This is a genomic window from Devosia geojensis (assembly GCF_000969415.1).
Taxonomy (GTDB): Bacteria; Pseudomonadota; Alphaproteobacteria; order Rhizobiales; family Devosiaceae; genus Devosia; species Devosia geojensis.
In genome coordinates this window covers 1-57,671 of record NZ_JZEX01000024.1, presented here as the reverse complement: position 1 = coordinate 57,671, position 57,671 = coordinate 1, and the positions used below count along the sequence as shown (strand labels likewise).

Sequence of the window (57,671 nt, the reverse complement as noted above, 5' to 3'; positions counted from 1 at the left end):
ATGATCGCCTCGCCGGTCGTCGTCCAGGTTCTGGAGGGCGAGAACGCCATCGCCAAAAACCGCGAGATCATGGGCGCCACCAACCCGGCCAACGCCGCCGAGGGCACCATCCGCAAGGAATTCGCCCTTTCGGTCGGCGAGAACTCGGTGCACGGCTCGGACGCTCCCGAGACGGCGCGCGAGGAGATCAAGTTCTTCTTCACCGACGACGAGATCGTCGGCTGATACACCGCGCGTCATCGTGAATTTAAGGGCCGCCTCCGGGCGGCCTTTTTGCTGAGCTGCTATAAGGGCGCTGTGCGTTTCCCACCCTCGATTGTCACCCCGGCGAAAGCCGGGGCCCAGTAAACGGCGACGCGTCGTCTCTGGCGCCATGCCTCCCTTCACCGGGTCATTCCCGCGAAAGCGGGGACCTCCGTTCATGGCAAGCAAGGGAAACAGAGGTTCCCGCTTTCGCGGGAATGACCCCGTGGGTGGGCAGTTGTTGTGCAAATTCGGGATGACATCGGGGATGTGACTACACCGCAGCAGTCGTCTCCACCACCACCTCCGCCGCCCCCGCCTTCGCCACGTGACGCGCGAGTTCGCCGATCTGCGGCATCATCTTGCCGCGCCGCGCCTCCACATCCTCCGACCAGTGGCTGAACCGCTCCAGCAGCGGCAGGAACCGCGCGAGGTCCTCGGCGCTCCATTCGGCAAGGAAATCGCCCATCAGGAGGAACCGGTAGGCGCGCACGGCGCCGGTCACGGCTCGGCCCTTCTCGGTCAGGCGAATGAGCGTGCGCCGGGAATCCGCCTGGCTCGCCACCCGCTCGGCATACCCGTCGTCGACGAGCTCGGCGATGAGCCGGCTGGCGCGGGACGGGTCGATGCCGATGCGCGCCGCCACCGTCGAGACCATCGTTTCTTCGCCCCCGGTTTCGCCGAACTCGTGCACCGGCGCCTCGATGGCGGCGAGCACGTCGAGCTGCGCCAGGTCGAGCTGCAAGCCCAGATCGTTGATCGCCACATGGCTGAGCTCGCGCTTGACCACGCGCCGACGCCAGTTCTGCAGCAGCGCATCGACGCGCTTGACCGCATCGATCACGCGGCCATCGGCGCCGGCCTGCTGCAACAGGCTCTCGACCGCGGGCGTTGTTATCTGGGGCATGGCTCGTGCGCTCCATATGCATGCATCTTACAAATGCATGCTGTTGACATGTATCTGCTGCGCACAGATATAGGTTCGTGCAGCGATTTCAAGTCGCCACTCTATTCCGCCGCGCCTGACGACGCGACGACAACGGAAGTTTCTCATGTCGCCCACCACAATGTCCCCGGAGACGGATCCGGCCGCCGGCCAGTCCATTCCACTCATCATCGGCGCGGTCGCCGTTACGCTTCTTCTGGCCTCGCTCGGCCAGACCATCGTCTCCCCGGCGCTGCCGACGATCGTCGGCGAGTTCGGCGGTCTCGATCATCTCACCTGGGTCGTCACCGCCTATCTCCTCGCCTCGACGGTCGTGGCGCCGATCTACGGCAAGCTCGGCGACCTCTACGGGCGCAAGCGCGTGCTGCAGGTGGCGATCCTCATCTTCCTCGGCGGCGCCATTCTCTCGAGCGTGGCCGTCAACATGCTGACCCTCATCATCGGCCGCACCATCCAGGGCCTTGGCGGCGGCGGATTGATGGTCGTTGCCATGTCGGTGGTGGCCGACGTCATCCCGCCGCGCAAGCGCGGCAAGATCCAGGGCATCTTCGGCGCGGTCTTTGGCGTCTCGACCATCGTCGGTCCGCTGCTCGGCGGCTTCTTCGTCGAGCATTTCTCCTGGCACTGGATCTTCTTCATCAACCTGCCGCTCGGCCTCATCGCGCTGGCGGTGATCTCGATGGCGCTGAAGCCCAAGGCTGGCGCGGCCCGTTCCATCGACTACCTCGGCGCGGCGTTCCTCACCGCCACGCTTTCAGCCATCGTGCTCTTCACCAGCCTCGGCGGCAGCACCATCCCCTGGGATTCCGCGCCCAGCATCGCGCTCGTCGTCATCGCGGTGGTCTCGCTCGGCCTCTTCATCTGGGCCGAGACCAGGGCCGAGGAGCCGGTGCTGCCGCTCTCGCTCTTTGCCAACAACGTCTTTTCCATCTCCAACACGGTCAGCGCCATCGTCGGGCTGGCCATGTTCGGCTCCATCACCTTCCTGCCGCTTTACCTGCAGACGGTGCAGGGCGTTTCGCCCACGGAATCGGCGCTGGCGCTGGTTCCGATGATGATGGGCCTCATCGGCGCCTCGACGCTCGCCGGCTTCGCCATGAGCCGCACCGGCCGCTACAAGCTGCTGCCGATCGCCTCGACCGCCGTGCTGTTCGTCGGCATGGTGCTGCTGACGACCGTCGGCGTCGATACGTCCACCTGGCTCATCGGCTGCTACATGTTCCTCGTCGGCGCCGGCATCGGCCCGGTCAACAGCGTGTCCGTCACTGCCGTCCAGAACGCCGTGCCGCGCAGCATGGTCGGCGTCGGCACCGCCGGCGTCACCATGTTCCGCCAGATCGGCGGCTCCATCGGCGTCTCCGCCTTCGGGGCGCTGTTCTCGGCCGGCCTCACCTCACGCCTTGCCGGTATTTCCGGCCTCGAGGGCGCTCATTCGATCAACGCCGCAACGCTCGCGGCGCTGCCGGAAGCGGCCCGAGCGCAAGCGCTCGAGGCGTTCGTCGGCGCCCTCCATCCCATCTTCTACGCCGGCGCGGCCGCCGCGGCGCTCGCCTTCTTCTTCGCGCTCTTCCTCAAGGAAGTCCCGCTCGCCTCGAGCTTCCGCAAGGAGCCCGAGGCCGAGATCGACGCCGAGGAAGCCGCAACCGCCGCGGCGGTGGGCGGGTAAGGGGGCGCAGCACAGCCGCCGCCACTCCGACGAAAGTCGGGGCCCAGTACACACCGGCCGGGAAGTCTGCACCGTTTTTCATCCCTCACCGGGTCATTCCCGCGAAAGCGGGAACCTCCGTTTCTATTGGCCGCCGTATGGCAACAGAGGTCCCCGCTTTCGCGGGGATGACGCGGTGGGGTGACATTGCTGAGGCGCGAAAGCAGGTTGAACGGCGTTTTCGGGTGTCGGCTTTCGCCGGGATGAAAGCCGGTGGCAGCGGTAACATGGTCTCAAACCACTTGCTTTCGGACGATGCGCTGCATCGTCACCCACATGCCGCCCGCACATATCGGATTTGCCCCCAGGGCGCTTCCCTTTGCTGCGGTGAAGCCTTAGATACCTAGCCGCACGGGGACGACCCTGCGCTTTTCCCATCATTATCGGCCGGGACGACCCGCCATCGGAAAGGATGAAACCCATGGCTTGGGTTTATCTCGTGATTGCCGGTCTCTTCGAGATCGGCTGGGCGATCGGCCTCAAATACACCGAAGGCTTCACCCGTATCCTGCCGACCACGCTGACCGTCGGCGCCATGGTCATCAGCGTTGCTCTCCTCGGCCTGGCGCTGCGCGATCTGCCGGTCGGTACCGGCTACGCTATCTGGACCGGTATCGGCACGGTCGGCACTGCGCTCCTCGGCATCTATCTCTTCGGGGATCCGGCGACGGTCCTGCGGCTGGTCTGTATCGGCCTCATCGTCACCGGCATTGCCGGCCTGAAGCTCGTCTCCTAGCCAACGGCTGGAAACCGCAACGACATCAAAGACATGCCGGGGTTGGCGGAATCGCTGCCCCGGCATGTTGATTCTATGCGTGAAGGCGTTGAATCGGGTTCTGAGGTAGGCGCGTGGCAAAAATGCCAGGCAGGCTGACCGATCTTGCCTGTTCTCAACTTTGTTAATAGCCAAACGGCCGCTGCTTGCTACATTGCCCGCATGCGCATCGGGGGCTCCGGCGCGCAATAACGAAGCCGAACTTGCGTCGCCGGCTCCAAAAAGATCTGGAGAGCAATAAGTGCCCTTGCGCTGGCAAGAAGTGGCATTGCCACTTGTTACGATTCTCGTTCTGCTTGTTCTGAAGCACCTCCCGGCAACCCAGCACCTGCCGCTGTCCCGCGTCGCGGGCGTGGTAGCTTTCGGTTATGCGGCGTTCCTCGCCATGCGCCTGATGCAGACCGAGCAGGCGGTCTTCATCGACGGCTGGTCGGAGCTGCGCCCGTCCATGGTCGAATATGCCACGGCTTATGGGGCAGGGGCTCTGGCACTGCTCCTGATGTTCGCGGTCACCTTCGCCGGCTGGCATTCGGGCGGTGCGCAGGGCGTGATGGCCGCGTTCATCGCCTCCCTCGGCCTTGGGTTCGGCGCGATCGCCATCGGCGTCACCAGCATCTTCGTGCGCGTGCGCTGGAACCACCGCGAGCTCGAATACCGCGGTGCCTTCGGCCAGGTGAAGCGCATCGCCTGGTCGGACGTCAAAAGCTGTCGGCCCAACTGGCGCGGGATCACGATCTCGACCCACGATCGCCAACGCGTCACCTTCAGCCAGTTCCACAGCGGCGCCGCCGAGCTCGCCCGCCACGCCACCAACCGCGCCCGCCGCAACCTGGAATCGGCGACGAAGGCCTTCGCCTCGCTTTAACGCGTACTCTGGCCATTGGGGGGTGCGGAGGCTTATTCTCCGCCCCACCAGCCGGAGTCTCTCTTTTGAACAAGCCTGCCATCGCCCGCGTCGCCCGCACCGTCTGCCCGCATGATTGCCCGTCTGTCTGCGCGCTCGATGTCGATGTCCTCGACGAGCGCACCATCGGGCGCGTGCGCGGCGCCAAGGATGATCCCTATACCGCCGGCGTCATCTGCGAGAAGGTCGCCCGCTATGCCGAGCGCGTCCACCATCCGGACCGGCTCCTTCATCCCCTGCGCCGCGCCGGACGGAAGGGGGAGGGGCGCTGGCAGCGCATAAGCTGGAACGAGGCCCTCGACGAGATCGCCGCCCGCTTCCAGGCTGCCGAGGATGAGTTCGGCGCCGAATCCGTCTGGCCCTACTTCTACGCCGGCACCATGGGCCACGTGCACCGCGACGGCATTGACCGGCTGCGCAACGCTAAGGGCTATTCCGACCAGTACGACACCATCTGCACCGGCCTTGCCTGGCCCGGCTACATCGCCGGCACGGGCCTCCTCGGCGGGGTCAATCCCGAGCAGATGGCCGAGAGCGACGTCGTCGTCATCTGGGGCACCAACGCGGTGCACACCCAGGTCAACGTCATGACCCACGCCATGCGTGCCCGCAAGGAGCGCGGGGCCAGGATCGTCGTCGTCGACATCTACCGCAACGCCACCATGGAGCAGGCGGACCTGCCGGTTCTCCTGCGCCCCGGCTCGGATGGCGCACTCGCCGTCGCCGCCATGCACGTGATCCTGCGCGAGGGTCTCGCCGATCGCGAATATCTCTCAAATTTTACTGACTTCTCGCCCGAATTTGAATCACATTTGAAAGCCCGCACGCCCGAATGGGCCGCGCCGATCACCGGCCTTTCGGTCGAGGAAATCGAGACGTTCGCTCGCACGGTCGCTGCTCCCCGCACCTTCTTCCGCCTGGGGTTTGGTTTCACCCGCCAGCGCAACGGTTCGACCAACATGCACGCGGCGCTCTCCATTCCGGCCCTTACCGGCGCCTGGCAGCACCGCGGCGGCGGCGCCTTCCATTCCAATTCCGGCACGTTCAAGCTCGACAAGTCGCGCCTCACCGGTAAGCACCTGAAAACACGGCAGGTTCGAGAGCTCGACATGTCCGAGATCGGCCCGATCCTCACCGGCGATACGAAGGCGCTGAAGGGCGGCCCGCCGGTCAAGGCGATGATCGTGCAGAACACCAACCCGGCAAGCGTTGCCCCGCACCAGGCGCTGACGCGGCAGGGGCTGGTGCGCGAGGACCTCTTCCTCGTCGTCCACGAGCAGTTCATGACCGAGACGGCCGAGCTCGCCGACATCGTGCTGCCGGCCACCATGTTCCTGGAGCACAACGACTATTACACCCGCGGCGGCCACACCCGCGTGCTCTATGGCCCCAAACTCATCGAGCGCCCGGGCGAGACCTGGTCCAACCACGAAGTCATCAACGCCCTGGCGCTGCGGCTCGGACTCGACGATCCGAGCTTTACCAGCGTCGACCGCGACATCGTCGCCGATACCTTCGCCCGCTCCGGTTACGGCGATCTCGACGAGATCGAGAAGGTCGGCTTCGTCGACCGCGAACGCCCCGACGAGGAGCAGCGCTTCGCCGACGGCTTCGGCTGGCCCGACGGGCGCTACCGCTTCTCCCCAGACTGGCAGGGCGCCGCCGACAGGAAGGGTTACATCTGGACCTGCGATCCGGCCGTCATGCCGCGCTTTGCCGACTACTGGGACATCAACGATCCCGTCGATGCCGAGCATCCCTTCAAACTCGCGACGAGCCCGGCCCGCGCCTTCCTCAACTCGACCTTCAACGAGACCCCCGGCAGCCGCAAGCGCGAGCGCGAGCCCTCGGTCCACATCCACCCGGAGGACGCGGCCGAGCTCGGCATCGCCGAAGGCGACATGGTCGTCCTCGGCAACAGGCGCGGAGAGGTGCACCTGGTGGCAAAATTCTTCACCGGCATGCACCGCGGCGTCCTCGTTGCCGAAGGCCTTCACCCTAACAAGGCGCACCGTAACGGGCAGGGGATCAACATCCTCACCAGCGCCGAACCCGCGCCCCCGTTCGGCGGCGTGCCGTTCCACGACACGGCGGTGTGGGTGCGGAAGGGCTGAACAGGGCTCGTGAGCCTGCCCTCGTGGTTCGAGGCTTCGCCAGCGCTTTCGCACCTCACCATGAGGGCTCAATGAATTCGGATATCTCGGAACCCTCATGGTGAGGTGCCGCGAAGCGGCCTCGAACCACGAGGGTAGGCACCTAGACGTAAGCCACCCAGAAGAAATACGCCGTCATTCCCGCCCCGTAGACGATCACCCCCGCCCGGATCAGCGCGCTCGGGATGAGGTGGGCGAAACGGGCGGCGAGGTACCCGCCGATGGTGACGCCAACGAGCGCGATCGAGCCGTGGTACCAGTCGATCGAGCCGCCGATGGCGAACCGCATGACCGCGACGATCGCGACGAGCGCCGAGATCCAGAGCTTCAGCCCGTTCATCGCGTGGATGTCGGTAAGTCCGGCGGTGGCGAGGAACGCCAGCAGCAGGATGCCGAGGCCGGCGTTGAAGAACCCGCCATAGACGCAGACCGCGGCGAGAAAGGCCAAGAGCAGCACCGCGCCCGCAGCCTTGGCGCCACGCATCTCGCCAGCATGGGCGCGAATGAACGCGTTGAGCCGGGCGCCGAACGCGAAGAGCAGGATGGCAAAGAGCATCAGCCATGGCACGATGCGCGAGAACGTCTCGTCGGAAACGACGAGCAGGAGTTCGGCGCCGATGTAGCCGAAGAGGAGCGAGACGACGGACCAGACGAGGAGCCTGTCCTTGTAGCGCACCACGTCCTTCCAGTACCCGGCCGTGCCGCTGACATAGCCGGGCAGGGCCGCATAGGTGTTCGACGCGTTGGCGATGACGGGCGGCACGCCGGCAAAGAGCAGCGCCGGAAAAACGATGAACGAGCCGCCGCCGGCGAGCGAGTTGACGGCCCCGCCCAGGAACCCGGCGACGAGCAGCAGAAATTCGGTCACGAGAATCCTCCTCACGCGACCCTACAGGCGTCCCGCCCCTCTGCCCAATGGAAATGCCTGATCGGCCCGATCACTGCCGATGATGCTGCATGCCGGCCATGCGGTTGACATCGGCGTGGAACGACCGCATATGAGCCGCAAGGTTGCTGGCACCCGCCGTCCGCCGGGCTCTGCCCGAAGGTGAAGCCAGCCGCGTTTCGCGACTATTCCGACATGGACGTTCCTTCACCTGAGGCGTTTCATGGCAAGGCGGGCTCCCATGAAGATCAATCGCCTCACAACGTGTGAGAGGATCGTATCATGGCGTTTTCACTCGATATCGCCAGTGTAACCACCCTGAAGGCCGAGGCCAGGGCCCTGCGCGAGGAGCACGCGCGCGCCGGCACGCCCCTGAGCCACGGCGCAGCGCTCGAACTGGTCGCCAAGGCCCACGGCTATCGCGACTGGAACACGGCCCGTGCCCTGCTGCCCGAGCGTGTCGCCGCGCCCGTCCAGGTCGGCGGCCGCGTCAAGGGCACCTATCTCGGTCACCCGTTCCGCGGCCTCGTCATCGGCGTCAACCTGCTGTCCGACATGCAGCATTACCAGGTGACGGTGAAGTTCGATGATCCCCTCGACGTGGTGAAGTCCGAGCATTTCTCGGCCCTGCGCCAGCGCGTGACGGCGACGGTCGACATCCGCGGTATCTCGCCGGCGACGACCAGCGACGGCGAGCCGCACATGCGCATCGCGCGCGAATGACGTGAGGCGGGCCTGGCATCGTCCGGGCTCGCCTTGCCCTCCATCGTCAATTGCCGATAGACTGTGAGTCTTCCTGCCGGCTTGGGGCCGGCTTCCCGCTTCAGCCACGGACCGGACAATGACGACGCAGACCAAGCCCATCGAGCTCTATTTCTTCCCGACGCCCAACGGCTACAAGATCTCAGCCATGCTCGAGGAGCTGGGCGTGCCCTATAACGTCCATATCGTCCACATCGGCAAGGGCGACCAGTTCAAGCCCGAGTTCCTCGCGATTTCGCCCAACAACAAGATCCCCGCCATCGTCGACTCCGAAGGGCCGGGCGGCGAGCCGATCTCGGTCTTCGAATCGGGCGCGATCCTGAAATACCTAGCGACCAAGTTCGGCCGGTTCTATCCCGCCGATCCGCGCGAGCAGGTCAAGGTCGACGAGTGGCTCTTCTGGCAGGTGGGTGGCTTCGGCCCGATGCTGGGCCAAAACCACCACTTCGCACTCTATGCGCCCGAGAAGATCGAATACGCCATCAAGCGCTATCGAGACGAGACGCACCGGCTCTACCGCGTGCTCGATACCCAGCTTAAGGGCAGGGACTATATCGCCGGCGACTTCTCCATCGCCGACCTCGCCTCCATCGGCTGGGCCCGCGGCTGGGAGCGGCAGGGCATGGACCTCAAGGAATTCCCCAACGTCGCTGCATGGATCGAGCGTGTCAGCAACCGCCCCGGTACTAGGAAGGGCCTGGAGCTGACCGTCGACAGCGGCGCGCGCATGGACCTCACCCGGGACGAGGATGCCAAGAAGGTCTTGTTCGGCCAGAGGTGAGGCCTATATCGAACCGCAGCGGCTCTGGCGGCAGCTGCGGTTCCTGTTTGAAATCACCGCAGAGGGCAAAAACCACTTGTCTTGGCAGGTCCAAAGCCTGTATGCCCGCTGCGACGGAGAGGTGGCCGAGTGGTCGAAGGCACACCCCTGCTAAGGGTGCAGATGGGCAACTGTCTCGAGGGTTCGAATCCCTTCCTCTCCGCCACTTCGCCGCCGATTGCGCTCTATAGCGCGATATTGCCGCCGATGGCCGCAAGTCCACCGGGTGAGATGGTGAAGCGCCGGTTTTCCTCTACGGCCCGATGCGTATTGTTGGCAGCGACGGCAGCTTCCGGCTCCGGCATGGCTGCTAATGGATCAACTCTCAAAATCCTGAAAGCAGCCGTTGAGCCTGCGTTACGACAACAGCGGCGATGATCTCACCGGAAGAGGTCGGCTCGAGGGGCCGGCGTTGAACGGGCCACGTCCAGATATCGATCTCCCCCCGATCTGACCTGTTCCGCTATCGTCTTCAGGCGCCGGACACCGCTTGTCCGCTATCTCTATATTGCCACTCGCCCGGTAAAGCGGACGAGACAAAGACTCCGATTTGGTCTCACTGGATGAGCAAAATACGTGACCAAGGCAACCACGACTGAAACGTTCAGCATTAGGCGTCCACCTGACTATCCGGACCTAGAATTCGTGCTCGGCCAATCTTCTCGCAGAACGTCGATGCGTCACCTGCACGACGCCTACCGGTTCGGCATTGTGGAGTCGGGACAATGGTCAAGCTTCTATCGCGGCGTACACTACGACGTCCGTCCGGAGCACTTGCAGATCGCCCAGCCCGGAGAAACGAGCCGGTGCGAGTTCCCACGCGCAACTGCCTATGCGTTCAGAACCGTCTCCATACCGATTGAGGCGATGCGCGAACTCTGGTTATCCGGTCAGGCTGGAGGATCCGGAGAAATCGTCTTGGCTGATCACCTCCTGGCCAGCCGCCCGCTCGCTACGCATTTTGCGAGGGTGCACCAAGCGCTCATGGGGCAGCGCTCCCCGCTCGAGGTGTCGGCTCTTCTTCAGGAATTGGTCAGGGTACTGCGACAATGGGCAGCGCCGAACGATATCGGACCGTCTTCCGAAGCGGACGCCCCCTCTGCACTGGCTTTCGCGCGAGACTTTCTTGCGGCGCATCCCGAGCGAAATGTAACACTCAGGGAACTCTCCGATCTTACTCAGTTGAGCGGCTTTCATCTGACGCGGCTGTTCCGGCGCCATTTCGGCTTACCGCCACATGCGTTCCAAAATCATTGCCGCGTCCAAAAAGCTAAGGCGCTCCTTGCTGGAGGCATGCCCCAAAGCGCCATCGCGTCCGAACTTGGATTTGCCGATCAGAGCCATTTTATCCGTACCTTCGGCCGTCAGGTCGGAATGACTCCGCTTAGTTACCGCAAAGGCCTTTTCGGCGCTAGGACACTGAGCAAGAACGTTCAATACGCGATCGCCGGCAGCGGGTTAGAACGCTCCTCGACCTTCTTACCAAAGGCTCGGGAGCCACACATGAACAGAGCGATCTCTGCTGCTGCGGTACTTGGCACGACACTGGCCATCGGACCCGCAGCGGCCGGTGCGTTTTCCGTCGAGCGGGTGACATTCCAGTCCGGCGGTGTTCAAATCGTCGGCGATCTTTACCTGCCGGAAGAAGTCGGACAGGAAGGTCCGGTTCCTGCCGTCATCGTCACCGGAGCCTGGATGACGATCAAGGAACAAATGCCTGCCATCTATGCCAGGGAAATGGCGAGCCGGGGTATCGCGGCATTGGCTTTCGATTTCCGCAGCTGGGGAGAAAGCGGCGGTGAGCCGCGTTCGGTCGAAGACCCTGTCGCCAAATCCGAAGATATCGTCGCGGCAGCCGAGTTTCTCGCCGGGCATCCCGAGATACGGGCCGACGCCATCGGCGGGTTGGGCGTATGTGCGAGCGCTGCCTACATGGTGCATGCGGCCGTGCACTCTGGCGTCATAAAGTCGCTGGGTTTTGTCGCGCCGGGTCTTTCCACTCCGGAAATCATCGAGACCAATGTCGGCGGGGCCGAGGCGGTGGCGGCGCTGATCGAAACCTCCCGCGCCGCGGCGGCCGAGTTGGAAGAAACCGGCCGGAACACGCTGGTTCCCGCCGCCAGCCTCACCGACCACAGGGCGATCATGTTCGGCGTGCCTTACTACACGGAACCTGACCGGGGCCTCGTGCCGGAATGGGACAACACGTTCAACCCGATCTCCTGGGAAGCATGGCTCGGCTTTGACCCGCAGCCTTTCGCGCCTCTCTTGCGACAGCCGCTTTTTGTCGTCCACAGCGAGGCCGCGGCAATCCCGCAGGGCACGCATCAGTTCATCGCCGCGATGGAAAGCGAGGCCGGCCAGCTTTGGCTCGAAGGCGTCGAGCAGTTCGACTTCTACGACCGACCGGGGCCGGTCACGGTAGCCTCCGACGCGCTGGCGCGCCACTTCGCCGCGACTTTGCAGTGAGAGCATAAGGGTGGCTCCGTGATTGTTTTGTGACTGGCGCCACCGGTTCTATCGGCGACGTAGTGGCCTGGAGTTCCGCGATCGTCAGCGTGGTACCCTTGTTGTGACCAGTACCGACTTTCCGGACGCCAAGCCTTTGGCGAGCACCGTTTCGCCGCACCGCAGCGTGCCGGAATAGGACTGGCTCGCAGTAACGGAGAGCGCGGTGATCGCGTGTCCTTCCCAGGAAAAATCGAGGGTCAGCCCGCCGCGGGCGCGCACGCCGCGAACGGAGCCGCTCGGCCACGCGCGCGGCAGGGCGGGCAGGAGCCGCACCTGACCCTCGTCGGACTGCACGAGCATCTCGATGATGCCGGCGGCGCCTCCGAAATTGCCGTCGATCTGGAACGGGGGATGCGCGTCGAAGAGGTTGCGGTAGCTGCGCTCGGGGTGAAGAAGGCGCCTCAGGACCTCGTAGGCGTGCTCGCCGTCGCCGAGGCGCGCCCAGAGATTGATGCGCCAGCCGATGCCCCAGCCGGTCGCATCGTCGCCGCGGATCTCGAGCGAGCGGCGCGCGGCCGCGGCAAGACCCGGCGTGTGGGCTGGATCGATCTGCAGCGAGGGATAGAGCCCATAGAGGTGGGAGACGTGGCGGTGGTGGATTTCCGGAACGTCGGCGTCCCAGTCCTCGATCCACTCCTGCAACTGCCCCTGCCTGCCGATGCGGTCGGTAGGCAGGCGCGCGCGCAAGGCTGCGAGCTCGTCGGCAAGATCGGCATCGCGGCCAAGCCGGCGGGCGGCGGCAATGGTGGCATCGAAGAGGTCGCGCAGGAGCTGGCTGTCCATGGCGGGGCCGGCGCAGAGGGTCGAGCCGTGCGGATGGACGTTCTCGGGCGAGACCGAGGGCGCCGTCACCATCAGGTCGGTGCCGGGCAGGGGCACGAGCGTATCGAGGAAGAACCGGCTGGCGCCGGCGAGGAGGGGATAGAGCCGCGCGACCAGCGCCTCGGGAAAGCCGGCAAAGCGCGCATGATCCCAGAGCTGGGCGCAGAGCCAGGCGCCGCCGGTCGGCCATACCCCCCACTGCGCGCCGTCGACCGGGGCGGTGGCGCGCCAGAGATCGGTGTTGTGGTGCAGCACCCATCCGCGCGCGCCGTAGTGGGTGCGCGCCGTCTCGGCGCCGGTCACCGCCAGCTCCTCGGCCATGGCGATCAGCGGCTCGACGCATTCGGCAAGGTTGGCCGGATCGGGCAGCCAGTAGTTCATCTGCAGGTTGATGTTGGAGGTGTACTTGCTGCCCCAGGGCGGGCGGATCTCCTTGTTCCAGATGCCCTGCAGATTGGCCGGCTGGTTGCCGGGACGCGACGAGGCGATGGCAAGGTACCGCCCATACTGCACATAAAGGGCGGCAAGGGCCGGATCGTCACCCCTCGCGAAGTTGGAGATGCGCTCTCCCGTCGGCCGGTCGGCGGCGGGCGGGCGGCCGAGATCGATGTCGAAGCGGTCGTAGAGCGCGCGATGCGCGGCGAGGTGATCGGCGAGGAGAGCCTCGTAGGGCCTGGCCGCGGCGGCATCGAGCCTTGCGGCGATATCGGCCTGCGGTTCGCCCGAGACGTCGTCGAAGCGGCGGAAACTCGTGGCGATGTCGATGAGGATCGTGACGCTGTCGGCGCCCGCAACGGAGAGCCGCTCGTCCCGGGCTTCGATCGCGCCGCCCTCTGCGAGCACGCGCGCCTCGAAGGCCCAGCGGAGCGCACCGGGGATGCCGATTTCGCCGCGATTGCGCCCGTCAAAGGAAAGCGCATGGCCCGCCGCGCGCGCGACGCCGGGCTGCTCGCTCGCGAATTCCGCGGCGAATGACACCGTTCCCGGCCGGTCCGCCGTGATGCGAATGACGAGCACGCCGTCGGCGGCAGAAGCGAAGGCTTCGCGGCGGTAGGCGACGCCGTCCGCCGTGTAGCGCGTCGTCGTGACGGCGCGGTCGAGCTCGAGGCTGCGCCGGTAGTGCGAGAAGAGGGTCTCGTGGTCGAAATCGAGGAGCAGCCGGCCGGCGGGCTGGTAGGAGGTCTGCAGGTAGGGCCGGCCCATGAGGTGGGCGTTGGCCAAATCCTGCGCCTCCCGGAAGCGGCCGGCAAAGATCAGCTCGCGCACCGCTTCGAGATGGTCGAGGGCTTCCGGGTTAGTCGGCCGGTAGGGGCCGCCCGACCAGAGGGTATCCTCGTTGAGCTGGAATTCGTCGCGGGTGACGCCGCCGAAGACCATGGCCCCCAGCCGTCCGTTGCCGAGCGGCAGCGCGTCGGTCCATTCCCCAGCCGGGCTGGGGTACCACAAGAGATGATCGGTCATCGAAAATGCCTTAAGAGAGATCGGCGAGGCGCCGCCCGGATGTGTCGAAGAAGAGAGGACGCTCTACGGCAAAGCCTAAGGGGACGCGATCGCCGGCCTTGATGCCGGGCTGCTCGCGGGCCTCGACAACGAGCTGGGTGCCGTCGGGCAGGGCGCCGTAGAGATAGCGTGTGCCACCGAGGTTCTCGACGACCTCGATCCTGAGGTCGAGGTCCGCCGCCTCGCCGCCGATACGGAACTGCTCGGGTCGCACGCCGACGAGGATGTCCTGGTCCTCGCCCTTAAGCGGCAGCGCATGCGTGCCGCCGGCGAAGGCGGCGCTGCCCGAGCGTAGCGTGGCTGGAATGAAGTTCATGCGCGGGGAGCCGATGAAGCCGGCGACGAACTGGTTGGCCGGGTTGTCGTAGAGCTCCTGCGGGGAGCCGGCCTGCTCGACCCTGCCGGCGCGCAGCACCACGATCTTGTCGGCGAGCGTCATCGCCTCGGTCTGGTCGTGGGTCACGTAGATCATGGTCGCGCCGAGCCGCTGGTGGAGCTTGGCGATCTCGACGCGCATGGAAACGCGCAGCTCCGCATCGAGGTTGGAGAGCGGCTCGTCGAAGAGGAAGACCTCCGGATCGCGCACGATGGCGCGGCCGATGGCGACGCGCTGGCGCTGGCCGCCGGAAAGCTGGGCCGGGCGGCGCTTCAGGAGCGGCTCGATCTGCAGCGAGGCCGCGGCAGCAGCGACCTTGCGGGCGATCTCGGCCTTGCTAAGCTTGGCCATGCGCAGTGAAAAGCCGATGTTCTGCGCGACCGTCATGTGCGGATAGAGCGCGTAGTTCTGGAAGACCATGGCGACGCCCCGCTCGATGGGCTCGGCGTCGGTAACAAGGCGCCCGCCGATCCTGACCTCGCCGCCGGTGATGTCCTCGAGGCCGGCGATCATGCGCAGGAGCGTGGACTTGCCGCAGCCGGAGGGGCCGACGAACACGGTGAACGAGCCGTCCTCGATGTCGAGATTGAAGTCGCGGATGATCTCGACCGCGCCGTAGCTTTTGCTCACGTTCTCCAGTGCGACGCTCGCCATGCTTCCTCCCTTGCCCGTGCCGCTATGCCAGGCGCCGGGTCGAATCCCTCAAGATGATGTTGCAGTCGATCCTGACGTCGTGCCGGCCCATGGCGGCGGGGTCCGACAGGCGCTTGTCGATGATGCCGGTGATGGTCTGCGCCACCTCTTCGATGGGCTGGGCCACCGCGGTGATGCCGGGGTTGTGCAGGCGCAGCGCCGGCACATCGTCGAAGCTGATGAGCGAAAGGTCGCGCGGCACCTGCATGCCGACCTCGTGGAGATAGGTCAGGATGCCGAGCGTCATGTTATAGTTGGCGCTGAACAGGGCCGTCGGCGGATCGGGCAGGGAGAACAGCTCCCGCACGCCCTCGTAGCCGCGGATTTCCTGCCAATCTGCATCGACGATCAGCGCCGGGTCCGGGGGCACGCCGTGGGCCGCGTGGGCGTCGTGGAAACCGGCGAGGCGCTCGCGGCCGGCCGAGTCGCGCAGGTTCCCGTGGAGGGTCGCCACCCGCTTATGCCCAAGGTCGAGCAGGTGGGCGACGGCGCGGGCGCTGGCCCGGCGGTTGTCGGCGAGAACGCGATCGACCGGCAGCCCCGGAATGTCGTTGTCGTAAAGCACCACGACGAGCCCGTCCTCGATATAGGGCGTCAATTCGTGGCGAATGGCCTCCTCGCCGTCGAGCACCAGCGCATCGACGCGGTGGGAGGCGAAGAACTCGAGCCCTTCGCGGATCGAGGCGGGCTGGAGATCGTGGCAGAAGGAGAGCACCGCGCGGCCCGTCAGGCGCATCTTGCGCGAAAGCTTCTCGAGCATGGCGGCGTGGAACTCGCCGAGCGAGGGCACGAGGAAGCCGACGATATGGGTGGTGTCGGTCTTCATGGCGACGGCCGTGGAGTTGCGCCGGTAGCCGAGCGCGGCGATGGCCCGCTCGATCTGGTCGCGGTTGCCGGCCCGCACCGGCAAACCGTTGAGATGGCGCGACACGGTGCCGACCGCGACGCCCGCCGCCTGCGCCACATCGATGATGGTCGCGGGGCGTTTACGGGCAAGGGTGGAGGTATGGCTCTGGCTGGTCATGGCGCGTCTGGTCCCAGGGTGACGGAGCGCGCCGGCCCGAGGCCGGCACTTGCCGCCTTGATAGCCGGGGTGCGCCGACAAAGCCAATCGCAGGGTCGCGGCGCCCCGGATCATCGTCAGGCCGTCCCCTCGAAGACGAGCGCGGTGTGGATACGCATGCTGGGCAGGGACACGGCGACGTAGCCGTTGCCGGCCTCTTGCCAGGCGACGTCCGCGCCGCTGAGGGCATCGTAGACGCGGCTCGGCGACCGGGGCAGCCGCACCCGGGCGCTGACCGGCCCGATCGGCTGCACGTCCTCGATCATCTCCATGACGCGGGTGCGCCCTTCGCCGGCCGGAACCGCCTTGCCGCGTACCTGCGGGGCGGCAAAGAGGAGGTGCAGGATATGGCGGTTGCGTTCGGGCTGGTGAGTGACCGTCGCCCGTCCGGAAGACGAAAGGTCGGTGAGGAGGATCGGATGGGGCATCAGCCGCTCGATCAGGCCGCGCACCAGGTATTTGTAGAGCGGCTGGCCATAGGCCTGGTACATGGAGAAGATCGGGTAGGCGATATAGGCAACGCCGTTGTGCTCGGTGATTGCCGGACCCAGCGGGGCGGCGTCCGGATCGTCGGGCGTGTGCTGGTGCGACGAGAAGTGCTTGTAGCTGCGGTTGAAATAGGGTGGCACGACCTCGGCGAGCACCTGCGCGCCGACCGGCCGGATGGCGCGGGCGGTGCCGTACATGACGAAGGGGCTCTCCGGCAGGTCGGCGAGCTTTGCGTCGTCGGCCAGCGCATAGGAGGGCGTGAAGCCCACATGGGGGCCGTCGGCTTCGATGCCGAGATCGAGCGCGGCGAGCGGCCGGCCCGCCTCGTCGAGGCCCGAGCGGCCCGAGAGGATGGCCTTGCCGCCGGCGCGGATGTAGTCAGCGAGGCGCCGGGCCGTCTCCTCGTCAAGCGCGATCGCGTCGGGCAGGATCAGCAGCCGATAGTTCTCGAAGCGGGCGCTGCGGTCGACGATGTCGAAGGGAAGTTTCAGCTCCTGCAGCATCTGGGCGGCGCCGTCGTCGCTCACGTGGTTGCGGTCGCCCGAGGCATCGAAGTGCTCGGCCGAGAGGATGGCGATTTCCGAGACCTGCCGGGCGCCCTCGAGGAAGGGTTCGAGTTTCTCGATGCGCGCATAGGCCGGCGCGATGGAGCTGTAAGTGTCGGCGTTGATGGCGCCGCTCGGATGGAGTTGGTCGCCGACGAGGCACTTGGAGCCCAGCGCCACCATCTGCGCGCATTCGTATTCGAGCGCGTCCGGATGCTTGAAGCCGCCGAACTCGCCCCAGGAGGTGTGGAACTTGCCGGTATGGGCGACGAAATCGAAGCCGAGGGTCGCCGCATAGCGCGCGCTCGAGGGGAAATGGTCGTAGCCCCAGCCGCCGGTCGGCAGGCTTTCGAGCTCGAGGTGGCTATAGGGCGTGAAGCGCTGCGGCCCCTGCTTATGGATGTGCCCGCAATTGTAGAAGATGCGCAGGTCCGGGAATTCCTCGCGCAGCGCTGCCGACATTTCCGAGCGGAAACGCTCGTTGACCCACTCGTCCTTGCGCAGCCGGTCGGCCGGGCTCTCCGGATCGAGGCCTTGCTCCTCCATGGTGGCGAGGCATTCGGCGCACACGCAATCGGGCGTCAGGACGATGTCGAAGAAGAGGCCCTGCGTCTCGTAGTTGCGCACGACCTCGCGCGCCTGCTCGAGCAGCTCGTCGCGATAGGCCTTGTGGTTGAGGCAGAGCGTGTGCCAGCCGGCGGTCAACTGGTCCGGATCGAACCGGTTTTTCGTCGCGCTGCGCACTCGCCACTCCGGGTGGAGGCGGGCGTTCCGCTCGTCCCACTGCACCGAGATGTAGACCGGGCACTCGATATCGGCGGCCGAGAGCGCCTTGACCATGTCGCCCATGAGGTCGGGCCGCGCAAGATTGGGATGCGGCGCCCCGACCTTGGTCGGGTAGTACGACCAGCCGTGGTGGCACTTGGCGAAGATCGTGACCGAATCCACGTGCGCGGCCTTGAAGGTGGCGACGAACGCGTCCGGATCGAACTGCGCGCCGATGCCGGGGATGTGCTCGGAAGTGTGGAAGTCGAGGTGAATCTGGCGGTAGCGTAGGGGGCGGTTGGTCCTGGACGGCATGACTATTCCTTGGCGCCGGTGCGGGTCTGCGAGCCGGCGGCGAATTGACGCTGGAAGACGAGAAACGGGACGACGGCCGCACCGGCAAGGTCGGAGCGACGGATCGGCGGCGGGAGGTCACGGAGCCTGGACATTGATGTTTCCTCCCCGTCGATCGGCTTGGTTTTCTTATGGTCGAACAACTAACTTGAAACGTTATCAACTAGTCGGATGGATTGCAAGATCGGCCATTCTTGCGGAGCCTTTCCGGCATGGACAAGGGCCAGTTCGAGAGAGCCGGCCCTTGTGCCGGCAGAGAGCCTAGTTGGCCGTCGCGTCGTAGGCGGCCTGATAGATTTCGAGATAACGCGCGAGGCCCAAGCTCTCGATATCGGCAAGGTAAGCGGCCCAGGCAGCGTCGTCATTGATGTCGCGCTGGCCGGTCACGAATTCGGCGTTCGACTGAGTGACATAGTTATGCAGATTGGTCTGCAGCTGCGCCAGTTCGTCTGCCGTGGTGGGGTCGGTCCAGGTGTTCCAGTAGGGGAACAGCTGGTCTTCCGGATACTTGCCTTCATAGAGCAAGGTCGCTTCAAAAAGGCGGCGCTCGTACCCCGATGGTTCATAGATCTCGGTGGGCTGCACCTGGCCCCCGCGCCATTCCTTATCGCTGAAATACTGGCCCATGGCATTCCAGGCCATGTTTTTCGGTGGCGCGTTGGGATCAGGGGGAAGGTGATTGTAAAGCGGCGGGTAGTTGGGATCGAGCGCTATATCTCCTTCCACGGGGCGCAACCATTGCTCGCCTTCCTTTCCGTACTCGGCGCTGGCGTGGCCTTCCATGGTGAACATGTAGTCCACGATCTTGATCGCGGCGATCTGCTGTTCTTCGTTGGCCTTGTTGGTGATGACGAAGGCGGCGCCCGGCATGCTCGCCAGGTTGAAGGAGGTATAGGAGATGCCTTCCGGACCGGTCAGCGGCGGAACCGGATCATAGTCGCGGTCGCGGCCGTCATCCTGCCCGATCGTGACGAAGAGTCCCGGATGCTGCGCGGTGGCGCTGCCGATGATCACCGCTTCGGCATTGTTGCCCAGCGCCTGGAACGCTTCGCGGTTCTGCGTGAAAGCGCCGGGGTCGATCAGGCCCTCCTTATAAAGATCCGCCAGATAAGCCAGGCCGTCACGCCAGCCGTCCTGGACCGCCTGGAACTGGACGGTGCTGCCGTTGAGCGCCAGCATCATCGGGTATGAGTTCGCACGCGGGTCATAGACGAACGAATTCATGAGATAGGGAATGAGCGTATCCACGGTGTTGGCGGACAGCGGGATTTCGTCTGCACGGCCATTGCCGTTGGGATCGTTGTTCTTGAAGGCGAGCAGCACCTCCTTCAACTCGGCCGTGGTGGTGGGCATTTTGAGGCCCAGCTTTTCGAGCCACTCCGTATTGATCCAGTACTTGGCCGAGTAGGAACAGTGGAAGCAGTCGTTCCATTGCGGCAGGCCGTATATATTGCCGTCGGGCGCGGTCGCAAGCTTGAGGAGCGCCGGCTCCTTCTCGAATGCAGCCTTGATATTGGGGGCGTGCTGGTCGATGAGGTCGTTCAGCGGAATGATCAGGCCTTGCTGGGAATAGCGGATGAGCTCGGCCTGGCTGAACTGGTCGACCCAGTTGATCAGCATGAACACTTCGGGGTAGTCCCCGCTGGCCAGCAATATCTGCCGCTTTTCCGCAGCGGCGCTGGAATCATAGCCTGTCGTCTCAAAGTTAAGGTCGACGTTGAACTTCTCCTCCACGACCGTGGTGAACCAGGCCGTGTTGAGGTCCATGGTCGCGGTCTGCGGCGCGAAGACCCCGAGGGGCGTCTGGGCCGCGGCAAGCGTTGGCGCAAGGGCAGTGGCCGTCAGCAAAAGCGCTGTGGACACTGTCCTGGACAGCATGGAACGCATGGAAAATTCCTCCTCTGGCTGCGTTGCCTGCCGGGGCTCTCCTCCCCCCGGCATAGTGTTCACCTGCGCTATCCCTTCACCGACCCGAGCATGATGCCCTTGGTGAAATGGCGGGCCACGAAGGGATAGATGAGCAGGACCGGAACGGTGGAAATGACGATGAGGCTGTATTTCAGAAGATCGGCCAGCTGCTGGCGCTCCAGCATGGCAGTCGCATCGCCAAGGTTGGATTGGGTATTGAGGATCAGGATGTTCCGCAGCACGAGCTGCAACGGATAGAGCGCGTCGGTGCGCAGGTAGATCAGCGCATCGAAATAGGAGTTCCATTGCCAGATGGCGTACATGAGCGCGATCACCGCGATCATCGGCTTGGCAAGCGGAACGGCGATCAGGAGCAGGAACCTGATGTCCCCGACGCCGTCGACACGCGCGGCTTCGTAAAGCTCCTTGGGGATCGCGTCCCGGAAATAGGCCATGGCGAGGATCACCTGCCATACGCCGATGGCGTTGGGCACGATCATCGCCCAGGGCGTGTTCAGCATGCCCAGGGAGCGCACCACCATGTAGGTCGGGATGAGCCCGCCTGAGAACAGCATGGTGAAAACGATCAGCTTGGTGATCAGCCGCCCGCCGAAGAAGTCGGCGCGCGAGAGCGGGAACGCCACGGCGATGGTCAGCACCACGCTTAGAGCCGTACCGGCGGTGGTGTAGAACAGGGAGTTGAGGAAGCCGCTGACGATCTTGGGATCGCGCAGCGCCACTTCATAGCCGCGCAGCGTGAAGTCCACCGGCCAGAGGCCTACTCGGCCGGATGAAACCGCGGCAGGACTGCTGAACGAGCTGGCCACGATATAGATCAGCGGCAGCACCACGATCGCGAGGAAGGTGAGCAGCAGAATGTAGATCGCGATGACGAAGAGCCGGTCGACGAGCACCACGTTCAGCGACCGCTTGCGCAGCCGTGCCCGCATGGCCTCGTTCGTGTCTCGAGCAATGACGGTCACCAGAGGCTCCTCCCGGTTACGCGTTTTGCGATGGCATTGACCGTGACCAGCAGCACCAGGTTGATCACCGCGTTGAAGAGATTGATGGCGGTCGCCAGGCTGAAATTCGCGTTCAGCAGGCCGGTCTTGTAGACGTAGGTGGAGATGATCTCGGACTGGCTGAGGTTGAGCGGGTTCTGCAGCAGGAAGGCTTTTTCGAACCCGACCTGCATGATGTTGCCGACCCCCAGGATCAAAATGATGATCGCGGTCGGCATGATGCCGGGAATGTCGACATGGATGATCTTCTGGATGCGGCTGGCGCCGTCCATCTTGGCGGCCTCATAGAGCGCCGGGTCGATGCTCGCCAATGCGGCGATGTAGATCACCGCCGAGTAGCCGGCGGTCTGCCAGATGTCGGACCAGACATAGACATGGCGGAAATAATCGGCACGCACCAGGAAATCGACGGCGGGGACACCGAAGAACCCGAAGACGTCGCCGACGAGCCCGATCCTGGGCGAGAGGATGAGGATGGTCATCGACACGATGACGACGGTTGAAATGAAGTAGGGGGCGTAGGTGACGAGCTGCACCGTCTGCCGGAAAGCGCGTAACCGCACCTCGTTGAGTGCCAGCGCAAGGATGATCGGGATCGGGAAGCTGGCGAGGATGTAATAGGCGGACAGCGTGAAGGTGTTGCCGATCAGCTGCCAGAACACCGGGTTGGCGAAGAAATTGTTGAAGTGCTTGAGGCCGACCCAGGGGCTGCCCCACACCCCGGCCACCACGTTGTAGTCCTTGAACGCAATGACGGCGTTGATCATCGGCAGGTATTTGAAGACGGCGAAGTAGGCGAGCGGCACCAGGATCAGCAGGTAGAGCTGCCAATGCCGTCTCCAGCTGCGCTTGGCCGCATATCGCCAGCCTTTTCGCTTTGTCTCGCCGACGTCGTGGCTAGCTGCCATGAACCATGACCCTCCCAATTTCAGCCGGAGCCTCGGGGAAACGCACGATGCCGCCGCGGGCGTCGCCCTGGCCGCCGGCGGGCACGAATTCGCGCACCGTCACGCCGGGATGCATCTCCATGAACTTGGCTTCGACCTCGTGCCACATCTCGAGGTCGGTGCCGCCCTGCCACTGCATGATCACCAACTCGCCGCTGACCTCCCGGGCGAGCACGACGCTCGCAAGCAGGGCGATAGCGGCGCCGGCAAGGACGGCGCGACGATGGATGGGCGGCAGCAGGCCACGATGTCTGGTCATTGATGTCTCCTCCCATTGGCCGGCTTGGTTTGTGTTATGGCCGAGCAACTAAGTTGAAACGTTATCAACTAGGTGGGTGGATTACAAGCCGGTCCACTAGTGGTGCTCCCATGAGACGCTGTGCGGTGATGCTCATCGCCGCTATGGCCATCGCCGTACCCGTTGTTCTTTATCCGCGGGACATATCGGCGCGCCAGGCTGGGAGGCTCTGGTGCGCCACCGCTTATGCAGGTTCGATGATCTTCGCCGCGGCTTTCCGCGTCATCCGCGTCGTCGGGTCCGCCACCGGCACCGCAGCGATGAGCTTGCGGGTGTACTCTTCCTGCGGGTCCTCGAAGACCTGCTGGCGCGTGCCGATCTCGACGATCCGGCCGTGCTGCATCACCGCGACCCGGTGGCTGATGCGCTCGACCACGCCCATGTCGTGGGAGATGAAGAGGTAGGAGAGTCCCAGTTCCTGCTGCAGCTCGATCAGGAGGTTCACCACCTGCGCTTGAATCGAAACATCGAGGGCCGAGACCGACTCGTCGGCGATGATGAGCTTGGGCGAGAGGCTGAGCGCCCGCGCGATGCAGAGGCGCTGGCGCTGACCGCCGGAGAACTCGTGCGGGTAGCGCTCGAGGTGCTCGTCCTCGAGCCCCACCCGGCGCACCAATTCGATCGCGCGATCGCGCAGCGCGCTACCCTTGTCGATCCTGTGGATGACGAGCGGTTCGACGATCTGCTCGAAGGCATTGAGCCGCGGATCGAGCGCCGCATAGGGGTCCTGGAAGACGATCTGCATGTCGCGCCGTGCGACGCGCAGCGCCTCGGTATCGAGCTTGAGGACGTCCCAGCCTTCCACCAGCACTTCGCCCGATCGTGGACGCACGAGGCGCAGGATCGAGCGGCCGGTCGTCGACTTGCCGGATCCGGATTCGCCGACCAGCGACAGCGTCTCGCCGCGGCCGATCGTAAAGCTGACGTCATCCACCGCCCGCACGTCGCCGGCATGCCGTTGCAGCACGCCTTTGCGGATGGGGAACCAGGTCGAGAGATTGCGGACCTCCAGCAGCGGCTCGCCCGAGGGCCGTGACGATGCAGCAAGCTTCGGATCAAGGCCGAACGGCACGGGGCCTGCGGCGCCGGCCATGGCGCCGAGGCGCGGCACGGCATCGAGGAGCTTACGGGTATAGACGTGCTGCGGCTGGGCGAAGAGGCGGTCGACCGCCTGTTCCTCGACCTTGTTCCCGCGCCGCATCACCACCACGCGATCAGCCATCTCGGCGACCACGCCCATGTCGTGGGTGATGAAGAGCAGCGCCATGCCGTCCTCGCGCGAGAGCTCGCGCATGAGGTCCAGCACCTGCGACTGGATGGTGACGTCGAGCGCGGTCGTCGGTTCATCGGCGATGAGGAGGCGCGGCGCGCACGCCAGCGCCATGGCGATGACGATACGCTGGCGCATGCCGCCGGAAAGCTCGTGCGGATACTGGTTGAACCGCCGCGCTGGATCGGTGATCCGCACGCGGGTGATGAGGTCGAGCGCGCGCGCCTTGGCCGCCTTGCGGTCGAGGCCGCGATGCCGGCGCAACACCTCGGCGATCTGTTCGCCGACGGTGAAGACGGGATTGAGCGCGGTCATCGGCTCCTGGAACACCATGGTGATCTCGTCGCCGCGGATGTCGCGCAGCGTCTTCTCGTCGGCGCGCGCGAAGTCGGTCACCTCGCCGTTGCGGCGGGTGAAGCGGATGGCGCCGGTCTCGATGCGGCCGCCGTTGAACGCGGTGAGCCCCAAGACCGAAAAGGCGGTGACCGACTTGCCGGAGCCGGATTCGCCCACGACCGCCACGCATTCGCCCGGCGCGATCGAGAATGAGAGGTCCTCCACCACGCGCTTGGCCTTATCGCCGCGGCCGAAGCTGATCGAGAGGTTTTCAACGCTGAGCAGGGGCTTGGACATGGTCGCACCTTTCGTGGGGAGCAGGGAGCGGGCCGGCGAAGGGAGCACGCCGGCCCGCAGGCCGCGCTACTCGAGGCTGATCGAGCCGGCGCGGAAATCGAGGACGTAGGGGATGTGCCCCGGCTGCGGCCTCCAGGTGACGCCCTGGCGCATCCCGTAGCTCTCATAGGGCTGGTAGAGCGCCAGCACCGGCATTTGCTCCTTCACCACGTCCATGATCTGCTCGTAGGCCTGCTTGCGGCTGGCGACGTCCGTCGAGTAGCGGAACGTGTCCCAGAGCTGCGCGTACGCCTCGTCCGTCGGCCAGGTCATTTCCGAGCCCGAGCCCTTGGGCGCCCACATGACGCCGAAGGAGCCGGCCGGATCGGCGAAGTACATGGGGTTGGACCAGTTGCGCACCTCGAGATCGTCGTCCGGGCCGGTCCACTTGGTGGTGACGTTGATGTTGGTCGTGACCCCCACGGCCGACCACATCTCCTGGATCGCCTGGGCGGCGAGCAGGCCGTTGGTGTAGTAGACCGGGTCGGTATCGAAGCGGATCGGCGAGCCGTCATAGCCGGCCTCCTCCAGGAGTTGCCTCGCAAGGTCCGGATCGTAGGAATAGGTGTCGGCGTCGGGCAGGTAGAGCTCACCGAACTGCTCATACGTGTGGGCCGGCGGCACCTTGGCCTGGCCGCCCCACAGCGCTTCGTTGAGCAGGTTCCTGTCGATGGCATAGGCCAGCGCCTGGCGCATCTTGGGATTGGAAAGCTTCGGGTTCTCGGTGTTGAAGAAGATGACGTGGAAGAGCGGCGTCACCGCGCCCTCGACCTTGAGGCTCGGATTCGAGGAGATCGTCTGCAGCTGGTCGGGCGGCACGTTGGTGATGAGGTCGACCTCGCCGTTGGCGAGCGCGGTCACGCGCGTCGCAAGCTCGGGAATACGGCGCAGCGTCACGGTTTCGAGGGGGGCGGGCTCGCCCCAGTGGTCGGCAAAGCGGGTCCAGACCAGGGTCTCGCCCGGCTGGAATTCTGAGATCGCATAAGGCCCGGTCCCGACCGGTGCCATCATGAAGGCGTCGAAGTCGGACTGCTCGACGGCGGCCGGATCGCCCGAGAGGCCGGCGATGTGGCTCTTGGGCACGATCGAGGCTTCCGAGGTGTTGAGCAGGATCTCGAACAGCGGCTCGGGCTTCTTGGTGGTGAACCTGATTGTCCGTTCATCCACCTTCTCGACCGAGGCGAAATTGTCGAAGAACTGGCGGTGGATGCCGGCGAACTCGGGAGTCATGTCTTGAAGGATGCGCTCGAACGAGAACACCACGTCGTCGGCGGTCATCGTGTCGCCGTTGTGGAACTTCACGCCCTCGCGCAGCGTCACCACCATCTCGGTCGGCGAGGTCTGCTCCCAGGCGGTCGCGAGGCCCGGAACGAAGTTGGCGCCGGGCTGGCTGTAGTCCTTGAGGATCAGCGGGTCGAAGCTGTTGAAGTAGATCTGGCTGCCCTGGTTGCCGAAATCCTTGCCGGGATCGAGCCAGGCCGGCAGGTTCTGCACGCCGACCGTCAGGCTCTGGGCCAGGGCGGGCGAGGTCAGCATCGTGCCGATCACGAGCGCGGGGAGAAGCGTCTTGAGCATGGTCGTCTTCCTCTGTTTGCGGCAGCCGGTTCCAGCGGTGTCCGAGGGAGGGCGGAACACCGTGGCTGCCTTGCGGATAAGGGGCTTACTCGCCGGCGCCGCAGCGCCGGATTTACTTGAGGCGCACGTCCAGCGCGTCGCGCAGCCAGTCTCCGATGAGGAGCACCTGCAGCGAGACGAACATGATGGCGATCGCCGGAACGAGCGCGATCCATGGGCTCGAGGCGAGGTAGTCGCGCCCGAGGCCGACCATCGAGCCCAGCGTTGCCGTTGGCGGCTGCACGCCGAGACCGAGGAAGGAAAGCGAGGATTCGGCGAGGATCAGGGCCGAGAACGTCATGGTCCACACCACTATGATCGGCGAGACGATGTTGGGCAGGATGTGCTTGAGGAGCACCCGGCTGTGCGGCGCGCCGGCCGCGATCGCCGCCTCGACGAAGGGCATCTGCGAAACCGCAAGCACCTGGGCTCGTACCACGCGGGCATAGACTTCCCAGCCGGCCAAACCGATGGTGACGATCAAGACCGGCAGCGAGTTGCCGAAGACGGCGATGACGACGAGGGCGATGAGCGTGAAGGGAATGGCGAGCTGGATATCGACCACCGCCATGACGAACCCGCCGAACCAGCCGCGCACATACCCGGCAATGATGCCGAGGAAAGTGCCGACGGCGAGGCTGATGAGGCTGCCGATGAGCGCGATCGCCATGGTGAGTTGCAGCCCGTAGAGGGTGCGCGCGAGGAGGTCGCGGCCCAGCTGGTCGGAGCCGAGGAGGTGGCTCGCCTGCGCCCCCGGCATGCCGACCGGAGGCTTCAGACGCGAGAGCAGCGATTGCGCATCCGGATCGTAGGGCGCCAGCCAACTCGCCGCCGCCGCGATCGCCAGCACCAGCACGAAGAGCGTGAGGTTGATGCGGGTGACGAGGCCGGCGCGCGACCAGAGCGTCAGCAGGAGGTTCGGCTTGCCCTTGCGGGCGGCGGCGATGCCGGTAACGGGGACGGTGAGCTCGGTCATGATGCGGCGACCTTCACGCGGGGATCGAGGGCGGCGTAGGCGTAGTCGACGACGAGCGAGGCGGTGACGACGAGAAGGGCGATGAGGATCACCCCGAACTGGAGGACCGGATAGTCGCGCCCGATGGCGGCAAAGACCACGAGGTCGCCGATGCCTTTGGTGGCAAAGACGCTCTCGACGATGACGACGCGCGCGACCATGCCGGCAACCTGCAGCCCGAGGATCGTCACCACCGGGATCGAGGCATTGCGCAGCGCATGCTTGCCGACGACGACGTGCTCGGGCAGGCCCTTGGCGCGGGCGGTGCGCAGGTAATCCTGCCCCAGCACGTCGAGCATGGCGTTGCGGGTGAAGCGGACGATCTCGGCGAGCATCGGCGCCGCCAGGACGATGGCGGGCATGACGAAGTGCAGCGGCGTCATCGAGCCGGAGCTCGGCAGCCAGTGCAGGCTGAACGAGAAGACGAGGATCATGATGATCGCCAGCACGAAGTTGGGCGTGGCGTAGCCGATGAAGGCAATGCTCATGATCGCGCCGCCGATCGCGTTGGCGCGGTTGAGCGCGGAGACGAGCCCGAGCGGCAGGCCCAGCACCACGGCCAGCACCAGCGCGTAGCCGAAGAGGGTGAGCGTATTGGGCAGGCGCTCGGCATAGATGTCGAACACCGGGCGGCGCTCATAGAGCGAGATGCCTATGTCACCCGAGATGAGTCCCTGCAGATAGTGCCAGAACTGGGCGAGCACCGGCTGATCGAGACCCATTTCGACCATCATCATCCGCCGGGTCTCGGCGTCCAGCCCGGGCGGCAGCAGGTAGTCCGCCGCGTTGCCCGAGAGGCGCGTGGCGAAGAACACGGCGACGATGACGACGCAGAGCGTCACCAGCGCGCCGAGGGTGCGGCGGACCAGCTGGTCAAGCATTTTCAGCCACTTGGGCGTTGAGCCGTTCCTGGAGCCTCGCCTGGTCGGCGGCGAGCTCGCCGAAGGGCGGCATCGATTTCAGCCACTTCTGCGCGCCCGAGGCGCGGAAAGGCAGGCGCACGAAGAACGGGTCGCGCCCGAAGACCTCCAGGGCGAACTGGCCGTCCCCGATCTCGAGGATGCCGAAGGCGGTCGCCGGCTCCGGGTAGGTGGTGAAGCGCTCGCTGAAGGACTGGATGGTGATGTGCTGGACGTTGTGGACGTTGGTCACGGTATTCCAGTGCACATGGCCGGAGAGCCACATGGCGGCCTTGCCGGTCGCCTCGACCGCGGCCCTGACCTCGGTGTGGTCGGGATAGGTCGACACGTGCGCGTTGTTCTCGAAGTAGAAATTGCCGATCTGCGAGTGGCCCGAGAGCGGCACGTGGGTCGCGATGATCGCCGGGCGCTCATCGGCGTTGAGCGCCTTGATGAGCCAGGCGAGCGCCGCGCTGGCCTTCTGGAAGCCGAAGGTCGGCGCGTCGGTATCGAGCTTGACGCTCGCCTGCCAGAGGATCAGCCGGAAATCGCCGAGGTCGATGACCTGGTGGTCCATCGACTGGTTGAAGATGCGGGCGTTGTCCTCGATGCTCAGGTTGGCAACGTCGTGGTTGCCGAGCACATGGTAGCGCCGGCCCGAGAACTTCGAGAGCCGGTCATAGACATCACCGGCAACCGTCACGTCCATCTCGTGGGTCGTGTCGGAGATGCGGTCGCCGAGGTCGAGCAGCACATCGACCTTCTCTTGCTCGATGCGCGCGATGAACGCCTCGAGCTCGGGCAGCGCGTCCCAACCTTCCTTCTTGGTGTGGGAATGCGGGCCGTGGTGGATGTCGGCGACGAGTGCGATCTTCATTTGGGGAGCCCTCGATGTGCTGTTGGTGGCGCGATATCGGGATGCTTAGCGGCTGTCTGTGACAGGCAGATGAAGCTTTCTCAAAATTTTTGATATTGACATTGAGCTTATCTCAATTCACCTGTGGGCGCAGAACAGGAGCTCGCGGAACGTGTCCTTCAACTTCGCCGACCATGCCGGATTCCTCATCGATCTCGACGGCACCCTCACCGCCGGACATGAGCTCCTGCCGGGCGCGCGCAGCCTTCTCACCGCCGTCGAGGGGCGGTTCGCCATCGTCTCCAACGACAGCGAGCACACGCCCGACCAGCTCGCCCGGCGCTTCCGCGAGTGGCGGCTCGCCGTGCCGCCCGAGCGCATCGTGCTCGCCGGGGTCGCGGCGCTCGAGGCAGCGGCGCAGGCGCATCCGGGCGGGCGGCTGATGCTCCTCGGCTCCCCCGCCCTGAGGCGCATGGCGCGCAACATGGGCTTCGAGCTGGTCGAAAAGGACGCGGACGTGCTGATCGTCGCGCGGGACCGGCAGTTCACCTACGGCAGGCTCGCCGCCGCAGCGCGCGCCGTGCGCGACGGCGCCGAGGTGCTCGTTGCCTGCCCGGACCTTAGCCATCCGGGGCCGGACGGCTATCCGGTGCCCGAGGCCGGCGCGCTTGCCGCCGCGCTCTTTGCCGTTACCGGCCCGGTGCCGCACCGGGTCATCGGCAAGCCACAGCCAGCGCTTTTCGAGCATGCCTGCCGGCGTGTCGGCGTGCCCGCCCGGTACTGCGTCGTCATCGGCGACAATCCCGTCACGGACGGCGCGGGCGCGGCCGGGCTCGGCGTGCCCTTCTGGCAGGTCAAACCCGGGCGCCTGCCGGAACTGCTTCGCGAAACCGTCATGGACGTGGTCTAGTGGCGCAATCCCTTCCGGTACGACCCAGCGCCATGGCAGAGACAACACAGTCCCCCAACCGCCTGACCAACGTCATCGAGCGCATCGCCGCCATCCGCGCGGACCTGGCGCCGACGGCCGGCCGCATCGCCGATTTCATCGCCCAGAACGCGGCCGACGTCGTCCACATGTCGGTGACGGAGGTTGCCGAGCGGGCCGGAGCCAGCGAAGGCAGCGTCGTCGGGCTCTGCCAGCAGCTGGGCGCGCGCGGCTTCCAGCAGATCAAGATCGCGCTGGCGCGCGACCTCGTGCAGCCCGTTCAGTTCATCCAGGAAGACCTCAATCCCGCCGACGGCCTCGCCGACGTGGTCGCCAAGATCTTCGGGGCGGACCTGCGCGCCCTGCAGGACACGCAGAACGCCCTCGACATCGGCGAGCTCGCCCGCGCCGTCGAGGCCATCCGCAAGGCCAAGCGTATCGAGGTCTTCGGCATCGGCTCGGCCGCACCGATCGCGGAGGACGCCACCTACCGCCTGCTGCGCATCGGCATCAACGCGCGCGCCAGCGTCGACAGCCACGTGCAGGCGATCACCGGCTCGCTCTGCGATCGCGACGTCGCGGTCCTGACCATCTCGCATTCCGGCTCGACCATCGAGACGCTGACGGCCACCAAGCTCGCCAAGGAGGCGGGCGCGACGACCATCGCCGTCACCAATTTCGGCCGCTCACCGCTCCTCAGCCACACCGATATCGTGCTGCACACGCTCGCCCGCGAGACCCAGTTCCGCACCGAAGCGATGACGAGCCGCATCGCCCAGCTCGCCGTGATCGACACGCTGATCGCGGCCCTTGCCCTCGCCGATTACGAGCGCGCCGTCAGCACCATCAACAAGACCTTCGATGTGCTTTCCATCAAGCGGGTGTAAGCGGCGGATTTTTTGCCCGGGCCTGCGCGTCGGATTGTTTCGTCAGAGCGCTTCGCCGCCCAGCTGAGGACCGATCCCCCGGTGATCCTGGATAGGCCGAGGTACAGTCGCTCCACCAAAAAACTCTTCGCGCAGGGTCCGTGTAAAAAAGCGGATCCGCCATAGCCGGGAAGCGATCCTCAGCAGATTTCCGGCGGTGCGATCCTTGGAGAAGATTAAGGCGATCAGTCCCACGGATTGACTGTGCGCCCCGACGTGACCAATCCGATAGACCGCTCCGGGGAAGGGCAGCCTGGGGAGTGGTGCGCCCGCCTCCTTCAGTTTTTCCGGCAGAATGAGGTGACTGCCGAACATCGATTTGATGTATTCCTCCCCGGCATCCTCGAACCGCTCCGGAAGATTGTAAATGTCGCTTCTGATGATGAGCGACGTTCCGCAGAGATTTGCGAATTCGTCGTGCCGCAGCAGCAGCTTCGTCCCGTCTTCCCAGATATATCCGTCCATGATGTGCCAGCCGGCTTGCCCATTGTTGTCGCGCACATGCCGGGCCAACCGGCGACTGACGAAATCATCGTCATCGACGATCATGAAGTATGCGCTGTCGCGAGCAGACAACATGCCCGACAGGACACGTCGTCCTTTGTCCAGACGGAAAGCGTCGTAGAACGTGTTCTTGTCGGCGCCGCGCCGCTCATGAATCGGATTGGGCGGAAACGTCACCCGGACGACGTCCCAGTTCGGGGGCATCGCAGGAAGGCTCGCCCCCTCGTTGGCGACCACGATCCCCCGCCAGTTGGGCGCGTCCTGAGCGGAAATGGACTGGATCGTCTGCTTCAGTCGATGCGTGACGAGGTTCCAGTCAGGCGCATTGTCCTGGTGCCTCACGGGAATGACAAAGGTAAGCCCACCGTTCATGAGCAGAGTGCCTCAGCACTGTCGAGACAGAAGGCAGCACTTCGCCCCATTTTTCGAGCCTCTAGATCCAACTCTATCCAGAGTTCAGCCGAATCCTCCCCCTGTCAACCGCGCGACCACGTGACAACATCTGAAACTGAAAGGATATGTCCGGGAGCCGGTTGTCATGGCGCGGACATTTCCCTAAGCTAAGTACTTGGTGGGGGTCAGAATTGCGAGGGCATTGCTAATGATTCACGCGCGCGCTGCGCTCCTCTCCTCCACGACGCTTCTGCCGGTCATCTTCACAATCTCCGCTGGTGTCTTGCTTGCATCCAGCCCGGCGATGGCGGCTTGCACTACGGCGGGCGCGATAACGCTTTGCGATCCGGCGGCGCCCAATCCACATGACAGCACCGTCGGAACGGGCAGGGCGGATCACGGCAGGACCGTGGACCTCAGTTCAGGCGCCGGAATCAACGTCACCAATGCCAACGCCATCAGCCTTGGCGACAATGCAGACATCACGGTGCAGAGCGGCGCGTCGGTGCGCAACACCGCGACCGGCAACGGCGGGCTTTACGGCACCGGCTTCAACACGATCGAGTTCAACAGCAACGGTACTCTCATCGTCGAGGCGGGGGCCGAAATCGTCAAGTCGGGCGGTTTCGTCAACGCGGAAGCTGTCAACGTGCACGGCTTCGGCAACAGGATCGAGAATCGCGGCCTCATCCAGACCACCGGCAGCGCCGCGATCTGGTTCCAGGATGAGCGCTGGGGCGCCAGGAACGTCGTCGACAATTACGGGGTCATCGAAAAGGTCGGGGGCGTCGGCAGCGTGATAGGGTCCGGTGGCGGTGCGGGCATCCAGTTCTACAACCGGACGGGAGCCGAGGTCATCGGCGGGATCAGCTTCGGCGGCGGCAACGACGATCTCTTCTTCTTTGCCGATTCCCTGGTGACCGGAAACATCAATGGCGGCGGCGGGCGCAACAATCTGACGCTCGAAGGCGCCGCCGGTTCCGACGATACGCTGGCCGGCAACATCATGAACTTCACCACCCTCACCAAGGATGGCGAAGGCAAGTGGACGGTGGCGGGCAGCCTTTCCGGATTCACCGACGTCACGGTTCGGCAAGGAACGCTGGCGCTCACCGGCGACAATGCGAACTACACCGGCACCGCTCTCATCGAAACCGCTGGCATCCTCGAGGCGCGCGCTCAAAGCCTGCCCACCCAGGCCACGGCCGAGGCTAACGTCGACAACGTCACCAACAACGGGCTCGTGCGCTTCACCCAGCCCGATGACGGCACCTATATCGGCCAGATCACCGGCGCGGGGGTGGTCGAAAAGACCGGGGCAGGGGTGCTCACCCTGGCGCCTGCCAGTGCGGAGGGTAACACCTATTCGGGCGGGACGATCATCACGCAAGGCACGGTCGCGGTTGGTGCCGACAACGCGCTCGGTGCCTCGACCGGCGGCGTGACCTTCGACGGCGGCATTCTGCGTTTCGACCAGCAGTTCGACCTGTCGGCGGACCGCGCCATCCTGCTCGACGTCGGCGGCGGGACGATCGATACGCAAGGTTTCACCACGGCCCTCACGCAGGGCACCGCGGGCGCCGGCAGCCTCACCAAGACCGGTTCCGGCGTTCTCAACCTCAAGGGCGACAACGCCCATGCCGGCGGCACGACCGTTGCTCAAGGCATTTTGGCCCTTGGCGGTGCGACCGGGGCTGCCGCCACCCTTTCCGGTGGTGGTCCGGTGAATGTCGCCTCCGGAGCCACGTTGGGCGGGTATGGCAGCGTGACCGGCGATGTCACCAACCAGGGCACGATCACCGTTGCCGATGCTCTTGCGGCCTTTGCCGGCGGGCCGGTCGGAAACTTGACGATCAACGGCAACCTGACCAATAGCGGCCTCGCGCAGATCGGTGGCAGCGCCGTCGGAAACACCTTGACCGTCGCCGGGAACTATATCGGCCAGCAGGGCACGGTCGGGCTCAACACCTTCCTCGATACCGACGGTTCTGCGTCCGACAGGCTGGTGATCGACGGGGGCGCCGCGAGCGGCGCCACGAGCCTGGCGATCACCAATGTCGGTGGGCCGGGCGCGCAGACGCTCGCGAACGGTATCCTGGTGGTCGATGCCGTCAACGGCGGCACGACGGCGCCGGATGCCTTCGCGCTGGCGGGCGCTGTCTCGGCGGGTGCCTATGACTACTTCCTGTTCAAGGGTGGCGTGACCCCCGGCTCCGAGGAGAGCTGGTTCCTGCGCAACACGCTCGTCGCCACGCAGGGCGGCGCGGCGTTGCAGCCCGCGCCCGGAACACCCCCCTTGCCGGTCCTGCCGACGCCGGACAACCCCAACCCGGTGCAGCCGCCTCCGCCGACGCCCGGCGCAACGCCGGCCACGCCCGTCAACGGCGTCATCCCGCTCTACCGTCCCGAAGTGCCGCTCTACACGGTGTTGCCGCCGGTCGCCTTCGACATCGGACTCGCCAACCTCGGTACGTTCCATGAACGGCGCGGTGAGCAAAGCCTGTTGACCGGCGCCGAAGCATTCCCGGGCGTGTGGGGCCGCTTTTTCGGCGAGCAGTCGGAAACGAGCTGGTCGGGCACCGTCGATCCCAGCTTCGACGGCTCGCTCTTCGGCTTCCAGTTCGGGCTCGACCTCTACGGGCGCGAAACGCAGGACGGCCACCGCGACCAGGCGGGCGTTTTCGTCGCCCGCAGCGGGATGAACGGAGACATCAAGGGACAAGCCTTCGGCTGGAACGACGTCGCGGTCGGCGACATGACCCTCAACGGCACCAGCCTAGGCGCGTACTGGACCCATGTCGGGCCGAGCGGGTGGTATCTCGACGGCGTCGTCATGGCCAACCTCTTCGACGGTGAGGCGACGTCCGATCGCGGCTACGGCCTCGATGTTGACGGCAGCGGTTTCACGGCATCGCTCGAAGGGGGGTATCCGATCCCGCTCGGCGACAACTGGACGTTCGAGCCGCAGGGACAGGTTATCTGGCAGCAGGTGTCGCTCGACGATACGCAGGACGCGTTCTCATCCGTTTCCTTCGATACCGACGGCGGGTTGACCGGGCGGGTCGGCGCACGGCTCCAGGGTACCTTCGATATCGAGGGCGGCCAAGTTCTCCAGCCCTATCTCAAGGCCAATCTCTGGCAGGACTTCGGCGGCACCGATCGGGTCGTCTTCGGCGGAACGGACGTCATCGAGACCGACCGCGGAGGAACGGCGCTCGAACTCGGCGCCGGTCTGGTCCTGCAGCTGGGCGATGCCGTCAGTTTCCACGCAACCGCCGACTACACCACGAATCTGGGCGGCGAGAGCCACGAAGCCTATAGCGGCAATGTGGGCTTGAGCATCAGGTGGTGATCCTCAACGGTTAACCACCATAGGAGGAGGTTGGGAAACCTCCTCCTGACAGACTAGTGAAGCTCAGCGCCTCTATCGCCGAACAGCATTGGCGCGCCATCTTCGAACCCTTCCGACGGGTCGTCCCGCTCGACCGGGGAGCGGGCCTCGGCCTCAGCCTCGTCAGCGACATCGTCCTGCGCCACAACGGCCGCATCACCGTCGGCGACGCGCCGGGCGGGGAGCGCTCTTTGAAATCTCCCTCCCGCTTCTCGCCACGAGCGCGTCGTTACCGAGCCGGGCACTGTGATCGGAGTGACGCCTGACTATGCGCTTGCCGCTGCGAAGCGAGGTCAGGCGCAACGTTTCTTATTGGTTGACCCTGGTTTTGGGCTCGCGCTCCCACAGGCGCAGCTTGCGGCACGTCGATAAAAAGCGCGCCAGAGAATCCTCGCCGTCGATCGCCACCACGCCCTCGTCCATCATGGCCATCATGTTCGTCTTCTCAAGGAGAGGCATCGCACCCTGGACATAGCCGATGAACTTGCAATGGGTGAAAGCGTCCATGACGAAGTCCAGCGCCGCGGCATCACCCGCGAGCTTTGCCGCTTCCGCTTCTGAGGCGAGCAGCACCACGGCGTCGAAAAGAACGGAAGGCCCGCCTTCGATGTTGTGGTTGGCCTCGATCGACGTCCCGTCGCTGCCCACGACGCCGCCAACCGTGGGCGCGACGATTTCGACTGTCGCTCCCTCGGACATGGCGAGCTCCTTCAGCCTTCGCAAGAGCGTCAACTCGGCACCGTCCGTGACCAGAACGCCGATCTTGCGGCCCTGGATGCTGTCTGGCCCGTTCCTGAGAATGCTGAGCGCAGGCGAGGGCTGCAGGTCCATGCGGGTCGGCACGGCAGCGTCGGCCGGCGCCGGCATTTCCTTGATGCCCAGCTTCGTGGCGACCTTCCTTGCCATCTCCTCGTCGATGTTGAGCAGATGCGAGACCATTCGAATGCGGATCGCTGGCGTCTCGACCTTGCTGATCTCGAAGGTGAGGGCGCCGATGATGTGGTTCTGCTCGGTCTCGGTCTGGCTGATGTAGAACTGTCGGGCCTGGCTGTAATGGTCGGCGAAGCTTTCGGGTCTGACGCGCAGCTTCTGCCCCTCGATATCCTCAGGGTAGGCGACATGGCCGCGCTCCGGCGACTCGCGCGGCCCCTCGCCCCAGGAGTTGGGCTGGTAGTTGGCGCGGCCGACCGGATTGCGAAATGCCATGTGCCCGTCCTGCTGGAAGTGGTGCATCGGGCATTTCAGCGCATTGACCGGCAGATGGCTGAAATTGGTGCTTCCGAGCCGCTTCAGCTGCGTGTCGAGATAAGAAAAATTGCGGCCCTGCAGGAGTGGGTCGTTGGAGAAATCGATGCCGGGCGGCACGTTCTGCGTCATGAACGCCACCTGCTCGGTATCCATGAAGAAGTTGTCGGGCATCCGGTCGAGGACCATGCGGCCGATCGGCCGCGTCGGCAGCACCTCCTCGGGGATGATCTTGGTGGGGTCCAGTACGTCGAAATCGAAGCTGTCCGCGAACTCCTGGTCGAACAGCTGGACGTGCAATTCCCATTCCGGGAAGTTCCCGGACTTGATGGCGTTCCAGAGATCGCGGCGGTGGAAGTCGGGATCGGCGCCGTTGATCTTCACCGCCTCGTTCCAGACCACCGACTGCAGGCCGAGTTTCGGCTTCCAGTGGAACTTGACGAAGGTCGACTTGCCCTTGGCATTGACGAACCGGAACGTATGGACGCCAAAGCCCTGCATGAAGCGGAAGGAGCGTGGAATTGCCCGGTCCGACATGACCCACATGATCATGTGCATGCTTTCCGGCATCAGGCTGATGAAGTCCCAGAAATTATCATGGGCCGCCGTCGCCTGCGGAAAGGCCCGGTCCGGTTCCTGCTTGATGGAATGGACGAGATCGGGGAAGCGGACCGCATCCTGGATGAAGAAGACCGGGATGTTGTTGCCAACCAGGTCCCAGTTGCCCTCCTTGGTGTACATCTTGACCGCAAAGCCGCGCACGTCGCGGGCAAGATCGAACGAGCCTTTGTTGCCCACAACAGTCGAGAACCGAACGAAGAGCTGTGTCCGCTCTCCGGGACGCTGGAAAAGGTCTGCTCGCGTGATGTCGGCGAGCGACTCGTAGTTCTCGAAATAGCCGTGGGCGCCGTATCCGCGGGCATGAACCACGCGCTCGGGTATCCGCTCGTGGTCGAAGTGGAACATCTTGTCGCGGAAGTGGAAGTCTTCCATAAGCGTCGGGCCGCGCCGCCCGATCTTCAGGGAGTTCTGGTCGTCTGAAACGGGTGTGCCGAACGCGGTGGTCGTGGTGGGCGTGTCGCCCTCGGCCACCTGATGCAGTTCACCGCCTTCGCCTCGCTGAATGCTCAGGTCGTGAATGGCCGTGTCGCTTCTGCCTGCCTTGGCCATTTCCATGCCTCCCGCTGGATGTGGACGAGCTTCGCGCAAGCTTGCCTGCGCTAGGACCCAACGGACACGGGAACAAAATTGTTCCGACGACATCAGCCGATGCTTCCGACCCCCGCGCCAACGCCCTGATCGCCGCGGCATTGGGGTGCGTCGAGGCGACGCTCGCCGCGTGGACTGCAAGCGATCAACCGCAGGCCCTCTCGGAAACCCTGGACCGCGCCATGGGCGCGATCCGCTGATCCACCGGCAGCCGCCTACTTGCGATGAAGCATCTTGAGCGCGTCGAATAGGATGCGCGGGTCGTGCTGCCCTTTGTAGAACGGCGAAACCTCCCGATCGAGGCCGAGCAGCCCGAAAACGGCGATCTGCGCCGAACGCACCGAATATTCGACGGTGAACACGACGTCGTCGGGTATTTCCGTGTACTGGCCGATGAAGGCCAGGTTCTTGGAGCCGGCCGGAATGACCTGCGGACGGTCCGTGCCGGTGCGGGGCATGAATTGGCTGGTGATGTACGGCATCATCGCCGGGATGACGATCGAGGTGTCGCGGATGTGTTCCATCTTCTCGGCAAAGCGCAGGTGCAGCAGGATTTCCTCGAGAATTTCCCGCCCCGTGCAGTCCGACATCTTCTTCTGGACGAAATTGCCGACCTTGTCCGGGAAGAGGCCGTAGCCCCACCAGACCCAGGTGCCTTTCGGCTGTTCGTAGTAGTGCGGCTGGTGGTTCAGCACCACCGTCAGCAACCAGTTGGAATCCTTGATGGTGACGAGCCCGCCCTTGCCGGCTTCGCTGCCCGAGAACGCCTCGAGCAGGTCGAAGAAGGTCGAGTCATGGGCGGTGACGGTGATCGATTCCCATTTGGACTTCCCTATATCGGTACAAAAAGCCGCCGGACGTCCGAAATCCGGCGATTTCGCCGCGAGGCGCTGCCACAGCGTCCAGGAGCCGCCTTGCTTTTCCGTCTGCAGGGAAGGTGCGGCTGTGGACGAACCGTAGGTCGTGTCGGCGGTCATGCTGCCATTGGTGACGAAGACGAGATCGTCGGGCGACAGGTTGATCTCGCCCTCCTCGCCGTCGGCGAGATAGCGGATGCGGGTGGCGGTCTTTTCATTGCCGTCGACGGCAACGTCGATATCGGTCACCTCGGCGCGCGGACGGAAGACGACGCCGTGCTCCTTCAACCAGCCAACGATGGGCCGCACCATGGCGTCGAACTGGTTGAACTGGGTCCGGTAGATTCCCGCCATCGTGTCGATGGTCGAGAAGAGATGCGTGAAGCGCAGGCAGTAGCGCTTGAATTCGACCGCGCTGTGCCACGGCTCGAAAGCGAATGTGGTGCACCAGATGAACCAGAAGTTGCTCTCGAAGAATTCCGGCTCGAACCACTCATCGATGCTTCGGGTGCCGAGCGCAGCCTCCGGCGTGGCGCAGAGATTGACGAGGTCGAGCCGATCACGCTCCCGAAAACCCAGGTTGGCCACATCGACGATCGAGCCGCCCGAAACCAGCCTCGCCTTGTCGTTCCAGAAGAACTCCTGATGGAATTCCATGAGCTCGTCTTTGGCGGATTTCTTGGGGTCGCTTATGGACGGGATGAACGACAGCAGGTCGTAGGTGCAGTTGAACTTCTCCTCGAACATGCGGCCGCCGCGCATGGAGTAGCCGTGCTCCGGATCGCCGCGCGCATCGAGGCTGCCGCCATAGCCGTCCTCCTGCTCGAGGATGACGATGTTCTGCCCCGCAAGTCCCCCTTCCTTCACGAGATAGGCGGCGGCGGCTAGTGAGGCTATGCCGCTGCCGACCAGATATGCCTTCGTGGTGGCGCTCATCGTTCATTCCTCTTCATATCCGCGGAGCAGGATGAATCACATGAGCGGTCGGGACAGGGCCTAAGCGTTCAAATCGATCCTGATCCCGATTGATAATGTAAATATAGAACTGAGAGATGGATTTGAGCATTCGTGAGAGTTTGGATCAACTCAAACTTTATACAAAACAGTGAAATATAACTTCACATCGTGAGCTTAAGACATTCGATATAAGTATATTTTCCAATTGACTTGGATGAGCGTGCAGAGCCGGGAACGTTATTCCTTCTCTTCCTCCACTGGTTTCATGTTCCGATCCTCAGCCCCTCGGCATCGAAATAGTGTGCCTGAGCGGCGCTGATCGAGAGAGTGATCGGCTCACCGTTGTGGATCCTGGCGTCCCCCGGAGCCTGCACCAGCAGGCGCTCGCCCGAGGGCAGGGTGACGTAGACGAAGATTTCGCTGCCGAGATACTCGACCAGCGACACCTTGCCGGGCACGCTGAGCGCGCCGCCGTCGCCGATGGCGATCTGCTCCGGCCGGATACCGACGCTGATCGATCCTTGCCCCCTGACGCCGTCCGGCAGCTTCAGCGTGCCGATGCCCGCGATTTCGGCCGTGTCGCCCCTGGCTGTCGCCTCCAGCATGTTCATCTTGGGCGAGCCGATGAAGGTCGCGACGAACCGGTTGCGCGGGAAGTTGTAGAGCTCGTACGGCGTGCCGATCTGCTCGACGATGCCCTTGTTCAGCACCGCGATGCGCGTCGCCATGGTCATGGCCTCGGTCTGGTCGTGGGTGACGTAGATCATCGTCGTGCCGAGCCGCTGGTAGAGCCCGGCGAGCTCGACCCGCATCTGCACCCGCAATTCCGCGTCGAGGTTGGAGAGCGGCTCGTCGAAGAGGAAGAGCTGCGGCTCGCGCACGATCGCCCGGCCGATGGCGACGCGCTGCTTCTGTCCGCCCGAGAGCTGGCGGGGCTTGCGCTCCATCAGCGGCTCGATCTGCAGGATGCGCGCCGCATCCGCCACCCGCCGCGCGATCTCGTCCTTCGGCATTCTGAGGTTCGTCAGCCCGAAGGCGAGATTCTTCCTGACGCTCATGTGCGGGTAGAGCGCGTAGGACTGGAAAACCATGGAGAGGTTGCGCTGGCTCGCCGGCAAGTCGTTGACGATCTTGTCGCCGATGCTGATCGTACCGTCGTTGACCTCCTCGAGCCCGGCGATCATGCGCAAAAGCGTCGACTTTCCGCACCCGGATGGGCCGACCAGCACCAGGAACTCGCCCGAGGCGACTTCGAGGTCGATGCAGTGGATGACGGGGACGTTCCCGTACGCCTTGACGACTTTGCTCAGCGTAACCGATGCCATTCAGGTGTCCTTGATTGAAAGCTGCTCACTTCATCCCGCTCATGGCGATGCCGCGGATGATGAGGCGCTGGAAGATGACGAAGAAGAGGATGATGGGCAGGATCGAGAGCACCGACATGGCGAACATCTGTCCGTATTCGGAAACGCTGTCCTGGCTGAGGAACATCCGCAGCGCCAGCGGCACCGTGTAGTCCTGGATGTCGTTGAGGTAAACGAGCGGCCCGAGGAAGTCCTCCCACGTCCAGATGAACGAGAAGATCGCCGCCGTCGCCATCGCCGGGATCGAGAGCGGCAGGATGATGGCCCAGTAGATCTTGAATGGCGAGCACCCGTCGATCATCGCCGCCTCGTCGAGCTCGCGTGGCAATTGCCGGAAGAACTGGATCATCAGGAAGATGAAGAACGCGTCCGAGGCCAGGAACCGCGGCACCACCAGCGGCAGGTAGGTGTTGACCCAGCCCAGCTGCAGGAAGGTCAGGTATTGCGGGATGAGCACGACATGATAGGGGATCATCAGCGTCATCATCATCAGCGCGAACCAGAAGGTCTTGCCGTTGAACTCCAGCCGCGCGAAGGCATAGGCGGCGAACGAGCACGAGATGACGTTGCCGATGACCGAGAGCACGGTCACCACCGCCGAGTTCCAGAAGAAGTTGGTGAAGGAGACGGGCAGGGCGTTCCAGCCCTGCGTGTAGTTGTCCCACTGCGGGTCCGCGGGCAGGAGCCCGAGCTGGCCGAAGATCTCGTTGTCCGCCTTCAGCGAGCTCGCCAGCATCCAGAGAAGCGGATAGATCATCACGAAGGAAGCCGCGATCAGGAAGATGTGCTTCAGAAACGCCGCGCGCCGGGCGCGCTTCGCCCGGGCCTCGCGGAAAGCGGCGGCCATGATGGCAGTGTCCGTGGCGGAGGCTGTCGCGTCGGTCATGGCTCAACCCCTCTCGTTCTCGTAGTGGACCCAGTACTTGCTGGTCCAGAAGGCGATGGCGGTGAACGCGGCGATGATGACGAGCAGCACCCAGCCGAGCGCCGAGGCATAGCCCATGCGGAAGTACGAAAAGGCCTCGTTGAACAGGTAGACGGTGAAGAACAGCAGGCTGTCGAGCGGCGCCCCGCTGCCCCCCGAGATGATGAATGCGCCCGAAAACGACTTGAACGCTTCGATCATCTGCAGCACCAGGTTGAAGAAGATGACCGGCGCCAGCAGCGGCACGGTGATGGCGAAGAACTTGCGCACCGGCCCGGCCGCATCGATCTCGGCGGCCTCGTAGAGGTCCTGCGGAATGGCGCGCAGGCCGGCGAGGAAGATCAGCATCGGCGAGCCGAACTGCCAGACGGCGAGCACGATCAGCGTCCAGAGCGAATAGCGCGGGTCGGAGAGCCAATAGGGACCGTCGCCGCCGAAGAACCGCAGGACCGAATTGATGACGCCGTTGTAGTCGAAGAGCTGCCGCCAGAGGATGGCCACCGCGATCGATCCGCCGAGGATCGATGGCAGGTAGAAGAGCGCCCGATACCAGCCGACGGCGCGGATGCCCTTGTCGAGCAGCATGGCGACGGCGAGCGCGAAGATCAGTTTGGCCGGCACCGAGACGACGACGAAGGTGAACGTCACCTGCAGCGACTTCCAGAACCGGTAATCGAACTCGAACATGTACTGGTAATTCTCGAGTCCGACCCATTGCGGCGGCCGCACCACGTCGTACTGCGTGAACGACAGGTAGAGCGAAGCCAGGATCGGGAAGATCGACAGCAGGAAGAAGCCGACGAGCCACGGGGTGAGGAACACATAGGCCGGGGCATTCTTGCGCAGGAACTTTTGCATGCCGGTGCTCCGTTCGATTTGCGGAAAGCCGCCGGGCCGCAGCCCGGCGGCGAGAGGTTCGTCAGCCCGCCCGGCGCAGGATCGCCTCGGCCTGCCGCAGGAAGTCGGTCGCGGCGTCGGAAATGTTCACCTGGTCGAGCAGCACGCCGACGGCGATGCGCTCGAAGGTCTGCTCCACTTCGTTGGCCCCGCTCGGCGGCGGCGGGGGCAGGGGCATGGTCTTGCCCTGGATGTTGTTGAAGAACTCGACCGAAACGGCCGCTGCGCCCTCGAGGGTCGGCGCCAGCGCCTCGCGCACCTGCGCATTGGAGGGAATGCCGCGTTCGAGGCCCAGCGCCTCCGTCATCTCCGGATCGTTGACGAAGCCGTTCATGTAGGTGACCGCCGCCTCGGCATCGACGGTGTCGCGCGACAGGCACACGAATTGGCTGGGCTGGACCACGGAGCCGGGGATCATCTCGGCGGTGTTGGGGTACATCGCGGCGCCGAGCGCATCCTGCATCAGGCCTTGCGCCCCGACGAGCTGGTTGGACCAGGCATAGGAGGTCGCCGACTGGCCGGTGACGATCCCCCATTGCGACATCTCGGCCCCGACAAGGCCTGCCGTGGCCGGGCCCGGGGGCGTTGCGCCCGCGTCGCGGATGTCCTTCCAGATGCTCCAGTATTCCTCGACGATCTCCTGCGTCACGCCATAGGCGCCATCGGCCGTGTAGAGCTCGGCGCCCTTCTGGCCGACGAAATCGGAGAAGTTCTGGTAGTCGGCGGTGTTATCGTCCGTGCCCGCCACGCCCGTCGCTTCCCTGACGGCGACGCCGATGCGCTTGACGTCGTCATAGGTCCACCCATAGGGGTCGAATCCGTTACCCGGGGTGATCCCCGCTTCCTCGTAGAGGCGGGTGTTGTACATGGCCATGTGCGAGTTGGCGCCGATCGAGAGCGCATAGAGCTTGCCGTCGACGGTGCCCGCCTGCAGCGCGCTTTCGTCGAACTGGCTGAGATCGAGGATGCCGCCGGAATACTCGTCGAGCGGCAGGATCGCGCCGCGCTGGATGTATTCGAACATCACCCCGTACCCCATCTGGATCACGTCGGCCATGTTGCCGCCGGCGATCTGGGTGGTGAGGCGCGTGAAATAGTCGGCAAAGCCGAGCGTCTCGCCCACCACTTCGATGTCCGGGTGCGCCTCGTTGAAGATCTCGATGACCCGGAAGGTGCGCGCGTCGCGATCCGGATTGCCCCACCAGAAATGGCGGATGCGCCGGTTCTGCGCGAAGGCCGGGCGGCCGAGCGCCGAGAGCACGGCGGCGGAGCCGGCAGCGCCGGCGGCAGTGTATAAAAAGCGTCGTCTGTTGAAGCGGCTCATGGTTTCCCTCCCATTTGAGCTACGTACGTCAAGTCTGGTTGGTTCTCACCCGCCGTTCCTGCCGGCGGTGGTTTCTGCTCCTTCAGTAAGTCGGCGGCACCAGGTCCGGCCCGTGCACGCGGGTGAGCTGGCCATCCCTGAAGCGCAGCTCTTCATTGGGCCCGATGCGCAATTCCACGCCGCCTTGCGGCGTGCTGAACCATCCTTCGACGGTCGCCGCGCTGAGGCCGACGAGCGACTGGACGGCTCCCGCGCGGTCGGTGACCACCCGCACGCCGGCCGGCACGGCGAAAAGCACCTCGCTGTCACGCAGCGCCGTGCATCCGCTTGCCGAATTGACGAGCTCGAACGTGCGTCCCTCGACGATGCGGCTGTAGGCCGTCGCATGGGCGGCGTACCGATGCTCGCCCGCATCCGGCACCAGTCCGTTGAACCAGAGCTCTCCGTCCGGCCGGGGTTGGATGCCGCACAGCCGCTCGACGAAATCGAGAAGGCAGAGGATCGCCGGCGAATAGGCTTCGGTGTAGCCCTCGCGGCCCGTGAACGGGTGCAGCGTCTGTGCAAAGCGTTCCGACCGGAAGAGGGCCGCGAGCGTCGGCTGCAACACCCAGGTCAGCTCGGTGAAGCGGCGATGGTGCTCGAAGGCATGCGGCGTGCGGATCAGGCTGAGGAAATTCGTCGGGCCGGACCAGCTGTTGTAGTCATAGGCCGGATCGAACCGCGGATCATCAAGGGCGATCGAGGTGAACGGATACTTGGCGAAGAACTTTCGCGTATTGAGCAGGTAGCGCTCGAGCGCTTCCGCAAAGAACGCATCGTCGCCGATCTCGCACGCCAGCACCCGCAACAGCACGTCGGACTGCACCTTGACCAGCCGGCCGAGCCGGTCACGGTCATAGAAGAAACCATCCTCCGCATCGAAGCTCTGCTCGTAAAGCGCCGCCTCGCTGCGTTTCGCCTTTTCCCGCCATTCACCGCCATCCTGCCCCAGTTCATCGGCGATCAGCGCCAGGTATCGCCGCTGGCAGGCAACATTGGCGGTCAGGTCGGGCGCGATGAAGGGCAGGGTGGGGTGGTGCGGGTTCCAGGCCTTCGGGTCGTTGCCATAGGGCGAATCCGGCACGTGCCAGAACCGTGCCGAAAGGTCGTGTCCCGTGTCATAGGCGCAGAACGCCTCGACGCCGCCGGTGCCTCTCGTATCGCGCCATTCGGCGAGCCACGCATCGTTCCAGGCCATGGCCGCATACATGCGGGAGAGAAAGGACCTGTCGCGGCCGTTGAGGCAGTAGTGAGTCCACACCGAACGGGCCAGCGGCGTCACGGTCTGGATTTGCGAGAAAGCCGGTCCGTTCGCCGTGAGCTTGTAGGGAAAGAGCCCGTCCTCGCGCTGGTGCTGCGCGAAGCCCATGAACGTCGTCTGCGCGACGGTCGGCACGAAACGCGCCAGCAGCTCGGCATTGATCGTGCCGGTGCTTTCCAGCCAGCAGCCGAGATAGACGCCGCCTTCGTTGAGGATCGGCGTATCGCCGCCCGCCGGACGGATGCAGGCGAGAAGCTCGCGCACCGCATCGTAGTAGCGGGTTTCCATCTCCGGCGAGGAAGCGGCGAATTTGACGCCCGAGCGTATGAACTCGTCGAGGGCGCCGGCCTCGGCATCTGACCGCACCGGGCCGACCCGGCTCGCCAGATCGGTTGCGCGCAGTTTATCGAGAAGGCCGGCAGACATCCGCATGGCGGCTCAGGCGCCGCCGCCGGGCATGCGCGAGCGCCACGCGGCAAGCGCACGGATCATTCGCGCGACAGCCGTCTGCACACGGTCGATCAACCAGGCCCTCCCCATTTGCCCGCAATCGCGGGTGAACGCCACCAGTGCTCCGTTGAACCGAAGCTTCGAGGATCGCGGAAGAATGGAAAAGGCAATGACCTGTCCATCAACCGCGACCGTACAGTTGAGGTCCTTCACGGGTCACCCAGAAGGTCGAAACAAGCACCGGCCCTTGGTTTCGGTCAGGCCAGCGAAGTTCCGCGTAGCGCACGCTTTACCGACATACCGTGGCTGGGCGCGAGGCCCATGACGTGTCTCCGGCCATTCTGGGGAATGGGTCCGCTCGGACAGGCGCAATGTTTGTGCGGAACGCGAAAGATGTCAACGGATTTTCGTTGCGCAGCGAAGTGTTGTCAGGAATAGCCCTTATGAATCAACGATGTATGTCACCGTAACTTCCATACTAGTTCGTGAGGCGACCGGCTACTCCGCCGCCCGCACGCGTGTTCCGGCATAGCCGTTCGCGGCAATGGAACTGCAAAGGTCGCTCCATTCGCACCCGAGGCAGGCCTCGCGCGTGCGCCCCGCGGCAAACGCGACCCTCATGCCGAGCAGGAGTTCCGCGTCAAGCTCCACTTCCGTTCCCGGCGGGATGGGCGTGTTCAACAGCTTTTCCAGGTCGCGCGCGGCGAGCCTGTCGCGCTCGGTCACGCTCTCACGTCGGCAATGCGGCTCGTCACCCGCGAGCAGGGGCGCGCAGATATCGTCCGGCCCATCGACGATCCGGATGGCCTCGCCCCCGGAAATCCGCCCCGCGATCACGTCGTAGTTGGCCGTGAACGCGGGGTTGTATCCTTTGCCCGCATAGGTCAGCAGGCAAAGGAGATGGTGGGGCCGCAGGCGGACTGTCATGCGGCGCGGGTCTTGCGCGCGAGAAGCGCGAGGACTGCTGCGCCGAGGGCGGACTTCAGCACCGCGCCGACGAGGAACGGCGTGACGCCATGGATGATCGCCTGTTCCGCTCCGATGAGGACAGCGAGCCATGCCGCGCCGAACGCCAGGCATGCTGCATTGCCAGCCAGCATGCCGGCAAAGGCCAGAGCCGGGCGGTTGCCGTTCCAGCCCTTCTCGGCCAGCCAGTCGACAATCGCGGCCGCGAGCGGGAAGGCGAAGAGATAGCCGGCGGTCGGGCCGACGAAGTGATGCGCGCCGGCAGCTCCCCCCGAAAGGACGGGCATGCCGAGCGCCGCCTCGACCAGCCACGCCGTGACAGTGACCGCGCCGAGCCGCCAGCCGTAGAGCGCGCCGATCAGGGTCACGGCGAAGGTCTGCATGTTGACCGGGACCGGCACCATCGGCACCTCGATATAGGACGATGCGGCCAGGAACAGCGTGCCCAGGATCACCGCTCCGACGCGCCAGGCGACCGGGCGGCTGTGAAGATCGAGGGGGCTGTAGACCGGCTTTAAAGCCTCTGCGCTTGCCTTGCTCATCTGAAGTCTCCTTGCGGCAGAAATAATAGATAATTTCGAGATTCTATCGCTAAAGGAGTCCACAGATGGCGGCGGATGGCAAGTGCGTGATTTTCAGCGGCGTCCTGTTGTGGAAATCGGGCCCGATTTCTGGCCTTTCTGCCCCGTCCACTGCACGTGCCGCGCCAGGACCAGCGCGGCCGTGTCGACGTCCCCGGCGCGCAGTGCGGTGAGGATCGTCTTGTGGTCGCGGTCGGTGGGCGCTTCCCATTCCGCCCGCCAGCCGGAGAACAGGAACCGGGCGCTCGCCGTGTGCAGGTCGTCGATGGCCTTCAGCAGTCGTGGCATGCCGCACGGCGCAAGGATGATGCGGTGGAAGGAGCGGTTGGCCTCTTCCCAGGCCTGGACGTCGCCGGCGTGGTCGCCGGCCCGGTTGGCCTCCTCGGCCCGGTCTAGGATGGCGCGGGTCAGGTGCGGAGCGGCGTTGCGCAGCGCCAGCACCTCGAGCGCCGCCCGCATTTCCGCCACTTCCCGTACCTCGTCAAGGCTGAAGCCCGCGACGCGCACCCCCCGCCGCGGCTCGCTGACGACCAGCCCCTGCGCCTCCAGTCGCCGGAACGCCTCGCGCACCGGCACGTGGCTCGCCCCGAATTCTTCGGCGATGTGGTCCTGGCGCAACCGTGCGCCGGCCTCGATGGCTCCCGAGATGATGCGGTCGGCAAGCGTTCGGCTGATCCGCACCGCGATGGTGTCGTCTTTGGCTGTGCTCATGTTTTATAGATAATTCATCGCCCGATCGTCCGTCGACCAAAAGATGAAGCCCCGCTGCATGAGCGGGGCTTCCTGATCGACCGAACGGAACGCGCGGGGGAGGTATCCGCTCCGCCTATTCGGCCGCAGCCGGTTCGAGCCGGGCGGCGATGAACTTGAAGTTGCTCCACCACCACCACGGACCCTCGTAGTAGTTGTCGGCCGACGGGTAGTTCGTCCAGTAGGTCTCGTTGACCGGCACGAACTTGGAGGTGCCGAACATCTCGATCACCGGCAGGCCTTCGACCAGCTCCTTGAGGATGTCGGTGCCAAGCGGCACGATCTGCTCGTCGTCGGCCGGGATCGCCCGCAGCTCGTCGATGAGCGCCGAGAGCTCGGCATCGACGTAGCGGCCTTGATTGTGCGAGGCGGGCATGCCGTTCTCGCGCACATAGTCCTGGTGCCAGGCCTCCATGCGCACGAACAGGTCCGGCGTGATCGCGCAGGACGAGCCCCAGTAGGAGCCGACCTCGTAGGCGCCGGTGTTCTCGGCGGTGAAGAACGCGCCGGCCTGCATCTGCTGCACCTGCGTCGGGATGCCGAACTGCGTCCACTCGTTGGCGACCGCAAATGCCAGGCGCTGCGACTGCACCTCGAAATCGGCCGGCGCCAGGATGTTGATGGTGAACGGCGTGCCGTCCGGCTTCATCCACTGCCCGCCATTGTTGGTGAACCCGGCCTCGGTCAGGAGCTTGGTCGCCTGCTCGGGGTCGTGCTTCCACCAGCCGACGCCGAGGAGCTCGCGCAGTTGCTCCGGATCTTCGGGAATGCCTTCGACGCCCTCGGCCCGCAGCTGCTCGCCGAGCTTGATGGCGTAGTCCGGATCGAACGGCTGGTAGCCGTCCTCGAGCGTGAACTCGGTGAGCCACTGCGCCATCGGCTGATGATAGGTGTCCATCAGCACGGTCGTCGGCGGAATGGCGAGCGGGGAGGCGCGCATCATGCCCGAGAAGGTAGCGATGCTCGCCCGCTGCGCGTTGATGGCGAGCGCCAGGGCCCAGCGGGTCTTGGCGTCGTCATAGGGCGCGATCGAGGTGTTGAAGTGGATGCCGCGCTCGCACGGGTCGTCGAGGTTGGCATAGGGAAAGTCGGTGAACCAGGCGCGCACCTTGTCGTTCTGGTTGCGTAAAATGTCGAGGCTTTCCGGCGAGATGTCGGTCAGGATGTCGATGTCGTTGGCCGCCATCGCCAGCACGCGCCGCTCCTCCGTGCCATAGCTGCGGAAGAGCATGTATTGCGGCTTCGGCTCGCCGATCATCTGGCCGACTTCGGTATTCTGCCAGTCCTCGCGCTTCTCCCACAGGAACCAGGTGCCGTTGGGGTCGTGGTCCCTGTACTTGTAGGCGCTGATCGTCACCGGCGGGAAGTTGGTGAAGGTCGCCGGATCCTCGTTCTCCCAGATGTGCTTGGGCACGACGTGGAACGCGTTGCCGTAGATCACCGAGCCCAGCACGATGGCGAGGCGCGGCGTCGGCCGGGTGGTCTCGATCTCGACCGTGTAGTCGTCGACCTTGGTGACCGAGGCGATGGCGTCGGTGAAGGCGGCGCTGTAGGCCAGCGCCGGCGTGTCGCGGATCATCTCGGCGGTGAACACCACGTCATCGGCCGTAAACGGCTGTCCGTCGCTCCAGGCCAGGCCCTCGCGCAGCTTGACGCGGAACTGGGTGTATTCGTCGTTCAGCGCTTCCGGCATCTCGGCGGCAAGGCCCGGGATCTGAGTGCCCTTGGCCGTGTCGATGTCGTAGAGCTGCGAGAGCGCGACCTGGTGGAAACCGTGGCTCATGGCCACGCCCTGCTGGTACATGTTCATGTTGGTCGGGTTGCCGACGCGCGCGTTCAGCATGTCGACGATGAGCGTTTCGGCGCGCGGTGTGCCGACGTCGGTCATCTGCTGGGCGTAGGCCGCCGGGGCGTAGCCGGCGAGCACGGTGCTGCCGAGCGCGGCGGCCAGGCCGAGCGCCATCAGAGCGCCTCTGGCGCGCTTCTCGAATAGGGGACTTGTCGTCACGTTCTCCTCCTCTGTGACTGGGAACTAGAAATGGTTCTGCTGGTGCTTTCCCGCACTCTTGCCGTCCCGCGTGCGCTCATGGGCGTAGCGGCGGTCGATCTCGTCGAGCTCGGCCCAGCGTGCCCCGATGGTCGGGATCGCCGCCATCAGCTCGCGGGTATAGGCCTCGCCCGGATTGGCCAGGATGTCGCCGGGCGCGCCCTGCTCGACGACGCGGCCGGTGTTCATGATCGCCACGTGGTCCGACAGGTAATAGGCCGTCGACAGATCGTGGGTGATGTAGATGAACGAGACGCCCTTCTCGGTCACGATCTGCCGGAAGAGGTTGACGATGGACATCCTGAGCGACGCATCGACCATCGAAACCGGTTCGTCGGCGACGATCAGCTTGGGGTTGGGGATCAGCGCGCGCGCCACGCTGATGCGCTGCAGCTCCCCGCCCGAGAACTGCCGGATGTACTTGCCCCTGATCCGCTCGTAGCTGAGACCCACAGAGCGCAGCGCTACATCGGCCGATTCCCTTGCCTGGCTTTCATTGCGCGCAACCTTGAGGTTGAGCGCGGTGCGGGTGAGATAGGCTTCGATCGGCAGGTAGGCGCTGAACGCCTCGAACGGGTTCTGGAAGATCGGCTGCACCAGTCGGCGGAATGCCAGGTTGTCGATGCTTTCCTTGCCGTTGAGGGGCTTGCCCATCAGGCGGATCGTGCCCGTCGTCGGCTCGACGAGCCGCAGGACCATGCGCGCCAGCGTCGTCTTGCCCGAGCCGGACTCGCCGACGATGGAGAAGACCTGCGGCGTTTCCGGCAGGGTGAAGCTGACGTCGTCCACCGCCTTGAACGAGTGGCCGCCGAAGAACCCGCCGCGCTTGTAGACACGGCCGACGTTCTCGACTTCGAGCACCGGCACCCCGCTCATGCGCGTGCCTCCCGGCGTTCGCCGTCGATCCGCGGCAGCGAGGCTATGAGGGTCTGCGTGTACTCATGTTTGGGGTTGGCGAAGATTTCGGCCGTCGGCCCCATCTCGACGATCTTGCCCCGGTGCATCACCGCCAGCCGGTCGGTGATCTGGTAGTGGACGCCGAGGTCGTGCGACACGAGGACCAGCGAATTGCGCAGCCGGCGCTGGATTTCGACCATCATCAGGAGGATCTTCTTCTGCACCACCACGTCGAGGGCGGTGGTCGGTTCGTCGGCAAGGATCAGCCGCGGGTTGACGAAGGCGGCGATGGCCACCAGCACGCGCTGGCGCATGCCGCCCGAAAGCTGGTGCGGGTAGGCATCGAGCACGCTTTCGTGGAGGCCGAAGCCCTCGAGGAACTTGGCGATCCGCGCCCGCAACGCCGCCCGGTCGCCTTCGCGCTCGCGCTTGGGTAAGCCGTCGACCACCTGCTTTTCCACCCGCATCAGCGGGTTCAAGACGCTCATCGAACCCTGCGGGATATAGCTGATCTGGTCCCACCAGAGCTTGCCGAAGTCGCGGCTCTGCGCTTCCGTCACCACGCCTGTCCGCTCGTCTTCGAACCGCCCGGTGACGGTGCCGCCGGCGATCCGCAGGCCCGTGGAGAAGTCGCCGTAGATGGCGCGCATCAGCGTCGACTTGCCCGAGCCGGACTCCCCGGCGATGCCGAGGATCTCGTTGTCGTTGATGGTGAGGGTCACCGCGTCGACCGCCTTGACGAAGGCGGTCGTGCCGTAGCCGACGGTGACGGTGTCGACGGTGATCATACGCTCATCCTCCGGGCGGCGGACTGCATGGAAAGGCCCGAGGACACGAGGAAGAGGCCGATGAACATGAGGACGATGGCAACGACCGGCGCGCCGACCCAGATGTAGCGTTCGGCCAGGAGCGCTTGGTAGTTGATAGCCCAGTAGATCATGGTGCCGAGCGTCGCCTGCTGTGCGCTCGAAAGCCCGATGACGGCCAGCGCCGACTCCGTCGAGATGCCGACCAGTACCGTGTTGATGAAGTTGGCCGCCGACCAGCCCGCGATATAGGGGAAGATGTGGCGCACCAGGATGCGTACGCTCGATTCTCCTGAGAACCAGGCGACGTTGATGAATTCCCGCTCGCGCATGGTCAGCGCCACGGCGCGCACCTGCCGGGCAGGGTAGGGCCAGTTGAAGAGCGCGAGTGCGATCCCGATGATCGGCAGCGCCAGCTGACCGCCGAAGAGCGCCGCCATCAGGATGAGGATCGGCAGCGTCGGGATGCAAAGGAGCGCATCCATCAGGAACGACAGCACCCGGTCGACCCAGCCGCCCGCATAACCGGCCGCGAGGCCGAGGAATACCCCGATCACGGTCGAGAAGAACGCGACCGTCAGGCCGAGGATCAGCGAGTTCCTGAGCGCCCAGGTCAGCAGCCAGAAGATGTCCTGGCCGAGGCTCGTGGTGCCGAGCAGGTAGGTCGCGCTCGGGTTCTGGTTGCGGGGCGCCGTATACCAAGTGAGCGGATCCGACGGCGCGAACCAGGGCAGAATCACGCCGACGAGGACGAAGAGGGCAACGAGCGCGATCCCGAGGTAGAGCCGGAACGGCGCGTTTTCGAAGAACTTGAGGAAACGCATTTTCAGGTCACCGGTGCCGGATGCGCGGGTCGATCAGCGGGTAGATGAGGTCGATGACCATGGTCGCCGTGGCGACGGCTATGACCGAGAGGCTGATCGTGCCCATGAGCAGGTTGAAGTCGCCCTGCAGCACCGCCGAGTAGATGAGGAGCCCGAGGCCCGGATAGTCGAAGAGGATCTCGGTGATCAGCGAGCCGTTGAACATCAGTCCGATCTGGAGCGCGAGGAACGTGATCTGCGGCAGGATGGCGTTAGGCAGCACGTAGTGGGTGAGGATGCGTCCGTCGCCCAGGCCCTTGAGCCGCGCATAGCGCACGAACTCCTCCTCCTTTATCGCGGTGGTCTGCGCCTTGACGCTGATGACCCACCAGCCGAACACCACGATGACAATGGACGCGCCCGGCAGGAACGAATTCCAGAGGATCGAGGTGACGAGGTCCCAGCTCCACGGCGCGCCGCGAATGGTCGTCGTCAGCGGAAAGATCTTCCACACGTACGAGAAGAGGATCGAGAGGACGAGCGCCAGGATATAGTACGGGATGGGATAGAGGCAGATCGCGATGCCCTCCATCACCCGCGAGCTCGTGCCTTCAGGCTTCCAGCCGGAGAGAAGCCCGACGAAGTTGCCGAGCACCCAGGCGATGAGCGTCGAGGTCAGCAGCAGCCCGAACGTCCAGGGCAGGGCGTTCATGATCAATTCCATCACCGGCGTCGGATACATCGACAGCGACGGACCGAAATCCCCGGTCAGGAGGATGCGCTTGATGAATGCCCAGTACTGCTCGAGCAGCGTTCCGCTGAGCCCGAACGTATCGGCGAGGGATTCGCGCAGCCGGTCGACCTGCGAGGCGTCCATATAGGCCCCTTGCGAGGCGACCTTGGCGAGCATCGCCTCGATCGGGTCCGTCGGCCCGAGGCGCGGCACGAAGAACAGCACCGTCAACCCGAAGACGACGACGAGCAGATAGACGACGAGCCGTCCGGCGATGTAGCGCAGCAATCGCATTGTCTTGCCTCTCCGCTGATCGCGCCTCCGTCAGATGATCTCGAGGTAGTCGCGGTCCGGCAGCTCGGGGAATGGCGCCGTCGGCAGCGTCTGGTACCAGTAGGCGACCGAGGCGATATCGTCCTGCAGCGGCAGGTAGCGCCGGTCCTTCTTCTCGGTCCGCCAGCCGAGCGCCTGGATGGTGACGCGCAGGTCTGCGTCGAACCGGATGGGATCGGGAATGTGCCAGCGGTACATGCCGAAGCGCTGCTGCGACTGATAGGTTCCATCCGGCCGCAACACCTGCGGCAGGCCCGCATAGGGGGTGGTGAACTCGCGGTAGGCGCTCTCCATGTTCACGTCGACGACACCGCCGTCGAAGTTGTAGGCGCCGCAGAAATAGTCTTCCGTGCCGGTGCCGCAGATGGTCGGGAACGGACCGTCGCCATCCATGAAGAACTTGATCTCGCCTTCGCCCCACCAGCCCGAATTGTTGACGCCCCAGGCCATGTAGGTGCCCACGTACTGGCCCTTGCCCTTCACCCCGTCGAGGATGGTGTAGTCTTGCTTGAAGGGCAGGGGATTGGTGCGGCGGAACTGGGCGTGGAAGTAGGCCGCGTCCTCGGGCACGTCGTTGAGGGCGTAGTTGATCTGGTAGTAGATGATGCCGCTCGAGTCCGGATCGCGGTTCTCGATCGTCACCCGCGCGCGCTTGCGGAACGGCATCTGCCAATAGCAGTTGAAGGCGCGCCCCGGATTGACGCAGACCGCCAGCGAAGTGACCTGCGCGAACCGGTTCCAGCCCGAGCAGAAGAAATCGCCGACCGGCGCCTCCACCGATGGGTGCTCCTGGTCGTCCCAGTAGATGCGCAGGATGAGGTCCCGCCAGCGCAGGATAGCGCTTGTCAGCCAGATCTGCTGGATGGCGCCGGGGCCTTCGATATCGGCCAGCACGCGCGTCTCGCCCGGCTGGATCTCGATCGAGGGCGAGACCTTCCAGCCCTGGCCGAGGCCGCGTGCGCAGTTGGCGCCGGTGCCTTCCGTCGCCATGCCGCCCTTGCCCTTCTCGCCGGTGAAGTTCTCGGGCGAGATCGAGCGGGTCTTGGCGTCCGACAGTCGGTAGAGATTGCCGATGTTGACGTCGAGGCCGGAGAAGGGTGCGTTCATTTGGACAAACCTGTTGGGTCGGCGGCAAAGGCCTGCGCGCCGGCTGAAATGCGGGTGGTGGAAGGTGGATCGAGAGTCGCGGCGCCAGGCGGCGGCGACATGAAGCTGACGCGGCTACGGGCCGCGCGCCACTCGTCTGCGATGCAAGGGCTCTCTCCCTGGAATTCTTGGCCGCCGGATGTCTCCGGCGACACAGGTCCTCTGCGCTCGCGGCCGTTCCGGCTCGTCGAACGGGACTCACCATAACAGGCGGTTTCGGTTTTGCAAATCAATTTGCAAACCGATTTGCAAATCCATTCACAAACCGAATTGCCAGCGGCCTTTACGGATGCTAGCCAACGGCAATGACAACGATTTCCAAAGTCGCCGAGCGGGCAGGGGTGTCGCGCACCACCGTGTCGCACGTGCTCAACCACGCCGACCGGGTTTCCCCGCATCTGCGCGAGCGGGTGATGCAGGCGATCACCGAACTGGGCTACGTGCCCAACCCCCAGGCGCAGAGCCTGCGAACCGGGCGCACCAACATCATCGCCCTCTTGATCCCCGACATCCGCAACCCGTTCTACCCCGAGATCGTCCAGACCGCGCAGTCCGACCTCGAAGCGGTCGGCCTCGACACCATGGTCTTCAACTCCGACGTGCCCGGCGGCCATCCGCAAGAGCACAACCGGGAGTATCTGCGCCAGTTCCGCTACAAGCGTGTCGACGGCCTCATCGTTGCCGCGCCCGCCCTCCACGGTATGCACGACGAGTTGCTGAGCATTGACCTGCCCACGGTCTTTATCGGCCAGCTGAACAACCGCTCCGTCGACAGCGTCAATGTCGACGACCATGGCGGCGGCTACCTGATGGGGCGCTATCTCGCCGGCAAAGGGCACAGCCGGATCGCCCATGTCACCGGTCCCGCCTATTTCTCGGAGGCGGTGGCCCGCGCCGACGGCTTCGAGCGGGGACTTGCCGACAGCGGCGTCGCCATCGATCCGGCACTGCGTTTCGAGGGCACCTATCTCGAGCCCTCGGGGATCGCCGCCGTCGAGTGGCTGCTCGACAGCCACCGCGACCACATGCCGACGGCGATCTTCTTTGCCAACTACCTGATGGCGATCGCCGGCCTCGCCGCCCTGCACGACCGGGCGCTGCGCGTGCCGCAGGATATCGCCGTCGCGGTCTTCGGAGACCAGCCGTCCATGGACTATGTGCGCCCGCGCCTGACCCGCGTCGGCCGCACCCCGTCCGAGCTTGCCCACCGCGCCGTCGCCATGCTCATCGAGCGCCTCAACGGCGCCTATGCCGGAACGCCCCGCCTCGAAGTGCTGACGAGCGAACTGCACGAGTTCGACAGCGCCTGATACCTCGCTGTGCTGGCCGCGGGGCCTCGCTTGTAGCCCGGAGTACGGGTCCGCCTGGCCTGGCGCATTGTCAAGTCCTTGCAACGTTGCACTTTTCCACGCCACGCGTATCGCCGGGGATTGCAACGTTGCAATTTATCGGCCAAGCTTCCCCCGGCGCTGAAGAGGGCGGCGCCGTGAAACGCCGCGAAAAAGCGCGGCTTGAACCCTGGGAGGAGTTCATGATCGATCGGAAATTGCTGACCACCGTTACCGCGATTTCGCTTATCGCCGCGACAGCCATGCCGGCGCGTGCCGAGGTCTCCATCATGTATGCCGAATGGCTTGCTTCGCTTGTCGAGCCGGGCATCGAGGCGTTCGAGGCGGAGACCGGCGAGACGGTCAACGCCATCAAGCTGCCCGGCGACGGCTACGACCAGCGCATCGCGCTCGACCTGTCCGCCGGCACCGCCGCCGACGTCGTGCAGATGGACAGCTTCATGGTGTCCGAGCTCGCCTCCGCCGGCTATCTCCATCCGCTCGACGAGCAGGCGGCCGGCTGGGACCAGTACCAGTACTACCTCGAGGGCCTGCTCGACGTCGCCTCCTACGAAGGCAACGTTTACGCGCTGCCGACCGATACCGACGTGCGCATGCTCTGGTACAACAAGGCCGTGTTCGCCGAGGCCGGCATTCCCGTGCCGTGGGAGCCCAAGACCTGGCAGGACGTCATCGACACCGCCCAGACCATCAAGGATGCAACCGGCATAGAGAACGCATTCATGCTGCCCGCCGGCACCAAGCAGAGCGAGGCGGCCACCATGCAGGGCTTCTACATGGCCCTTCTCGGTGCCGACGTGCCCGAGGACGACCGTAACCGCCTGCGCAACTGGGCCGAGGGCAAGTGGATCGGCGACAGCCCCGCCATCCGCCGCACGCTCGAGCTCTATAACGAGGTCTACAACGAGCGTCAGCTCGGCACGGCAGCCCTCAACTACGCCACCGATATCGGCGCGGCCACTCGCGAGGCGTTCCTTGCCGGCCAGGTCGGCATCCTCGCCTCCGGCTCGTGGGAAAACGTGTGCATGTGGGACTGCAACGGCGTCAACGTGCCGTCCCAGGCGGAACGCGATGAGATCATGGGCTGGACGCCCTGGCCGGGCTCGGGCGAGCCGGGCGCCAAGGCGACCACCAACATCTCGGGCGGCTGGACCATCGGCGTCAACGCCAACGCAGCCGACAAGGATCTCGCCTTCCAGCTGGTGACCACCATCTTCGATGCCGGCAATTTCGGCGAATGGACGGTCGCCAACCGCCGCATGGCCGTGCGGACCGACATCGCTGAATCCGAGGCTTACGCCTCCGACACATATCTGGCCGCCGCAACCCAGCTCGCCGCCGATACCACCGGCCGCGACACCTATCCCGGCTACCAGGTCGTTTCTGCTCTCGTCCAGCAGATGACCGCCGATATCCTCGATGGCGTCAGCGTCGAGGATGCGGTGGCCGAATATCATGCCGCCCTCGTCGACGAATTCGGCGAAGAAAACGTCATGACCTACGAATGACCTCCTGACCTCCCGAGGCGGCGGCGCTTTCGGCAGAACGCCACGGCGCCGCCGCGTTTTTTCCCGGAAAGTTTTCGCAGGCGTCCGATCATGCCGCAGGACGAACATCGCCAAACCGCTGGTATCATGGGATCAACCCCTCCAATCCTCCGCCGTCAATGCGTAGGGGCGGCGGCTTTGGTGGGATGTTTCCACGAGCACAATGCGCCTCCCTCCCCCTTGAGGGGAGGGAATGAGGGTGGGGGTGGTTCAGTGGATCACCGATGGAC

At 64.9% G+C, this 57,671-nt stretch carries 48 protein-coding genes and 1 tRNA gene (1 of these 49 running past the window's edge); 15 read left to right on the top strand and 34 right to left on the bottom strand.

What is annotated here, in order from left to right:
* Positions 1-225 carry the 3' portion of a nucleoside-diphosphate kinase gene (ndk, locus tag VE25_RS01840; RefSeq protein WP_046106875.1) on the top strand. Its footprint begins 198 nt before the window's first position, so only the last 225 of its 423 coding nucleotides appear in the window; the start codon falls outside the window, past its left edge; the stop codon is at positions 223-225.
* Positions 226-517: 292 nt separating this feature from the next.
* Here the strand turns inward: ndk and VE25_RS01835 are convergent, their stop codons facing one another.
* Positions 518-1,150, bottom strand: a complete 633-nt coding sequence (locus tag VE25_RS01835; RefSeq protein ID WP_052731660.1) for a MarR family winged helix-turn-helix transcriptional regulator — start codon at positions 1,148-1,150, stop codon at positions 518-520.
* 145 nt (positions 1,151-1,295) lie between these two features.
* On the opposite strand from VE25_RS01835, the gene VE25_RS01830 reads away from it, so the two are divergent.
* The 4 genes from VE25_RS01830 (at position 1,296) to VE25_RS01815 (ending at position 6,687) form a co-directional block, all read left to right on the top strand.
* Entirely contained in the window at positions 1,296-2,855 is a 1,560-nt protein-coding gene (locus VE25_RS01830) for an MDR family MFS transporter (protein WP_046106874.1), read from the top strand.
* A gap of 460 nt (positions 2,856-3,315) precedes the next feature.
* Positions 3,316-3,630 carry a quaternary ammonium compound efflux SMR transporter SugE gene (gene sugE / locus VE25_RS01825; protein WP_046106873.1) on the top strand — a complete coding sequence of 105 codons (315 nt, stop codon included), beginning with the start codon at positions 3,316-3,318 and terminating at the stop codon, positions 3,628-3,630.
* 307 nt (positions 3,631-3,937) lie between these two features.
* On the top strand, positions 3,938-4,534 hold the full coding sequence (locus VE25_RS01820; RefSeq protein ID WP_046106872.1) for a hypothetical protein: 597 nt from the start codon (positions 3,938-3,940) through the stop codon (positions 4,532-4,534).
* Positions 4,535-4,599: 65 nt separating this feature from the next.
* The gene (locus tag VE25_RS01815; protein WP_046106871.1) at positions 4,600-6,687 is read left to right on the top strand and encodes a molybdopterin-containing oxidoreductase family protein; all 2,088 of its coding nucleotides are present in this window, start codon (positions 4,600-4,602) and stop codon (positions 6,685-6,687) included.
* A 142-nt stretch (positions 6,688-6,829) separates the two neighbouring features.
* On the opposite strand, the gene VE25_RS01810 is transcribed toward VE25_RS01815, so the two are convergent.
* Positions 6,830-7,594, bottom strand: coding sequence for a sulfite exporter TauE/SafE family protein (locus tag VE25_RS01810; RefSeq protein WP_052731659.1), 765 nt, complete (start codon positions 7,592-7,594; stop codon positions 6,830-6,832).
* A 300-nt stretch (positions 7,595-7,894) separates the two neighbouring features.
* Here VE25_RS01810 and VE25_RS01805 point away from each other — a divergent pair, with 300 nt between their 5' ends.
* The 4 genes from VE25_RS01805 (at position 7,895) to VE25_RS22170 (ending at position 11,663) form a co-directional block, all read left to right on the top strand.
* Positions 7,895-8,335 (top strand): glyoxalase superfamily protein, encoded by a 441-nt coding sequence (locus VE25_RS01805; protein ID WP_046106870.1) that lies wholly within the window; start codon positions 7,895-7,897, stop codon positions 8,333-8,335.
* Positions 8,336-8,453: 118 nt separating this feature from the next.
* A complete protein-coding gene (locus VE25_RS01800; RefSeq protein WP_046106869.1) occupies positions 8,454-9,155 on the top strand; it encodes a glutathione binding-like protein in 702 nt (233 codons plus the stop codon).
* A gap of 115 nt (positions 9,156-9,270) precedes the next feature.
* Positions 9,271-9,360 (top strand) — tRNA-Ser (locus VE25_RS01795).
* 410 nt (positions 9,361-9,770) lie between these two features.
* Positions 9,771-11,663 carry a helix-turn-helix domain-containing protein gene (locus tag VE25_RS22170; protein ID WP_152664477.1) on the top strand — a complete coding sequence of 631 codons (1,893 nt, stop codon included), beginning with the start codon at positions 9,771-9,773 and terminating at the stop codon, positions 11,661-11,663.
* Between the two features lie 84 nt (positions 11,664-11,747).
* On the opposite strand, the gene VE25_RS01775 is transcribed toward VE25_RS22170, so the two are convergent.
* From VE25_RS01775 to VE25_RS01715, 14 genes are all read right to left on the bottom strand, one after another.
* Positions 11,748-13,988: a glycoside hydrolase family 95 protein gene (locus VE25_RS01775; RefSeq protein WP_046106866.1), complete on the bottom strand. Its 2,241-nt coding sequence runs from the start codon at positions 13,986-13,988 to the stop codon at positions 11,748-11,750.
* Between the two features lie 10 nt (positions 13,989-13,998).
* Entirely contained in the window at positions 13,999-15,057 is a 1,059-nt protein-coding gene (locus VE25_RS01770) for an ABC transporter ATP-binding protein (RefSeq protein WP_046106865.1), read from the bottom strand.
* A 22-nt stretch (positions 15,058-15,079) separates the two neighbouring features.
* Positions 15,080-16,120 (bottom strand): LacI family DNA-binding transcriptional regulator, encoded by a 1,041-nt coding sequence (locus VE25_RS01765; protein WP_046106864.1) that lies wholly within the window; start codon positions 16,118-16,120, stop codon positions 15,080-15,082.
* A gap of 116 nt (positions 16,121-16,236) precedes the next feature.
* A complete protein-coding gene (locus VE25_RS01760; RefSeq protein ID WP_046106863.1) occupies positions 16,237-18,273 on the bottom strand; it encodes an alpha-L-fucosidase in 2,037 nt (678 codons plus the stop codon).
* A 2-nt stretch (positions 18,274-18,275) separates the two neighbouring features.
* The gene (locus VE25_RS23505) at positions 18,276-18,407 is read right to left on the bottom strand and encodes a hypothetical protein (protein WP_280136829.1); all 132 of its coding nucleotides are present in this window, start codon (positions 18,405-18,407) and stop codon (positions 18,276-18,278) included.
* Between the two features lie 166 nt (positions 18,408-18,573).
* Positions 18,574-20,199, bottom strand: a complete 1,626-nt coding sequence (locus VE25_RS01755) for a type 2 periplasmic-binding domain-containing protein (protein ID WP_160299939.1) — start codon at positions 20,197-20,199, stop codon at positions 18,574-18,576.
* A 68-nt stretch (positions 20,200-20,267) separates the two neighbouring features.
* On the bottom strand, positions 20,268-21,203 hold the full coding sequence (locus VE25_RS01750; RefSeq protein ID WP_201776026.1) for a carbohydrate ABC transporter permease: 936 nt from the start codon (positions 21,201-21,203) through the stop codon (positions 20,268-20,270).
* Entirely contained in the window at positions 21,200-22,150 is a 951-nt protein-coding gene (locus tag VE25_RS01745) for an ABC transporter permease (RefSeq protein ID WP_046106861.1), read from the bottom strand. The genes VE25_RS01750 and VE25_RS01745 overlap by 4 nt, the downstream gene beginning before the upstream one ends.
* The gene (locus tag VE25_RS01740) at positions 22,140-22,448 is read right to left on the bottom strand and encodes a hypothetical protein (protein ID WP_046106860.1); all 309 of its coding nucleotides are present in this window, start codon (positions 22,446-22,448) and stop codon (positions 22,140-22,142) included. The genes VE25_RS01745 and VE25_RS01740 overlap by 11 nt, the downstream gene beginning before the upstream one ends.
* 223 nt (positions 22,449-22,671) lie before the next feature.
* Positions 22,672-24,390, bottom strand: coding sequence for an ABC transporter ATP-binding protein (locus tag VE25_RS01735; protein WP_052731658.1), 1,719 nt, complete (start codon positions 24,388-24,390; stop codon positions 22,672-22,674).
* Positions 24,391-24,456: 66 nt separating this feature from the next.
* Entirely contained in the window at positions 24,457-26,004 is a 1,548-nt protein-coding gene (locus tag VE25_RS01730; protein WP_046106859.1) for an ABC transporter substrate-binding protein, read from the bottom strand.
* A gap of 112 nt (positions 26,005-26,116) precedes the next feature.
* Positions 26,117-27,019: an ABC transporter permease gene (locus VE25_RS01725; RefSeq protein WP_052731657.1), complete on the bottom strand. Its 903-nt coding sequence runs from the start codon at positions 27,017-27,019 to the stop codon at positions 26,117-26,119.
* Complete coding sequence (locus VE25_RS01720) at positions 27,016-27,939, bottom strand: ABC transporter permease (protein WP_046106858.1); 924 nt, start codon at positions 27,937-27,939, stop codon at positions 27,016-27,018. Before VE25_RS01720 ends, VE25_RS01725 begins: the two co-directional genes overlap by 4 nt.
* Positions 27,932-28,834, bottom strand: a complete 903-nt coding sequence (locus VE25_RS01715; RefSeq protein WP_046106857.1) for a metallophosphoesterase family protein — start codon at positions 28,832-28,834, stop codon at positions 27,932-27,934. The genes VE25_RS01720 and VE25_RS01715 overlap by 8 nt, the downstream gene beginning before the upstream one ends.
* A 151-nt stretch (positions 28,835-28,985) precedes the next feature.
* On the opposite strand from VE25_RS01715, the gene VE25_RS01710 reads away from it, so the two are divergent.
* Both VE25_RS01710 and VE25_RS01705 read left to right on the top strand, forming a co-directional pair.
* Positions 28,986-29,723, top strand: coding sequence for an HAD family hydrolase (locus tag VE25_RS01710; protein ID WP_046106856.1), 738 nt, complete (start codon positions 28,986-28,988; stop codon positions 29,721-29,723).
* Between the two features lie 32 nt (positions 29,724-29,755).
* Positions 29,756-30,628, top strand: a complete 873-nt coding sequence (locus tag VE25_RS01705) for a MurR/RpiR family transcriptional regulator (RefSeq protein WP_046106855.1) — start codon at positions 29,756-29,758, stop codon at positions 30,626-30,628.
* Between the two features lie 42 nt (positions 30,629-30,670).
* On the opposite strand, the gene VE25_RS01700 is transcribed toward VE25_RS01705, so the two are convergent.
* Positions 30,671-31,543 (bottom strand): hypothetical protein, encoded by an 873-nt coding sequence (locus VE25_RS01700; RefSeq protein ID WP_046106854.1) that lies wholly within the window; start codon positions 31,541-31,543, stop codon positions 30,671-30,673.
* A 430-nt stretch (positions 31,544-31,973) separates the two neighbouring features.
* Here VE25_RS01700 and VE25_RS01695 point away from each other — a divergent pair, with 430 nt between their 5' ends.
* On the top strand, positions 31,974-34,916 hold the full coding sequence (locus VE25_RS01695; protein ID WP_052731656.1) for an autotransporter family protein: 2,943 nt from the start codon (positions 31,974-31,976) through the stop codon (positions 34,914-34,916).
* A 56-nt stretch (positions 34,917-34,972) separates the two neighbouring features.
* Entirely contained in the window at positions 34,973-35,221 is a 249-nt protein-coding gene (locus tag VE25_RS23590; protein ID WP_342018651.1) for an ATP-binding protein, read from the top strand.
* 43 nt (positions 35,222-35,264) lie between these two features.
* Here the strand turns inward: VE25_RS23590 and katE are convergent, their stop codons facing one another.
* From katE to VE25_RS01615, 17 genes are all read right to left on the bottom strand, one after another.
* On the bottom strand, positions 35,265-37,376 hold the full coding sequence (gene katE, locus VE25_RS01690; RefSeq protein WP_152664475.1) for a catalase: 2,112 nt from the start codon (positions 37,374-37,376) through the stop codon (positions 35,265-35,267).
* A 248-nt stretch (positions 37,377-37,624) separates the two neighbouring features.
* Complete coding sequence (locus VE25_RS01685; protein WP_046106852.1) at positions 37,625-39,202, bottom strand: oleate hydratase; 1,578 nt, start codon at positions 39,200-39,202, stop codon at positions 37,625-37,627.
* Between the two features lie 284 nt (positions 39,203-39,486).
* Positions 39,487-40,548, bottom strand: a complete 1,062-nt coding sequence (locus VE25_RS01680; RefSeq protein ID WP_046106851.1) for an ABC transporter ATP-binding protein — start codon at positions 40,546-40,548, stop codon at positions 39,487-39,489.
* A 25-nt stretch (positions 40,549-40,573) separates the two neighbouring features.
* Complete coding sequence (locus VE25_RS01675; protein WP_046106850.1) at positions 40,574-41,473, bottom strand: carbohydrate ABC transporter permease; 900 nt, start codon at positions 41,471-41,473, stop codon at positions 40,574-40,576.
* A 3-nt stretch (positions 41,474-41,476) separates the two neighbouring features.
* A complete protein-coding gene (locus VE25_RS01670) occupies positions 41,477-42,370 on the bottom strand; it encodes a carbohydrate ABC transporter permease (protein WP_046106849.1) in 894 nt (297 codons plus the stop codon).
* A 61-nt stretch (positions 42,371-42,431) separates the two neighbouring features.
* The gene (locus VE25_RS01665; RefSeq protein WP_046106848.1) at positions 42,432-43,733 is read right to left on the bottom strand and encodes an ABC transporter substrate-binding protein; all 1,302 of its coding nucleotides are present in this window, start codon (positions 43,731-43,733) and stop codon (positions 42,432-42,434) included.
* 82 nt (positions 43,734-43,815) lie between these two features.
* On the bottom strand, positions 43,816-45,465 hold the full coding sequence (locus VE25_RS01660; protein WP_046106847.1) for an MGH1-like glycoside hydrolase domain-containing protein: 1,650 nt from the start codon (positions 45,463-45,465) through the stop codon (positions 43,816-43,818).
* Between the two features lie 6 nt (positions 45,466-45,471).
* Positions 45,472-45,696 (bottom strand): hypothetical protein, encoded by a 225-nt coding sequence (locus tag VE25_RS22595; protein ID WP_152664474.1) that lies wholly within the window; start codon positions 45,694-45,696, stop codon positions 45,472-45,474.
* Between the two features lie 285 nt (positions 45,697-45,981).
* Positions 45,982-46,410: a DUF1284 domain-containing protein gene (locus tag VE25_RS01655; RefSeq protein WP_046106846.1), complete on the bottom strand. Its 429-nt coding sequence runs from the start codon at positions 46,408-46,410 to the stop codon at positions 45,982-45,984.
* On the bottom strand, positions 46,407-46,991 hold the full coding sequence (locus VE25_RS01650) for a biotin transporter BioY (RefSeq protein ID WP_046106845.1): 585 nt from the start codon (positions 46,989-46,991) through the stop codon (positions 46,407-46,409). The genes VE25_RS01655 and VE25_RS01650 overlap by 4 nt, the downstream gene beginning before the upstream one ends.
* A gap of 93 nt (positions 46,992-47,084) precedes the next feature.
* Entirely contained in the window at positions 47,085-47,741 is a 657-nt protein-coding gene (locus tag VE25_RS01645; protein WP_046106844.1) for a GntR family transcriptional regulator, read from the bottom strand.
* Between the two features lie 115 nt (positions 47,742-47,856).
* Positions 47,857-49,788, bottom strand: coding sequence for an ABC transporter substrate-binding protein (locus VE25_RS01640; RefSeq protein ID WP_244466843.1), 1,932 nt, complete (start codon positions 49,786-49,788; stop codon positions 47,857-47,859).
* Between the two features lie 24 nt (positions 49,789-49,812).
* Positions 49,813-50,703: an ABC transporter ATP-binding protein gene (locus VE25_RS01635; RefSeq protein ID WP_083988659.1), complete on the bottom strand. Its 891-nt coding sequence runs from the start codon at positions 50,701-50,703 to the stop codon at positions 49,813-49,815.
* Positions 50,700-51,512, bottom strand: a complete 813-nt coding sequence (locus VE25_RS01630; RefSeq protein ID WP_046106842.1) for an ABC transporter ATP-binding protein — start codon at positions 51,510-51,512, stop codon at positions 50,700-50,702. The genes VE25_RS01635 and VE25_RS01630 overlap by 4 nt, the downstream gene beginning before the upstream one ends.
* On the bottom strand, positions 51,509-52,354 hold the full coding sequence (locus tag VE25_RS01625) for an ABC transporter permease (RefSeq protein WP_046106841.1): 846 nt from the start codon (positions 52,352-52,354) through the stop codon (positions 51,509-51,511). Before VE25_RS01625 ends, VE25_RS01630 begins: the two co-directional genes overlap by 4 nt.
* A gap of 7 nt (positions 52,355-52,361) precedes the next feature.
* Entirely contained in the window at positions 52,362-53,360 is a 999-nt protein-coding gene (locus VE25_RS01620) for an ABC transporter permease (RefSeq protein ID WP_046106840.1), read from the bottom strand.
* 30 nt (positions 53,361-53,390) lie between these two features.
* Positions 53,391-54,506: a glycoside hydrolase family 172 protein gene (locus VE25_RS01615; protein WP_046106839.1), complete on the bottom strand. Its 1,116-nt coding sequence runs from the start codon at positions 54,504-54,506 to the stop codon at positions 53,391-53,393.
* A gap of 344 nt (positions 54,507-54,850) precedes the next feature.
* Here VE25_RS01615 and VE25_RS01610 point away from each other — a divergent pair, with 344 nt between their 5' ends.
* Together VE25_RS01610 and VE25_RS01605 are read left to right on the top strand one after the other, a co-directional pair.
* Positions 54,851-55,855, top strand: coding sequence for a LacI family DNA-binding transcriptional regulator (locus tag VE25_RS01610; protein ID WP_046106838.1), 1,005 nt, complete (start codon positions 54,851-54,853; stop codon positions 55,853-55,855).
* 221 nt (positions 55,856-56,076) lie between these two features.
* Positions 56,077-57,402 (top strand): extracellular solute-binding protein, encoded by a 1,326-nt coding sequence (locus VE25_RS01605; protein ID WP_046106837.1) that lies wholly within the window; start codon positions 56,077-56,079, stop codon positions 57,400-57,402.
* Positions 57,403-57,671: the final 269 nt, after the last annotated feature.

Coding starts and splice junctions, on each gene's coding strand:
- VE25_RS01705 (WP_046106855.1), top strand. CDS start 29,756: ATGGCAGAGACAACACAGTCCCCCAACCGCCTGACCAACGTCATCGAG.
- VE25_RS01675 (WP_046106850.1), bottom strand. CDS start 41,473: ATGACCGACGCGACAGCCTCCGCCACGGACACTGCCATCATGGCCGCC.
- VE25_RS01700 (WP_046106854.1), bottom strand. CDS start 31,543: ATGAACGGTGGGCTTACCTTTGTCATTCCCGTGAGGCACCAGGACAAT.
- VE25_RS01635 (WP_083988659.1), bottom strand. CDS start 50,703: ATGAGCGGGGTGCCGGTGCTCGAAGTCGAGAACGTCGGCCGTGTCTAC.
- VE25_RS01800 (WP_046106869.1), top strand. CDS start 8,454: ATGACGACGCAGACCAAGCCCATCGAGCTCTATTTCTTCCCGACGCCC.
- VE25_RS01775 (WP_046106866.1), bottom strand. CDS start 13,988: ATGACCGATCATCTCTTGTGGTACCCCAGCCCGGCTGGGGAATGGACC.
- VE25_RS01605 (WP_046106837.1), top strand. CDS start 56,077: ATGATCGATCGGAAATTGCTGACCACCGTTACCGCGATTTCGCTTATC.
- VE25_RS01660 (WP_046106847.1), bottom strand. CDS start 45,465: ATGCGGATGTCTGCCGGCCTTCTCGATAAACTGCGCGCAACCGATCTG.
- VE25_RS01625 (WP_046106841.1), bottom strand. CDS start 52,354: ATGCGTTTCCTCAAGTTCTTCGAAAACGCGCCGTTCCGGCTCTACCTC.
- VE25_RS01715 (WP_046106857.1), bottom strand. CDS start 28,834: ATGAAGATCGCACTCGTCGCCGACATCCACCACGGCCCGCATTCCCAC.
- VE25_RS01835 (WP_052731660.1), bottom strand. CDS start 1,150: ATGCCCCAGATAACAACGCCCGCGGTCGAGAGCCTGTTGCAGCAGGCC.
- VE25_RS01630 (WP_046106842.1), bottom strand. CDS start 51,512: ATGATCACCGTCGACACCGTCACCGTCGGCTACGGCACGACCGCCTTC.
- VE25_RS01755 (WP_160299939.1), bottom strand. CDS start 20,199: ATGCGTTCCATGCTGTCCAGGACAGTGTCCACAGCGCTTTTGCTGACG.
- VE25_RS01680 (WP_046106851.1), bottom strand. CDS start 40,548: ATGGCATCGGTTACGCTGAGCAAAGTCGTCAAGGCGTACGGGAACGTC.
- VE25_RS01745 (WP_046106861.1), bottom strand. CDS start 22,150: ATGGCAGCTAGCCACGACGTCGGCGAGACAAAGCGAAAAGGCTGGCGA.
- VE25_RS01610 (WP_046106838.1), top strand. CDS start 54,851: ATGACAACGATTTCCAAAGTCGCCGAGCGGGCAGGGGTGTCGCGCACC.
- VE25_RS01720 (WP_046106858.1), bottom strand. CDS start 27,939: ATGCTTGACCAGCTGGTCCGCCGCACCCTCGGCGCGCTGGTGACGCTC.
- VE25_RS01765 (WP_046106864.1), bottom strand. CDS start 16,120: ATGACCAGCCAGAGCCATACCTCCACCCTTGCCCGTAAACGCCCCGCG.
- VE25_RS01615 (WP_046106839.1), bottom strand. CDS start 54,506: ATGAACGCACCCTTCTCCGGCCTCGACGTCAACATCGGCAATCTCTAC.
- VE25_RS01725 (WP_052731657.1), bottom strand. CDS start 27,019: ATGACCGAGCTCACCGTCCCCGTTACCGGCATCGCCGCCGCCCGCAAG.
- VE25_RS01740 (WP_046106860.1), bottom strand. CDS start 22,448: ATGACCAGACATCGTGGCCTGCTGCCGCCCATCCATCGTCGCGCCGTC.
- sugE (WP_046106873.1), top strand. CDS start 3,316: ATGGCTTGGGTTTATCTCGTGATTGCCGGTCTCTTCGAGATCGGCTGG.
- katE (WP_152664475.1), bottom strand. CDS start 37,376: ATGGAAATGGCCAAGGCAGGCAGAAGCGACACGGCCATTCACGACCTG.
- VE25_RS01665 (WP_046106848.1), bottom strand. CDS start 43,733: ATGAGCCGCTTCAACAGACGACGCTTTTTATACACTGCCGCCGGCGCT.
- VE25_RS01650 (WP_046106845.1), bottom strand. CDS start 46,991: ATGAGCAAGGCAAGCGCAGAGGCTTTAAAGCCGGTCTACAGCCCCCTC.
- VE25_RS01805 (WP_046106870.1), top strand. CDS start 7,895: ATGGCGTTTTCACTCGATATCGCCAGTGTAACCACCCTGAAGGCCGAG.
- VE25_RS23505 (WP_280136829.1), bottom strand. CDS start 18,407: ATGTCCAGGCTCCGTGACCTCCCGCCGCCGATCCGTCGCTCCGACCTT.
- VE25_RS01670 (WP_046106849.1), bottom strand. CDS start 42,370: ATGCAAAAGTTCCTGCGCAAGAATGCCCCGGCCTATGTGTTCCTCACC.
- VE25_RS01645 (WP_046106844.1), bottom strand. CDS start 47,741: ATGAGCACAGCCAAAGACGACACCATCGCGGTGCGGATCAGCCGAACG.
- VE25_RS01730 (WP_046106859.1), bottom strand. CDS start 26,004: ATGCTCAAGACGCTTCTCCCCGCGCTCGTGATCGGCACGATGCTGACC.
- VE25_RS01830 (WP_046106874.1), top strand. CDS start 1,296: ATGTCGCCCACCACAATGTCCCCGGAGACGGATCCGGCCGCCGGCCAG.
- VE25_RS01735 (WP_052731658.1), bottom strand. CDS start 24,390: ATGTCCAAGCCCCTGCTCAGCGTTGAAAACCTCTCGATCAGCTTCGGC.
- VE25_RS01770 (WP_046106865.1), bottom strand. CDS start 15,057: ATGGCGAGCGTCGCACTGGAGAACGTGAGCAAAAGCTACGGCGCGGTC.
- VE25_RS01760 (WP_046106863.1), bottom strand. CDS start 18,273: ATGCCGTCCAGGACCAACCGCCCCCTACGCTACCGCCAGATTCACCTC.
- VE25_RS01620 (WP_046106840.1), bottom strand. CDS start 53,360: ATGCGATTGCTGCGCTACATCGCCGGACGGCTCGTCGTCTATCTGCTC.
- VE25_RS01655 (WP_046106846.1), bottom strand. CDS start 46,410: ATGACAGTCCGCCTGCGGCCCCACCATCTCCTTTGCCTGCTGACCTAT.
- VE25_RS01685 (WP_046106852.1), bottom strand. CDS start 39,202: ATGAGCGCCACCACGAAGGCATATCTGGTCGGCAGCGGCATAGCCTCA.